Here is a 47399-nt window from a genome sequence, read left to right as displayed (position 1 = left end):
CCCGGGCCGCCGCCGCGGCGCTGACCGGCCGCTGGCTGCTCGTCGTCCCGCAGGGACACCCCGACACCGACCTCACCACCTCCCTCACCAACGGTCTGGCCGGTCACGGAGCCGAGGTGACCACCATCGAGGTGGCCCCCGGCGTCGACCGGGAGCAGCTCACCGCTCTGGTCGGCACCGCCGTGAACGGTGCCGACGGTCCCCGCACGCCGGCCGGTGTCCTGTCCCTGCTGGCGCTGGACGAGTCGCCGTACGCTCCCGGCAGTCCGCTCGACAACGGACTCGCCCTCAGCGCGGCCCTGGTGCAGGCGCTCGGCGATGCCGGCGTGGCCGCTCCGCTGTGGATCGCCACCCGGGGCGCCGTGTCCACGGGGCGTGCCGACCGGCTGGCCGCACCCGGCCAGGCGCAGGCCTGGGGGCTCGGCCGGATCGCCGCTCTGGAGTACCCGCAGCGCTTCGGCGGACTGGTGGACCTGCCGCAGGAGCTGGACGACCGTGCCGTCGCCCGACTGGTGGCCGCCCTGTCCGGAGCCGTCGAAGAGGACCAGGTGGCCGTACGCGGTTCCGGGCTGTTCGCGCGGCGGCTGGTGCGGGCCGCGCTGGCGGAGCCCGCGCCCGCCGACTGGAAGCCGAGCGGCACGGTGCTGGTGACCGGCGGAACCGGGGGCGTGGGTGCCCAGGTGGCCCGCTGGCTGGCCCGCAACGGCGCGGCCCATCTGCTGCTGGCCGGACGCCGGGGCCCGGACACGCCCGGCGCGGCCGAACTGGAGGCGGAGCTGACCGAGTTGGGGGCCCGCGTCACACTGGCCGCGTGCGATGCCGCCGATCGTGACCAGCTGGCGGCGCTGCTGGCCGCCGTACCGGAGGACCAGCCGCTCACCGCGGTCGTGCACGCGGCCGGGGTGCTGGACGACGGTGTGCTGGACGCCCTCACCCCCGAGCGCGCCGAGACCGTGCTGCGGCCCAAGGTGGCCGCCGCCCTGCACCTGCACGAGCTGACCCGGGACCTGGAACTGGACGCGTTCGTCCTGTTCTCCTCGCTCGCCGGCACGCTCGGCGGCCCCGGCCAGGGCAGCTACGCCGCCGCCAACGCCTTCCTCGACGCACTCGCCCGGCAGCGGCACGCCGACGGGCTGCCCGCCACGTCGGTCGGCTGGGGCGCGTGGGGTGGCGGTGGCCTCGCGTCCGGGGAGACGGGCGAGCGGCTGGCCCGTTCCGGTATGCCCGCCATGGACCCGGAGTCAGCTCTGACGGCGCTTCAGCAGGCCGTGTCCGGCGAGGAGCCGGTGCTGGCCGTGGCCGACGTACGGTGGGAGACGTATGCGTTCGCCCACTCCGACGGGGCCGCCCGGGTGCTCGCCGACTTGCCCGAGGTGCGGGCCGCCCTGGCGGCGCGCACCACGCCCGCGTCAGACGGCGCCGGCGGCGACGGCAACCCGCTCACGGCACGGCTCGCGTCCCTGCCGTACGACGAGCAGCGGCGTGAACTCCTCGCTCTGGTGAGGAAGTTGGCCGCCGGGGCGCTCGGGTACTCCGGTGCCGAGGACGTCGACGAGGAGCGGGCGTTCCGCGACCTCGGCTTCGACTCGCTCACCGCGGTGGCCCTGCGCAACACCATCGCCGAGGCCACCGGGCTGCGGCTGCCGGTCACCCTGGTCTTCGACCACCCCACCGCCACCGCTCTCGCGGCCAAGCTGCACGAGGACCTGTTCGGCACGGCCGCCGACCCGGTGCCGGTGGCCTCCTCCCGGCCGGTCGCGGTGGACGACGACCCGGTGGTGATCGTGTCGATGGCCTGCCGCTACCCGGGCGGAGCGGACGGCCCGGACGAACTGTGGCGGCTGCTCGCGCAGGGCGGCGACGCGGTGTCGGTCTTCCCGGACGACCGTGGCTGGGACCTCAAGGGCACCTACGACCCCGACCCGGACCGTCCGGGCACCTTCTACGCCCGCGGCGGCGGATTCCTCTACGACGCGCACCACTTCGACCCCGAGTTCTTCGGTATGAGCCCGCGCGAGGCGCTGGCCGTCGACCCGCAGCAGCGGTTGCTCCTTGAGACGTCGTGGGAGGCGATCGAGCGGGCCGGCATCGACCCGGCCGTGCTGCGCGGCAGCCGCACCGGCGTGTTCGTCGGCTCCAACTACCACGACTACGGCTCCCGCGTGCAGCACGCACCGAAGGACTTCGAGGGCTACCTGGCCACCGGCAGCGCCGGCAGCGTGGCCTCCGGGCGGATCTCGTACACCTTCGGACTGGAGGGTCCGGCCGTCACGGTCGACACCGCCTGCTCCTCGTCCCTGGTGGCGCTGCACATGGCCGCCCAGGCGCTGCGCACCGGCGAGTGCACCATGGCGCTGGCGGGCGGGGTCACGGTGATCTCCGCGCTGGACACCTTCATCGAGTTCAGCAGGCAGCGGGCACTGTCCCCGGACGGCCGCTGCAAGGCCTTCTCCGACGACGCCGACGGCGCCGGCTGGGCCGAAGGCGTCGGCGTGGTGCTCCTGGAGCGGCTGTCCGACGCCCGCCGAGCCGGCCATCCCGTCCTGGCGGTGCTCGCCGGTTCCGCGGTCAACCAGGACGGCGCCAGCAACGGCCTCACCGCGCCGAGCGGACCCGCGCAGCAGCGGGTCATCCGGCAGGCGCTGGCCTCCGCCGGGCTCTCCCCGGCCGATGTGGACGCCGTCGAGGCGCACGGCACCGGTACCAAGCTGGGCGACCCCATCGAGGCGCAGGCACTGATGGCGACCTACGGGCAGGACCGGCCGGAGGACCGGCCGCTGCTGCTGGGCGCCCTGAAGTCCAACATCGGGCACACCCAGGCCGCCGCCGGTGTCGGCGGTGTGATCAAGATGGTGCTGGCGATGCGGCACGGGATGCTGCCGCGCACCCTGCACGCGGAGCGGCTGTCGACACAGATCGACTGGACCGAGGGTGCGGTGTCGCTGCTCACGGAGGCCGTCGAGTGGCCGGACAGCGGCCGCCCGCGCCGGGCCGGGGTGTCGGCGTTCGGCATCAGCGGCACCAACGCCCACGTGATCCTTGAACAGCCGCCCGCCGAGAACGCCGCGTCGCCGGAGGGGGCGCCCGTCCCTGTTCCCTCCGGCGACGTGGTCCCCTGGGTGCTCTCCGGGCGGAGTGCCGACGCCCTGCGCGCGCAGGCCGCCCGTCTGCTGGCCCATCTGGCGGACCCGGAGGGCCAGGGCGGTGCCGCGCCCGTCGACATCGCGCACTCACTCGCCCTCGGCCGCGCCGCGTTCGACCACCGGGCTGCCTTCGTCGGCCAGGACCGGGACGAACTCCTCACCGCCGTAAGGGCGTTGGCCGAGGAACGGGAGGCGCCCGGACTGGTACGCGGGGTGCGGCGCCGCAGCGGGCGCACCGCGTTCCTCTTCAGCGGCCAGGGCAGCCAGCGGCCGGGTATGGGCCGTGATCTGTACGCCGCGTACCCCGTGTTCGCCGACGCCCTCGACGCCGTCTGCGCCGAACTGGACCGCGAACTCGAACGGCCGCTGAAGGAGGTGCTGTTCGCCCCGGCCGGCACCCCGGACGCCGAGCTGCTGGACCGCACCGCCTACACACAGGCCGGGCTGTTCGCTCTGGAAGTGGCCCAGTTCCGGCTGCTGGAACACTGGGGGCTGCGCCCCGACGTCGTCGTCGGCCACTCCATCGGCGAGCTGGCCGCCGCGCATGTGGCCGGAGTGCTCGACCTCACCGACGCCTGCCGTCTCGTCGCCGCCCGTGGCCGGCTGATGCAGCAACTGCCGGACGGCGGCGCCATGCTGGCCGTACAGGCCGACGAGGCGCAGGTCACCGAGGCGCTGCGCACCTACGAGGACCGGGTGTCCGTCGCCGCCGTCAACGGCCCGGCGTCCGTGGTCGTCTCCGGTGACGAGGAGGCCGTGGCGGAACTGGCCGAGGCCTGGCGGGAGGCCGGGCTGCGCACCAAGCGGCTGACGGTGTCGCACGCCTTCCACTCACCGCGGATGGAGCCGATGCAGGCCGGCTTCGCGGCCGTCGCCCGCGAGATGACGTACGCCGCGCCGACCGTGCCCGTCGTCTGCGACCTCACCGGCGAACTCGCCGACTCCGGACAGCTGGAGGACGCCGACTACTGGGTGCGCCACGTGCGCGGCACGGTCCGGTACGCCGACGCCGTCGCCACGCTGGAGCGGCAGGGCGTGACCGCGTACCTCGAACTGGGCCCGGACGGTGTGCTCGCCGCCATGACCCGCGACTGCCTCGCCGACCCGCAGGCCGCCGTGGTCACCCCGCTGCTGCGCCGTGACCGGCCCGAACAGACCGCGGTCACCACCGCCCTTGCCACCCTGCACGTCCACGGCACGAGCCCCGACTGGGCCGGGTACTTCGCCGGTCGTCCGGTGCGCCGGGCCGAACTGCCGACGTACGCCTTCCAGCGCGCCCGCTACTGGCTCGACGCCGACCCGGGCGCGCCGGACCTCGCCGCGGCCGGGCTCGCCGCCGGGGAGCATCCGCTGCTCGCCGCCGGCACGGCGCTCGCGGGCGGCGACGGCTATCTGCTCACCGGACGGCTGTCGCTCGACAGCCACCCCTGGCTCGCCGACCACGCGGTCTCCGGCACCGCGATCCTGCCCGGCACCGCCTTCCTGGAACTGGCCCTGCTGGCCGCCGACCGGGTCGGCTGCGCCGCCGTCGACGAACTCACCCTGGAGGCGCCGCTCGTGCTGCCCGAACAGGGTGCCGTCCACCTCCAGGTCACCGTCGGCGAGCCCGACGAGCAGGGAGCGCGCGGGGTGACCGTGCACTCCCGCCCGGACGACGCGGCCGACGACGAGCCCTGGACCCGCCACGCCGTCGGGCAGCTCACCCGCACGCCCGATCCGGACGGCGGCGCCCCGCTCGACGTGTGGCCGCCGCAGGGCGCCGAGGAGGTCGCCATTGACGGGCTCTACGACCGCTTCGCCACGGGCGGCTTCGCCTACGGCCCCGCCTTCCAGGGCCTGACCGCCGCCTGGAAGCTGGGCGAGGACGTGTACGCGGAGGTCCGACTGCCCGCCGAGGCCGGCGACGCCGCCCGCTACGGGCTGCACCCGGCCCTGCTGGACGCCGCCCTGCAGACCGTCGGGCTGACGGCCGCGGCCGGCACCGCGGTGATGCCGTTCAGCTGGGCCGGCGTACGGCTGCACGCCCCCGGAGCCGACGAGCTGCGGGTGCGTCTCGCCCCGGCCGGACCCGACACGGTCGCGCTCAGCGTCACCGATCCGGCGGGAACCCCCGTCGCGACGGTGACCGGGCTGACCCTGCGCCCGCTGCCCGCCGGACAGCTCGCGGACGCCCGGACCGCCGCCCGCCATCTGCACGAACTGGAGTGGGTGACCCCGGCCGCGGCACCCGCCCGGCCCGCCTCCGCGGGCTGGGCCGTCCTGGACGGCGACGGCGACCCCGCCCTCGCGAACGCCCTCACGGCCGCCGGGCTCGCGGCCGTCCACCACCCCGGCCTGGACGACCTCGCCCGCGCCGTCACCGCGGGGGACATACCGGTGCCCGGCACGGTGCTCGCCGCTGTACCCGGCCTCGGCGACGATGCCGGACAGCCGGTGAGCACCGACCTGGCCGCCGCCGTGTGCCGCGCGACCGGGCGGGTCCTGCGGCTGCTGCAGGGCTGGCTCGCCGACGACACCTTCAACGCCACCCGGCTGGTCCTGGTCACCCGGCATGCCGTGACCGTGCACGACGGCGACCGGGCGCCCGACCCGGTGGCCGCGGCCGTCTGGGGCCTGGTGCGCACGGCACAGAGCGAGAACCCGGGGCGGTTCGTACTCCTCGACTGGGACGGCGCCCAGGAGTCGTACCGCGCGCTGCCCGCGGCGGCCGTTCAGGAAGAGCCGCAAGTCGCCCTGCGCAAGGGCGATTCGCGGATGCCGAGGCTGGTCCGTGTGCCGGTGACGCAGACGGCGGACGGCGACACCGGTACGCTGCTCGACCCGGACGGCACCGTCCTGGTCACCGGCGCCACCGGCGCGCTCGGCGGCCTGATCGCCCGGCACCTGGCGGACCGGCACGGTGCCCGGCACCTGCTGCTCGTCGGCCGTCGTGGCCCGGACGCGCCCGGCGCCCGGGAACTCGTCGACGACCTGACCGCGCTCGGTGCCCGCGCGGAACTGGTCGCCTGCGACACCTCCGACCGGGAGGCGCTGGCCGCCCTGCTCGCCAGGGTCCCCGCCGAGCACCCGCTGACCGCGGTGGTGCACACCGCGGGCGTCCTCGACGACGGCGTCATCGGCTCCCTGACCCAGGAACGCCTCGACACGGTGCTCGCCGCCAAGGTCGACACCGCGCTGCATCTGCACGAACTGACCCGGGACAGCGAACTGCGCGCCTTCGTGCTGTACTCCTCGCTGGCCGGCATCTTCGGCGGCTCGGGGCAGGGCAACTACGCGGCGGCCAACGCCTTCCTCGACGCCTTCGCCCGACGGCGGCGGGCCGAGGGGCTGCCCGCCCAGTCGCTGGCGTGGGGCCTGTGGGAGCAGCGGTCGGCGATGACCGGCAAGCTGGATGAGGCCGACCTGCTGCGGATGGCGCGCGGCGGAGTCGTCCCGATGCCGTCCGAGCAGGCCCTCGACCTGTTCGACGCCGCCGTCGCCGCCGACCGGGCGGTGCTGGTCCCGGCCCGCTTCGACACCGCCGGGCTGCGGACGCCCGACGGGGAGGTCCCGGCCCTGCTGCGGTCCCTCGTCAAGCCCGCCCCCGGCCGCCGTACGGCCACCGCCAAGGCCGAGGGCACCGCACCCGCCGAGCGGCTGCGCCGCCGGCTCGCGGAGCTGGACGCCGAGGCACGGCTCGCGGTGCTGGTGGACGTCGTCCGCGACCAGGCGGCGGCCGTACTCGGCTACGCGGACTCCGACGCCGTGGATGCCGAACGGGGCTTCCTGGAGATGGGATTCGACTCGCTGACCGCCGTCGAACTGCGCAACCGGCTGGGTACGGCCACCGGACTCAGGCTGCCCGCCACCCTGCTGTTCGACTACCCGACCCCCATCGGGCTGGCCCGCCATCTGCGGGAGGAGACCTCCCCGGGGGCCGCGGCGACCGTACAGCCGATGCTGGCCGAACTCGAACGGCTGGAGGGCGCGTTGGCAGAGATCGCCGGGGACGAGGCGGTCCGCACCGCACTGGCCGACCGGCTGCGCGGGCTGCTGTCCACGCTGGAGGTGGCCGGACCCGCCGGGGTCGGACTCACCTCGGCCGACGGCGGCAGCGGTGACCATGACGGCGCCACGTCGGTGGCGGTCGAGGAGCGGATCGACGCAGCCGACGACGACGACCTCTTCGACTTCATCGACCAGCAGTTCGGGTCGGCGTGACGGCACGTCGGCGCATCCTTGGCAAGAGCCGGAAGAGAGCGAGACCGTGACAGATCGGGTGTTGAACGTCGGGGTGGTCGGCTGTGCCGCCATCGCCCAGCGCACCACCATTCCGGCGCTGGTCGCCGACCCGTCGGTGCGGCTGGTCGCGGTGGCCAGCCGCAGCGGCGACAAGGCCGAGGCCGTCGCGCGGCGCTTCGGCTGCGAGGCGGTCACCGGCTACGCCGCCCTGCTCGCGAGGGACGACATCGACGCCGTGTACGTGCCGCTGCCGCCCGCCCTGCACGCCGAGTGGGTCGCGCGGGCACTGACGGAGGGCAAGCACGTCCTGGCCGAGAAGCCGTTCGCCGTCGACCGGGCCGAGGCGGCCGAGCTGGTCGCCGCGGCCCGCGCCGCCGGCCTGCTGCTGATGGAGAACTTCGCGTTCCTCCACCACGGCCAGCACGACGCCGTACGCGCCCTGATCGAGCAGGGCGCGATCGGCGAAGTGCGGCACCTCACCGCGGAGTTCGGATTTCCGCCACTGCCCCCGGGCGACATCCGCCATGACCCGGCGCTGGGCGGCGGCGCCCTGCTCGACGCCGGGGTGTACACCCTGCGCGCCGCCTCCCTGTACCTGGGGCCGCAGGTGAGCGTGCGGGGGGCGGTGCTGCGTGCCGATCCCGGCACGGGCGTCGACGTCGCGGGGGCGGCGCTGGTGGCCGATCCGGCCGGGCGGACCGGGCAGCTGACCTTCGGCTTCGACCGGTCCTACCGCTGTGCGTGCACCATCTGGGGCAGCGAGGGCAGCATCGCCCTCGACCGGGCGTTCACCGCCCCGCCGACCATGCGGCCCGTGCTGCGCCTGCAGCGCCAGGACCACTTCGAGGAACGGACGCTGCCCGCAGGGCACCAATTCGCCTCACTGGTCTCCCTGTTCGCCCGCACGGCCTTGGACGGCGGCGATCTGAAGGGGCCGGGGAAGGACATCCTGCGGCAGGCGGAGCTGGTCGACGCGGTGCGCGACGCGGCCGGGGGCGGGTACTCCCCGGGGGAGTAACGGGGGAACGGGGGGGGCGGTGCGTACGGGTTTCAGCCGGTGTGCTCGTACGGGCCGTCTCTGCCTTCCCTCCCGGCGCCGGCCTCGACCAGGGTCAACTCGGCGGCCTGGGGCATCCGGCCGTCGACGAGGTCACGGAGCTGGGAGCGGGCCGTGACGCCCAGTTTGGGGAAGCTCCGGTACAGGTGCGAGCCGACCGTACGGGGGGAGAGCTGGAGCCGCTCGCCGATCTCACGGTTGGTCAGTCCCCGGGCCGCGAGGCGGACGATCTCCTGCTGCTGGGGAGTGAGCGCGGGCAGGCTGTCGGATGCGCCGGGGCTCTGCCGGATCCCGGCCGCCCGCAGTTCGGCCAGCGCACGGCTGCTCCACGGCTCGGCGCCGAGGCGACCGAAGGTCTCCAGGGCGGCGGCCAGCAACGGCCGTGCCTGACTGGACCGCAGCCGTCGGCGCAGCCACTCGCCGTAGTCGAGTTGCGTGTGGGCGTGGGCGAACGGCCGGTCCTCGGCATACGGCTCGTCAAGTGCGGCACGGAAGTACTGTTCTGCCTCATCGGCGTCCGCCAGGAGCGCCTTGGCGCGGAACAGCAGCGCCCGGTGCCGTGACGAGGAGTTCGTCAGGCGGTCGGCGAGCCGGTCCACGACGGCACGAGCGGCGTCCTGCCGTCCGGTGCGGGCGGCGGCGGCCGCGAGGTCGGCGAGGCCGTACCGGGAGACGTGGTAGTGGACTTCGTCGCCGTCGGTGGTGAACATCAGGCGGAACTGGTCGAAAGCGGCCTCGTGGTCGCCTTCCGCGGCGGCCGCCGTGCCCATGGCCCAGCGGGCCCGGACGGCCACGAACCGGTTCTCCTGCGCGGCGGCGAGATCCAGTGCCTCCCTGGCCGACGCGCGGGCCGCGGCCGGGTCGCCCTGCAGCGCGAGCACACAGGCGTGGAGGGCCCGGGGCGCCGCCGCTGTGAAGGGCGGATCGCTCAGGGCCGCCGCGCGGGTCGAGGCGGCGGCCACCGCTAGGGCCGTCGACCAGCGGCCGTGCTCCAGACAGACCCATCCCTCGACGCAGCGCAGCCCGTCGGGCAGCGGAGCCGGGGTGAGAGCGGGCCCGCTCATCCTCTCGAAGAGATGGACGGCCACCGTGGTCTCGTCGAGCAACCAGGCGATGGTGGCCGCAGCCGCCAGCAGCCCCGGGCCGGCCGGTTCGAAGGCCGCCAGCCGGCGGAGCACCGCGAGCAGTCCGGCCCGGTCCGCGGACGGATCCGTCGCGGCGCGGATCCACAGGCATGCGAGTTCTTGTTCCTGACGCCGACCGGGGCTCGCGGCGATCAGCGAGAAGACGCGCCGTATCTCGTCCCGTCTCCCGGCGTCCCCGCTGTAGTAGCAGACCAGCGCCGCCGCGGCGAGAGCCTCCAGGGCCTGTGCGGGGTGGTGCGGTGCGAGGGTCTCCGCGACGCGCAGCAGCAGGGTGTACGCGGCGTTGCGGCGGGGGGTGAGGGCGAGGGCCTGGCCCTTGTGCAGCCTGACGAGAGCGAGTTGGACGGGGTCGTCGGTGAGCGCCTCGACCTGGGCGGTCAGGTCCTCCGCCCAGGTCGCCTGGCCGGTCAGTGCGGCCATCGCCGCGGCGCGGGTGAATCTGCGGACGCGGTCCGGCTCGTCCGGGCTGAGTTCGGCTGCTCGCTGGAACGCCACAGCCGCGGCCGCGAAACCGCTCCGCTTCCCGGTCTGTTCGGCGGCGCGTTCCATCTCCCGCGCCACGGCCTCGTCGGGCCCGGTGCCGGCCGCTGCCAGATGCCAGGCCCGCCGGCCCGGGACGTCCCGCAGGGCGGCGGCCCATCGGCGGTGTGCTTCGTGGCGCTCCGCGGGAGGCGCGGCGTGATAGACGGCGGAGCGGATCAGAGGGTGGCGGAACCGGACGTCACCGCCGCGCAGACGGATGAGTTCCGCCTGCTCGGCCGGCCGCCAGACCTCCGGCGCGATGCCTTCCACGGTGCCCGTGCCGGTCGCGGCCAGCAGCAGGGCGCGTTTCGTCGCTCCGGGCAGGGCATCGAGCCGGCTGGTGAAGCCCTGCTCCAGCCGGTCGGTCAGCGGCAGCGGCTCCACCGGCCAGAGCCCGGGGCCGGATTCCAGCTTGGCGAATTCGATCAGTGCCAGTGGGTTTCCCGCCGCCTCGTCCAGGACGCGCGCACGCAGCGGTCCGACGGGAGGGCCCGGTTGTGCGTCGAGGAGCCGGCCCGCGGCGGACGCTTCCAACGGGCCCAGTTCCAGGACCGGATGGCTCCGTGCGAACGCGGGGAGCGGTGCGCCGCTGCGGACCGCGCCGAGCAGCCTGATCTGCTCGCCGTCCAGCCTTCTGCTGACGAAGGCGAGCACGTCCAGGGAGTCCTGGTCCAGCCACTGGGCGTCGTCCATGACGATGAGCACCGGGTGCCGCCGCGCGGTGTGCGACAGCAGGGTCAACACCGCGATGCGCAGGATCAACTGGTCGGACTCGGCCGATCCGGCAGCGATGCCGAACGCGCCCAGAAGCGCGTCCCGCTGCCGGTCCGGGAGGCTCTCCGCCTGCGCCAGTACGGGCCTCAGCAGCTGGTGGAGTCCCGCGAAGGCCAGCCCGCGTTCGCTCTCGCTGCCTTCCGCCCGCAGGACCCGTACCCCGGTGTCGCGGAGCCCGTCGACCTCGCTGTCGATGAGGGCGCTCTTGCCGATGCCCGGCTCACCGGTCACGACCAGGACCTGCCCGCTGTCGCCCGGAGAGCTGACGAACCCTCGCACCCGGGCGGCCTCGGAGCTCCGGCCCACGAGTGTGCCGCCCCATGACGTCCCCATGGTCAACAACGCCTCCTTGGTTCTGGCTCCGTGCGCGGCGTGTGACATCGACGGACGATATCCCGGCCCTGCCGCGCGCCTTCGTCCCTCGTCACGGGGCTCTAAGGAATTCCCTGGAAAGTCCGCCGCGTCGCCCGCCACCGCCCTTCCGACGACACGGCGAGCAAGGCGGACGGTGACCGCAGCGACTGCATCCGGCGCAGTGCAGTCACGTGACGGATTCGCCCGGCGGCTCCGCACTCGACAATGCGATGTGAGCCGACTGCCGCGGCCGGAGAACCGGCGCGCGAGGAAGAGGGCTCTTCGCCTCACCGGCCGCGGCGTTTTCGCCCGCGCGGCGCCGGACGTGGCGAGCGCGAGGCGAGCGCGGCCATCGAGCGGGGCGACCCGAGACAGAGGGCATCCAGGCGCCGCCGGACCCCGCCAACGCGCGGTCCACCTCGGTGAATTCGTTGATCCGGGCCCGTCCTGCGGTCCTGGGTGGCTGTCGGGTTGGGAAGGAGTCGGAGGCCATGGAACGAGCGGCAGTCGTCACGGGACTCGGGGGCTGGGTGCCCCCCACGGTCGTCACCAACGACCAACTCGCGAAAGCCCTCGACACCAGCGACGAGTGGATCCGCAGCCGTACCGGCATCCGCGAGCGACGCTGGGTCTCTCCGGGCCGGTCCACGGGCGATCTGGCCGTCGAGGCCGGGCGGCGGGCGCTGTCGTCAGCCGGTACGGAGGCCGTGGACGCGGTGGTCCTCGCCACCAGCTCCCCGGACCGGCACTGCCCCGCGACCGCGCCCGAGGTGGCCGGCCGACTGGGACTCGGACCTGTCGCCGCGTTCGACGTGGCCGCGGTGTGCACGGGCTTCGTGTACGGCCTCGCGACCGGCGCCGGCATGGTCGCGCTCGGGGCCGCCGACCGCGTGCTCGTCATCGGCGCGGACGCGTTCTCCACCATCCTCGCCCCGGACGACCGCACGACCCGGGTGATCTTCGGCGACGGCGGCGGTGCGGTGGTGTTGCGCGCCGGGTCGCCGGCCGAGCCCGGAGCGCTCATGGGGCTGAACCTCGGCAGTGACGGGAGCCTCAGCGATCTGATCGAGGTGCCGGCGGGCGGGTCCCGGCAGCGGTCCACGGGACTGCCCGCCAAGACCGAGGACACCTACTTCACGATGCAGGGGCAGGCCGTCTACGCGCAGGCCGTGCGGCGGATGACGGAGTCGGTACGGGAGACCGCGGCGCGCACCGGATGGTGCCTGGAGGAGATCGACTCCTTCGTGCTGCACCAGGCCAACGCCCGGATCCTGACCGCGGTCGCCCGCCGGCTCGCGCTGCCGCCGCAGCGGTTCCTCTCCAACATCGGTACGCGGGGCAACACCGTCGCCGCCTCGATCCCCCTCGCCCTGGCCGACGGTGTCGCCTCCGGCGAGCTGCGGCCCGGACACAAGGTGGTGCTGGCCGGCTTCGGCGGCGGCCTCACCTGGGGGTCGCTGGCCCTGGTGTGGCCCCGTCTCGGACCGCACCGGAACTGATCAACGCCCCGAACCCCCCACCACGTCAAGGAGGCCCCGTGGACGCGGAGTCGATCATCGCGCACCTACTGACACCCGAGGGACGGGCCGATCCCTATCCGCTGTACGCCCGCGCCCATGAACTGGGGCCCGTGATGCCGGCCGGCGACGGCATGGTGCTGGTCTGCGGCTACGAAGCCTGTCGACAGGCCCTGCGCCACCCGGGTCTGGGCGCCGACCTCGCCATGATGACCTGGGGTGCCGACATCGATGAGCATCCCTCGCTGGCCCTGCTGAGCCGGTCCCTCTTGGTGGCCAACCCGCCGCACCACGGGCGGCTGCGGTCGTCGATGTCCCAAGTGTTCACCGCCCGCCGGGTGGCCGCCCTGGAAGCGGAGATCGTGCGCACCACCGACGCCCTGCTCGACGGCCTCGCGGAGGGCGGCTCCGCCCCGGTGGAGTTCATGGACGCCTTCGCCTTCTCCCTGCCGGTCCAGATCATCTGCGAACTGTTCGGGGTGCCGACCGCGGACCGTCACCGCTTCCGCGGTTTCGCCGCCGATCTGTCGGCCATTCTGGAACTGTTGGCCGACCCCTCCGGTCTCGACGCCGCCGACCGGGCGGCGGTGGAGGTCGGTCACTACTTCACCGCGCTCGCCGAGGCACGCCGGACCGATCCGCGCGACGACCTGGTGACCGCCCTCGTACGGGAACCGGACCAGGAGACGCGGCTGGACGACGACGAACTCGTCGCCAACCTCACCACCGTGCTGCTGGCCGGCTTCGAGACCACCACCTACCTCCTCGGCAACGGCCTGCACCTGCTCTGCGAGCACCCCGACGTGATGGCCGGTCTGCGGGCCGGGACCGTCCCGCTGCAGGGCTTCGTCGACGAGGTGCTGCGCTACGACTCACCGGTGCAGCTCAGCCACCGGGTCGTGCTGGCGGACGGCGTCTCGATCGGGGGCCTGCCGGTTCCGGCGGGGAGCCATGTGGTGGTGCTGCTGGGCGCCGCCAACCGCGATCCGGCCCGCTACGACGACCCCGATCGCTTCGATCCCCACCGTCAGGACATCCAGCCGCTCAGCTTCGGCGGCGGCGCGCACTACTGCCTCGGTGCCCTGCTGGCCCGGCTGGAGGCCACCACCGCCTTCGGCAGGCTGCTGTGCCGCTTCCCCGCTCTCGGCCCCGCTCCCGGAGCCGCACCGACCCGCCGAGACCGGCTCTTCCTGCGCGGCCACAAGACCCTGCCGATCGTCCTGTCCTGAGGGTGAACGGCCGACGGAATTCAGAATTCGACAAGTCCCTTCGGAGGGAAGTCAGTTGTCGTTCCACGCGGAATCGGACCGCCCGCCCCCGCACGTTCTCACTCCGTCCAGTGAGGAGGATGTGATCGCCGAACTGTCCGGAGGCAAAGGAAGAAACCTCCACACCCTCACCGCCGCCGGATTCCAGGTGCCGAGCTGGTCGGTGATCGGCCTCGATGCCTTCGCCGCATTCTCCCGCGGCAGCGGGCTGGACGAGCGTCTGGAAAGCCTGCTCGACGAAGACTGGGAGAGCAGGGCCGGACAGATCGCCGCCGAGATCGCCCTACTGATCGAGGCCGCGCCCCTCGACGAGCACATCGCCGCGGCCATCGCGCTGGCCTACACACAGGCCGGCGGCGGCCTGGTGGCCGTCCGCTCGTCCGGAGCGGAGGAGGACGGCACCGAGCACTCCTTCGCCGGGCAGTTCGACAGCTTCCTCAACATCTCGGGCCTCGACCAGGTCACCGCCCACGTCCGCCGGTGCTGGGCCTCCGGATTCTCCGAACGGTCCCTGCGCTACCGCGCGCAGCGGGGACTGCCACCCGGTACCGGCGGAGTCGCCGTCATCGTCCAGCGCATGGTGCCCGCGGAGCGCAGCGGCGTGCTGTTCACCGCCGATCCGACGGCCGGCCGCACGGACCGCCATGTGGTCAGCGCCGTCCACGGGTTGGGGGAGGGGCTGGTCTCCGGGGCGGTCGACGCCGACACCGTCGTACTCGACGCCGCCACCGGTGACCTGCTGAGCACCGTGATCGGCGACAAGCAGGAGCGCTACGACGCCGGCACCGGACCCGGCTGCGAGGTGTCGCCGGTCGCCGACGAGGACCGCAAGGCGCTGTCCCTGACCACCGACGACCTGGCCCGGCTGCACGCGGTCGGAGTGCGCGCCACGGCACACTACGGCGCCCCGCAGGACATCGAGTGGGCCATCGCCGACGGCACTCTGTGGGTACTGCAGAGCCGCCCCGTCACCACCCTCGGCCCCGCGCCGGAACCCCAGGGCGAACTGCGGCTCTGGGACAACTCCAACATCATCGAGAGCTTCAGCGGCGTCGTCTCCCCGCTCACCTACAGCTTCGCCGCCGACACCTACGCCAAGGTGTACGACAGCTACGCCCGCGCCCTGGGCGTCAGGGGCGAGAAGCTGCGCGAGGTCCAGGAGTGGACCCCGCATCTGCTCGGCTATGTCCACGGACGGGTCTACTACAACCTCCACCACTGGTACCGCATGGTGCGCCTGGCACCGCTGTACCCCCTCAACCGCCGGGTCCTGGAGAAATCGCTGGGTGTCGCGGAGAGCATTTCCGACGAGACCGCGGACACGCTCCACCCCTTCACACCCGGGCCCGGGCTGCGCGGCCGAATGGTGCGACTGGTCCGCACGGCGATCTTCACCGGACGGTTCCTGACGATCCGGAAAGCGATGGACACCTTCCACCGGGACTTCTACCGGGCGTACGAGGTGTTCAACAACGTCGATTACGACGCGCTGCCCGGTGACGAAACCTACCGCCGCTTCCGCCGGATGCAGCGGGAACTGATCGAGAAGTGGGGGCCGATGCAGGCCCTCGACGCCACCATCCTGCTCTCCGTCGGCCTGCTGGCCCTGCTCACCCGCCGCTGGCTGCCCGACGCCCCCGAGTGGTTCACCTGGGCCGCGGCGGCCCCGGGCCAGGATGTCGAGTCCGCCGAACCCGCCTGGGCGCTGGCCGAGTTGGCCGCGAAGGCGAGCGCCGACGCCGAGGTGCGACAGCTACTGGACCGCACCCCCGACGCAGACGCCTACCGGGCGCTGCGCGAGGCGGGGCACGGCGAGTTCCTGGCCGCCGTGGACGCGTACGTCGCCGACTACGGTTACCGCAGTCCGGACGAACTCAAGCTCGAAGTCCCCGACCTGCACGAGAAACCCGCCGGGCTGTTCACCCTGCTGCGTGACGCACAGCCCGGGGCCGCCGGCCGCGGCGCGGGTGACCGCGGCGGCGAGGCGGACACGTATCTCGACCAGCATCTGCGCGGTCCCCGACGCTGGCTGTACGAACGCGTGCGGAACAAGGCCCGGGCCGCGCTCACCGACCGCGAACGGCTCAGGTTCTGCCGCACCCGGGCATTCGGCTCGGCCAAGCGCATGCTGCGCGCCATCGGCCGCGACCTCGCACGCACCGGGGCCATCGACACCTGGGACGACGTGTTCATGCTGCGCCTGGAGGAGGTCCGGGGCGCCTACGAGGGCATGATCGCCCACACGGAGCTGAAGGAGCTGGCCGCACTGCGCCGCAGGCAACTCGCCGCCGACGCCGAGCTGCACGCCCCGGCCCGCTTCACCACCCACGGCGCCCCGTACTGGTCGGGCAACCTGGAGCGGGCCGGCTGGACCGGCGGGCCCGCCGCCCGCAGCGGCGCCCGCGAACTGCGCGGCACCCCCTGCTGCCCCGGTGTCGCCGAAGGACCCGCGGTCGTCACCGACACCCCGCGCGACATCGGAGGCGGAATCCTGCTCACCTACCGCACCGACCCCGGCTGGGTTGCCGCCCTGCCCTCGGCCGCCGCGCTGGTCATCGAACGCGGCAGCCCGCTCACCCATGTCGCCGTGGTGGCCCGGGAACTGGGCATCCCCACCGTGGTCCAGGTCAGGAACGTCACCACCGAGATCCGCTCCGGCACCCGGGTGCGGGTCGACGGCGCCGCCGGCACCGTCACCGTGCTGGCCGAGCCGGAGCCCCCGTCCGACAGCCGGCCCTGAATCCGCACTCCCAGGACGAAAGGCACTCCCCTTGATCCTCACCGAGGACTATCTGCAGGACCTGCTCGACAAGACACTGACACAGGTGCGCACCGGCGACTGGGCCGTGGTGCTCGAAGGATCCATCGCCGAAGGCTTCGGCAACCCCGGTTCGGACATCGACTTCCTGCTCATCGGCCGCGACGAGGACGACCTGCCGACCATGCCGTCGCTGTTCTTCGTCGACGGCAGGCGGGTCGAGATCCGCACCCGTTCGCTGCGCCAGCTCACCGACCAGTTCGCCGCCCTGGAGACCGGCGCCAAGCGCGTCGGCAGGATCCCCGAGGACCTGCTGAACCGCTGTCAGCGACTGCTCAACAGCGTCCCGTTGCGCGGTCACGCCCTGGTCGACGAGGTCAAGAGCCTGCTCCCGGCCGAACGGCTGCGCAGCATCGCCGCGGACTGGTGGGCGCACTCCGCCAGACAGTCCCTGCGCCACGCGACGGCGATGATGTGCCTCGACGAGCCCGAGGAGGCGATGGACTGGGCCCGCGCCGGACTGGTGCAGGCGGTCAAGGCCTGGGCCGCCGGGCGGGGCGAGACCTATCTGGAGCCCAAGTGGCTGTCCCTGCAGCTGGACCGGGCGGACCGGCCCGACGTCCGTGACCGCTACTGGGAACTGGAGTCCGCCGGACCCGACGTGGCCGTGGACGACTATCTCGGCGCCTGTGTGGAGTTCGCCGCGGAACTCGGCGTCACTGGCGTACAGCGGGATCCCGCGCGGCTGACCGTGGAACGCCAGAAGGGCGTGACCACCTGGCAGACGTCGGAACGCGTCCATGTGGTCCGCGGCCGGCGCGATGTGTTCGTGCTCGGCGAGCGGGCCGGCCAGGTCTGGCGCTCGCTGGTGCTGGGCACACCGCTGCCCCGGGTGCTGGCGAACGCCCGTGCCACCGGAGCGGCGGAAGCCGGCCCCCTTCTGGCGCACTTCCTGCGGCTGGGACTGGTGCGGCTGGCCTGGAAGGGCGGCGGCACGGTCGCCCCGGCCCTGCCGCTGGCCTCGCCCCCCGGCCCCCTCACCCCGCCCCCCAGCACCGCCCGGCCGCTGCTGTCGCTGCGCGGAGCAGCGGTCAGCGGCCCCGACGCCGTCGACCTGGTCCCGTTGCCCGCCGACCGGTTCGCCGCGGCCGCCTTGGCACTGGCCTTCTCCAACATGGTGGTCGAGAACGCCCGGGAGGACCTGGCGGGCGCCCTCCGCCAAGGGCAGTGGAAGGTCGCCGAGGTCAGTGCGCGCCGCGCGGCCCAGAGCGCACTGCGGGGACTGCTCTGCGCCTACGGGGTCAGTCCGCTGCCCGCCGACTGCGACCTGGTCCGCAGGCTCTCCCTGCTGCCCTCCGGCATCCAGTCGATCCGTACGCTCGCGAACACCCTGACCCGGGTCAGCATCGACTCGCCCGAGCGTGCCGAGGCCGTACTGCGTGAACTGGAGCAGTTCATCGGCTTGGTGCGGCAGGCCGCCGGGGCCGACGCCTTCCCCGCCTCCTTCGACTCCGCCGACACCTGGCGGGCCACCTTGGAGCTCGGCCACGACTGGGTGCGTGTCGCGGCCCACTTCGACGCGGAGCTGCCGCTCCAGGAGGTCCGCGACCTGGTCGCCAGCAGCGGAGCCCAGCCCCACCAGGCGGCATGACGGCATGACCGCGGTCCGCGGTCTCCCGCCCCGACTGCCCGACCCTCCGACCACCGTCCGACGACTGGAGAAACACGTGCACTCGACATCCCACGCCCCCGGCAGGCAGAGCCGATGACCGCAGGGATGACCGTTCTGGTCACCGGCGCCAGCGGGTTCCTGGGCGCCGAAGTCACCGCCAGGCTCATCACGGCAGGGCACTCGGTGCTGGCCCTGCTGCACAGCAACGGCGACATCGTCCGCAACAACGGCAGATCACTGAAGCCGCGACCGGGCACCCTGACCCGGCTCGCCGGAGACATCACCCGCCCCGCACTGGGCCTGGACGCCGAGCAGCTTCGCCTGGCGGCCGGCGCGGACCGGATCGTCCACTGCGCCGGAATCACCGACTTCGGCCGCCCCGCACAGATCTACCAGGACATCAACGTCACCGGAACCGAGAACGTCCTGGCCCTGGCACAGGCCCATGGAGTGCCGCTGGTGCACGTGAGCACCGCCTATGTGTGCGGGGAGCGGGACGGCACCGCCCGTGAGGACGAACTCGACGTCGGCCAGCTGTTCGGCAACGACTACGAGAAGAGCAAGCTGCGCGCGGAGGTCCTGGTGCGCGGGGCGGCAGCGGACGGCCTGCCCGTCGCCGTGCTCCGGCCGAGCATCGTCACCGGCGACCGGCGTACCGGCCGCGTCCGCGACTACAAGACCATGTACCCGGTCGTCCGGCTGATGACCAGCGGACGGGTCAGGACCGTCCCCGGGAACCACGACGCCCTCCTCGACCTGGTGCCCGTCGACTACGTCGCGGATCTGATCGTCGAGGCCGCGACACGCTTCGAGGACGCCCGGGGCCGGACCCTGCACGCCACCGGCGGCCGGGCCGTGACCCTGCGTGACCTCTCCGACGTGCTCGCCGAGTACCCCTCCTTCCAGGTACCGCGGTGGATACCACCCGCCGTCTTCTCCGCAGACGCCCTCCCGGACAGCGAACGCCTCTACCACGAGCGGGTCATCTCGCTCTACGCCACCTACATGCGCCGCCGGATCCACTTCGACAACACCGACACTGTGGCCTTCAGCCACCGACCCGCCCCCACGGGGGGCAGCCCGTACCTGCGCAAACTCCTGGACCACTGCCTGCGGTCCGGCTACCTGGGCGCCGCAGCGCGCAGGGAGACCGCCGCCGCGTCCGCCCGACCGGAGGGGAGCCACCGGCCATGACCGCCGAACCGAACCACGGCATCGCGATATCGCCGCTGCTGAGCTGCAGTACCGAAAAACTGCGGCTGTACGGCGCGGACACCTACTACCAGGAGAGCTACGAACAGCTCGCCGCCCTCACCGACGACGTCACCGGATTCGCCCACCGCCACGCCGCCCTGCTGCTGAAGCCGGACGCCGTGGTCGCCCGCAGGCTGGACGCGGCCGTGGACTGGCTGACCGGACAGGGCTACCGGATCGTCGGCGCGGCGGTCACCCGGCTGACCCGCACCATGATCCGCTCCCTGTGGTACTTCCAGTGGAACCTCGCCACCCCCTACCGCAGGAGGCTCGCCGCCCTCTTCCTGGAGGACGCCGACGCCCTCGTCCTGCTCGTCCGCCCCGCCCACGAACCCGACGTCCCCGCCTCGGTCGAACTCACCCGGCTCAAGGGGCCCACCGACCCCGAGGCCCGCCGGCCCGGCCAGCTGCGCCACCTCCTCGGCCGCTACAGCTACCTGCTCAACCTGGTGCACACCCCCGACGAACCCGCCGACGTACTACGCGAGTTGGCCGTCCACTTCGACGACGCCGAACGCGACCGCCTCTTCCGCTCCGCGCTTGCGGACGAGGACCGCACCGGGCACGCCCTGGAGCTGGCCGACCAGCTCTACGCCGCCACCAAGCCCCGTGACCTCGACTTCGAACCCGCTGCCGAACGGCTGCGCGCCGCCATCTCCCGCCACCCCGGCCTCGACCCGGCCGCCACCCCGCGTCAGCTCCTGGAGTCGGCCTGGGACCTCGGGATCGACCTCGACCCGTGGGACACCGTCATCGTCGGCTCCAAGGTGCTGCCCATGCGGCAGCCCGGCCGCGCCCCGGTCCTCGACGGGGCCGGCACCGACGCCTGGCGCCGCCATCTCAAAGCCGTCCGCGCCGACTTGACCTGAACGAGGAGCAGCCCATGCAGTTCGCCCGGACACTCCCGAAGGAGTTGGTGCACCGGGCAGCGATCGCCGAGGTCTTCCTGACCGACGCGGAGCGCCTCAGCGAGGACGAGACACTGCTCGCCGCGCAGCTGCCACGCCTCCACCCCTTCTACGACGACGTCCTCGGCCCCCGCACCCACCACGACCCCCTGCTGTTGCTGGAGGCATGCCGGCAGGGCATCTACGTGGTCGCCCACCGCCACCTCGACGTGCCCCTCGGCCACAGGTTCCTGCTCCGCACGGTGGAGTTCGAGGTGCCGGACCCGGCCGCCCTGGTGCCCGGTGACAGCCCCACCGAAGCCGTCATCGGCGTCCGTGTCGAGCACCGGATCCGGAGCCGGTCAGGGGTGACGGGGCTCCGGCTGCGCTTCACCGTGGCCATCGGCACACGCCAGGCTCTGCTCGCCCGCATCGAATACTCGTGGATGCCGGCGCAGGACTGGACGCGTCTGCGGGCCGGGCAGCGCGACGCACTCGGCCTGTCCGAGCCCCCGGTCGCGCTGCCCGGCCCGCGCGTCGACCCCGCCCTGGTGGGCCGGCGGAACCAGGCCAACGTGGTCGTCTCAGCGCCGTACACCTCGCAAGAAGGCGTGACCACCGCACGCCTGGTCGCCGAGACCAGCCACCCGACCCTGTACGACCACTGGGTCGACCATGTGCCCGGCATGGTGGAGCTGGAGGCCTTTCGGCAGCTGGCGTTGACCGCCGCCGTGGCCGCGGGCACGGTCCGCACCCCGACGGCGCTGCCGGTCGGTCTCTCCGTCCGGTTCCGCCGCTTCGCCGAGATGGACCTGCCCCTGGAGTGCCGGGCCGCTCCGGTGCTGCCCGGCGCCGACATCGAGTGCACCCTGCACCAGCCCGGCGCCCTGGTCGCCGAGGCCCGCGTCAGGCTCGCCGAGCGGACCGCGGCCGGCCTGACAGGCGTACTCGCCGGCCGGGGGGCGGCCCGGTGAGCACCGTCGTCCTGCCCCAAGTGCCCGCCCGGCTGGGCCGTTTCGTGCTGCGGATGTTCCGGCCCCACATCTACGCCACCTACGGACTGCTGTGGGTCCTCGCCCTGGAGGGCTCCGCGGTGGCGCTGACCGGCACGGCCTGGCGGCCGTCCGCAGCCACCTGGGTGCGGGTCGTCAGCGTCGTACTGGCGCTGCTGTTCCTGCGGATGCTGGACGAACAGAAGGACCTCGAGTACGACCGAGTGCACCACCCGGACCGGCCGTTGGTCACCGGCGCGATCACCGTGGCCGAACTGCGCGGCGCCATGGCCGCGCTGACCGTGCTGGTGGCCGGCCTGAACGCGGCCCTGTCGGTGACAGCGGTCCTGCTGATCCTGGCGGCCCTCGGTTACGGACTGTTCCTCGCCGCCCTGGAACGCCTCTCGCCGGCGGTACGCGACCGGCAGTTGCTCAACCTCGCGGTCACCTACCCGGTGCAGGTGCTGCTGGGCGTCTATGTGTACGGGTCGCTCACCGCCGCCGGGACCGTCACCGCCGACTGGCGCGGGGCGCTGTTGCTCGCCCTGTGCGCCTGTGTGTTCCTGCACTTCGAGTTCGCCCGGAAGACGGCCTGGGAGGCGGCGTCCGGCGCCCGCCTGTACTCCGCGGATCTCGGCCCCCGGCGCAGCGCGGCGGTCACCGCGGGTCTCGCGGCCGGGGCGGTCGGCTGCCAGGTCGTCCTGTTCGCGCCGACCGGCCCGCCGGGGCTGCTGCCCTGCCTGGCGGTGGCCCTGCCCCTGTGGGGAACCCGGCGGTTCCTGACCCGGCGTCACGGCGGCTGGCCACTGATCACCGCGATGGGCTTCGTCGTGGTGACGTATCTCGCCCTGGTGGTACGGGCGGTGCTGCTGCCGTGACCTCTCAACAAAACCTTTCCTGCGACGAGTTGCTGACCACGACGCGCTGCGTGCGGCGTGGCCTGGACCTGGAGCGGGCGGTGGACCCGGAACTCGTCAAGGAGTGCCTGCGCATCGCCCTGCAGGCACCCAACGGCAACAACCGGCAGAACTGGCGCTGGCTCCTGCTCACCGACCCGCGGATCCGCGCGGACGTCGCCGAGGTGTACCGGGCCGCGTTCCACGCCCGCAACGCCGCCGCGCTGAAGCGGCTGGACGAACTTCCCGAGGGGACCCGTTCCGCGATCACCGGCGCTCGGCTGCTGGCCGACCGGCTGCACCGCGTGCCCGTCCTCGTCATCCCCTGCCTCGAACTGCCCGACGGCCGGCTGCCGCAGGGAAACCAGGCCGGCGTGTGGGGGTCGCTGCTGCCCGCCGCCTGGAGCTACGCGCTGGCCGCCCGCAGCCGTGGCCTGGTCACCGCCTGGACGGCGGTCCATCTGGACCGCGAACGGGAGGTGGCAGACCTGCTGGGCCTGCCACCCACCGTTCGCCAGGGCGCGCTGCTGCCGACCGCGTATCCGCTGCGCACCACCTTCCGGCCGGGGCCACGGCTGCCGCTGGCGGAGGTCCTGCACCACGACGGCTGGCAGGACAGCGACCGGACCTGAGGGTGACTCAGGTGTCGTTCCACTTGAAGAAGCGCAGCGTCAGCGCGGTCACCACGGCGGTGAAGGCGAGCATGCCGCCCATCGTCGGCAGCACGTCCACCAAGCCGCCACCACGGCTGAGCACGTCCTCACTGCCCGTCACGAGGTAGCGCAACGGCATCAGATACGAGATCACCTGGACCCAGTCCGGGGCGCCGTCGAGGGAGAAGAACGACCCGGACAGGAAGGACATCGGAAGCACCAGAAGCTGGGCGAGACCGCCGGCGGACTCCTCGGTCTTCGTGACCGAGCCGATCAGCAGACCGAGCGACATCAGCGACAGCGTGCCGCACATCACCATCGGAACCACCAGCCACCAGTTGCCCGTGAGCTGCAGGCCGAAGTACGGCAACGTCGCCACCAGCAGGAACAGTGCCGTCTGCGTGAGCGCCATGACCATGGTCATCGCGATGCGGGCGGCCACCACCTCCCAGGCCCGGATGGGCGACAGCCGCATCCTCTGGAGGATCTTCTTGCGGCGCAGCGTCACCAGTGTCAGCGCGGTGCTGAACACCGCGCTGGAGGCGATGGCCCAGCCCATCAGACCCGGTGTCAGGTACTGGATGGGTTTGACCGACCGGTCCTCGACCTGACTGGCCTTCAGCGTGTACGTGGCGGGCTTGCCGGTCGCGGCCAGGTTCGCCTGCTCCAGTATCGCGTTGAGCGTCGCACGGGCAGAGGCGCCCTTGACGGCGTCGGCGGCGCTGTAGCGCAGCACCACGGTGCCGCCGTCCTGTTCGACCAACGCGTCGTAGTCGCCCTTGCGCACCTTCTCCAGTGCGGTCGACTCGCTGCTCACCTTGGTGATCGTGGCGGCTTTGGACAGCTGCTCCCGCTGGTCCTTGGTGAGCGAGTCCAGCACCTGCACCTCGCCGATCTGGGCCACCTTGATGTGCGGGGTGCCGTCGCTCTTGAAGAGTGTGCCGAACAACAGCAGGAACAGGATCGGGAAGATCAGCAGGAAGAAGATCGTGCCCTTGTCCCGCAGCACGCTGAGGATCATCGTCCGGGACAGCTCACGGACCGGGCTGAGCCGCTCGTCCCCGGCCGTGCGCCTGCCGCCCGGACCGCCCTTCCCCGCGGGCTCCTTCCGGTCGGACGGGCCCGTTCGTGTGGTGGGCGCGGTGGTTTCCTCGATGCTCACGCGCGGTACTCCCGTCCGGTCAGCTGGAGGAAGACGTCCTCCAGAGTGGCTCCGCGTACCTCCAGGCCGCGCAGGGCCCCCTGGTCGGCCAGGATCGAGAGCACCGGTCCCGGCGTGTGGGTGGCCATCGACAGCGAGACCCCGTCGTCCTCCACGATGGTGTTCTCCACCCCCGCGGACTCCAGCAGGCCGCGCAGCACGTCCGCTGCGACGAGCCCCGACTCCACGCTGACCCGCACCATCTCGTCCAGCTCACGGATCAGGGCCGCCGGAGCGCCGGTCCTGAGCACCTTGCCGTGCTCCATGACCGACACCCGGTCGCAGAGGATCTCCGCCTCGTCCAGGTAATGCGTGGTGAGGACCACGGTGCGGCCCTCCTGGTTGACGTCCCGCAGCAGGTCCCACAGATTCCGGCGGGCCTGCGGGTCCAGACCCGCGGTCGGCTCGTCCAGGAAGACGATCTCCGGATCGTGCACCAGGCCGCAGGCGATGGACAGCCGCTGCGCCTGCCCGCCGGAGAGCTTGTCGGCCGGCACGCCGCCGAACTCGGTGAGCCCGACACGCTCCAGCATCGAGTCGGCCTGCCGGGCGCCGAGCCGATGGAAGGACGCGAACAGACGGATCGTCTCCCGCGTGGTCAGCTTGTCGAAGAACGACGACGCCTGGAACTGCACGCCGATCCGGGTCAGCAGCTCGTGGTTGCGCGGCCAGGGGCTCTTGCCGAACAGCTCGATCCGGCCCTCGTCGGGCTCCCGGACGCCCTCCAGAATCTCCAGAGTGGTCGTCTTGCCCGCGCCGTTGGGACCCAGGATGCCGTAGAACTCGCCCGCCTCGATGTGCAGCGAGACCCCGTCGACGGCCTGGATGTCCCCGTACCGCTTGCGGACGCCGTCCGCGACGATCGCCGCCGTCATACCGTGCCCGCCCTGACCGTGCGGGGCCGTGTCCCGGCCCCGCCGCACATGAACTGAAGGTCCATCACTCGACTGCCGTCTCTCCGTGATCGGTTGGGGGATCGAGGTCCGGCCAGGGGAGTCGGCCAGGCCTCGCGTCCGACCGCCGACGGCCGGCAACGGCCGAAACAGTGACGGGAGCGCGGGCGCTCTGCGGCGGTGCGGTACGGAACCCCAGCCCAGCACAGGCGCCCGGGCGACGGCCAACAATGACGCCGAAGACTAGGGAATCGCCCGTACTCCGGTCCGCGAAAAAGGGAAGGAGCCGGTCCAGTACGGTCGCCGACCGTACGTTCACCCTCACTGATCCGCGTCCGTTCTTCGGGCGCGGACCCACAGGATCGAGGACGTCACGATGCCCCCCACAGCCCGGGACGAGTCCGTGCGCCGCGACGGCGGACACGACCGACCGGGAACCTTCCCCCGCCTCCACACCTCCACCGCCCCGTGGGCGGACCCACCCCCGCCCCTGGCCCTGCTGCCGGTGGCCGCGATCGCCTGCGCCACCGCCGCCCTGCTGCTGCTCACCGCCGGTCGCTTCGGCTACTTCAGCGACGAGCTGTACTTCCTCGCCGCGGGCCGCCATCCCGCCTGGGGATACGCCGACCAGCCGCCGCTGCTGCCTCTGCTGGCCCACGCCATCGACGCCGTCTCCCACGGCTCGCTGGTCTGGCTGCGCGCACCGGCCGCCGTCGTCACCGCACTCGGCGTGCTGACCGCCGCCCTGACGGCCCGTGAGATGGGCGGCAGAAGGACCGCCCAGGTCGCCACCGGCGGCGCGTACGCTGTCTCGCCGGTCATGGTGCAGATGGGCCATCTGCTCATCACCGCCACCCTGGACATCTTCCTCACGACGGTGAGCGCCTGGCTGCTGGTGCGCTGGGTGCGCACCCGACGCGACCGGCTACTGCTCCTCCTCGGCCTGACCGTCGCGGTCTCCCTGCAGGTCAAGTTCCTCAGCGTCGGCTTCTGGGCCGTGCTCCTCGTGGCCCTGTTCCTGGTGGGACCCAGGGACCTGCTGCGCCGTCCGCTGCTGTGGGCGTCTGCGGCGGGAGCCCTGCTCACCGCGGTCCCGGGACTGCTGTGGCAGGCCCGCAACGGCTGGCCCCAACTGGCCATGACCAAGGTCATCGCGCAGGAGGTCGCCGACGAGGAGGGCGGCCGGGCCATGTTCCTGCCCACGGTGCTCTCCGCCGCCGGGCTGGTGGGCGCCGTACTCCTCTGTTACGGGCTGTGGCGGCTGCTCGTCGCCCGCGAGGCCCGCCCCTACCGGTTCCTGGGACTGACCTTCGCCGGACTGTGCGCCTGCTACCTCGTCGTCCATGGACGGCCCTACTACGTCTCCGGGCTCTTCGCCGTCCTGTGGGGGGCGGGCGCCACGGGACTTCAGCGGCTGCGCTCCACCCGCCCGCGCGCCTGGGCGACGGCCGTGGCGTATCTGCTGTCGGCGGCGTTGGCGGTCCAGGTCCTGCCGATCTACCCCGTCCACCGGCTGACCGAGCCCTCCTCGGACCGGCTGGCGCGAGAGAGCGTGGGCTGGCCCGACCTCGCCACATCGGTGGCCCGTGTCTACCGCGAACTGCCCGCCGACCGGCGCAGCCGGGCGCTGCTCATCACCGACCGTTACGACCAGGCGGGCGCGCTCGACCGGTTCGGCCCGGCACTCGGCCTGCCGCGGCCCTACAGCGGCCACCGCGGCTACTGGTACCTGCGCCGCCCGGCCGACGACCGGGCGACCGTCGTCTTCGTCGGCGCCGACGCCCGCTATCTGCGGCAGTTCTTCACCAGCGTCCACCGGCGTGGCACGGTGACCAACAAGGACCAGGTGCACAACCTCAACTGGGGCACCCCCGTCTGGATCTGCGAGGGCCTGCGCCACCCTTGGCACACCACGTGGCCCCGCTTGTCACACCTGGACGCCGACTCGGCCAAGAAGTAGACCGGCCGCCCCGCCCCAAGAAAGACGGCTGCGGGCCGCCCCTGTCCGGGGCGGCCCGCAGCCTTTGCATGCGTGCGATCGGCTTGAAACGACGCGTACGCGTGCGGTGGGTCCGAAGCGACGGGTACGTGCGTGAACGGCCCGAGGGCGACGGGTACGCGAACGCGCGCCGTCGCCCTCGGGCCGTTGCGGTCAGCCCCAGGTCACGGGTAGCGCGTACACGCCGTAGTGCATCGCCTTGTCACGCAGTGGGATGTCCTGCGGATCGGCCGCCAGGCGCAGGTCCGGGAAGCGGTCGAACAGCTTCTGGAAGCCGATGCGCAGGGTCGCCCTGGCCAGATGCTGGCCCAGGCACTGGTGAATGCCGAAACCGAACGCCAGGTGCCGTCGGGAGGGACGGGTGACGTCGAAGACCTCCGGGTCCTCGAACTGCTCCGGATCCCGGTTCGCGGCCGGCAACGACAGCACCACGGTCTGTCCGGCCTCGATGGTCCTGTCGCCGATCTCCACGTCCTCCAACGCCACCCGGCTCGCGCCCATGTGAGAGATCGTCAGATAGCGCAGCAGCTCCTCCACCGCCCGCTCCATCAGTTCCGGCTGCTTGCGGATCTTCTCCAGCTGCTCCGGATGCTCCAGCAGCGCGAACGTGCCGAGGCCCAGCATGTTCGGGGTGGTGTCCAGGGCACCGCCGATGGTGATCCAGGCGATGTTCGACAGCTCTTCCTCGGTCAGCTCACCGGTCTTCACCAGCTTGCCGAGCAGCTTGTCGTTGGGCTCGGCGAACAGGTCCTTGACGACCCGGGCCAGCGTCTGGTCGAGCGCCGTGTTGTGCTCGATGAACTCCTCAAGCGTGTAGTCGATCCGCATGATCGCCGAGAAGTGCTTGTCCAGTTCGGCGATGTCCTCCTCCGGCACGCCCATCACCGAGTGCACCGACCGGTACACGACCTTCTGGACGAACGCCGGCAACAGGTCCACCGGCGGCTCCAGACCTGCCATCTCCTCCAGCACGTCGTCGATGATCCCGGCCAGTGTCGGCTCGTACTCCTGGATCTTGCGGACCGTGAAGAAGCCCGTCAGCAGCCGCCGGTAGCGCGTGTGGTCCGGCGCGTCCATCCGTACGAAGGACCCCGGGCCCGACGGCTGCGGTTCGTATTTCTCCACCTCGAACGGCGGCGATGCCACCAGTGCCAGCAGCTCCGCGCGGTGGCTGAACCGCGGGTCGGTCATGATGGCCCGCACATGCTCGTGCCGGGTGACCAGCCAGCCGTCCTCGCGGCCCGGCGCGATGTCGAACGCGACCGGGCTGATCGGATCTTCCTCGCGCAGCCGGCGGTACTCCGGGTCGGGATCGAAAGGACAGGTGCGGTTGGTCGGTATCACTGGTGGTTTCGGCTCGTAGGCCATGAATCCTCCGTCGGGTGGGTTCCGTCCGCCCGGGCGCGCCGCTCAGGCTCGCCGGACGGTGAGCGGCAGCTGCCGAAGACCGAAGACGTTGACGCGGTTGTCGAAGTACGACAGCGGGCTGTCGCGGTCGACCCTGATGTCGGCGTAGCGGTCGAGCATCAGATTGAGCGCGATCTGCCCCTCCATACGGGCCAGCGGGGCGCCCAGGCAGTAGTGGATGCCATGCCCGAAGGCGAGCTGCTTGGCGTTGGGCCGGCCCGGCAGGAAGCGGTCCGGCTCGGGGAAGACCCGCTCGTCGCGGTTGGCGGACAACAGCCAGAGGTACAGCATGGTATTCTCCGGCACCTTCTCCCCGGCGATCTCGACCGGGGCCGTGGGCACCCGCTCGATCTTCAGGAACGGCGGCCGGCAGCGCAGCACCTCTTCGGTGAACGCCGGGATCTTCTCGCGGTCCGCACGCAACTCGGCCAGCAGACCCTCTTCCTGATCCAGCGTCAGCAGCATGTTGCCGAGCAGCACGGCGGTGGTCACATGGCCGGCGAGCAGCAGCAGCGCGGCGAAGCTCACCACGTCGTCGTCGTTCAGGCTCTCCCCGTCGACCTCGGCCCGCACCAGCAGGCTCATCAGGTCGTCGTGCTCGCGCGCCCGCCGCTCGGCGACGTGCTGCCGCAGATAGGCGTCCAGCTCCTGCACGGTCCTGCCCAGGACCTCGGCGCCCTCAGGGGTCTCCCAGTCCACGGTCAGCAGGCTGTCGGCCCACACCTGGAACAGCGGGCGATCGGAGGGCGGCACACCGAGCATGGACGAGATCACGATGACCGGCAGCGGATTGGCGAACGCCTCGACCAGGTCGAAGCGGTCGCTGCCGTCGAGACCGTCGAGCAGGTCGGTGGCCACCTCGGTGATCCGCGGGGTCAGCTCGTTGATCATCTTCGCGGTGAAGACCTTGCTCACCAGCCGCCGCAACTTGCCGTGCCGGGGCGGGTCCAGCAACAGCAGTGTGCCGCCCGGCGGTTGCTGTTCCCCGCCCGACAACCGGCTCACCGTGTCCGAGGAGAACCCCGCGGGGTCGGCGGTGATCCGCTGGACGTCCTCGTGGCGGAACACGTGGTAGCGGCCCGCCGGATCGCGCCACACCGGCTGCTCGTCGCGCATCCGTCGCAGCCAGGCCAGCAGCGTGGCGCCGCCGTCGAGACCCACCTCGGGCGGCGCGGACACCTCAGGGCCGACAGCAGGGGGCACGGCAGTCATCGGGAAACCCCTCTCATAGGGCAGGCCGCCGTGGAGGCGGGCCGGGAGCGGCCCCAGCGCAGCACGCTCGCGGAAGGGAAGGCCAGAAAACCCGCGCGAATCTAGGGATTTGCCGGTGCCGGGCGCCGTGTGCCCGGCCCCTGGGGCAACTAGGGGATTTTTCAGAGTCGGAGGTCAAGCGGCCGTGGACGGCGGCGGGCGCCCCAGACTGGGCCGGGTTCGAGGTGTTAGAGGAGCCATGCCGAGCGCGTGGGCGTCCGAGCCTGAGGAGATCCGGTGTCGTCTACCGTTCCGAGCGCAGCGGGCCTGCCGCCGGTCATGTCCGCCGAGGTGCGCGACCCGAGCCAGGGGGCCGAGCTGTGAGCGAAGACCGCCTGCGGGATTACCTGAAGCGGGTCACGACCGACCTGCACCGCACCACGACTCGCCTGCGCGAGCTGGAGGCCAAGGACCGCGAGCCGATCGCGATCGTCTCCATGGCTTGCCGTTACCCGGGCGACGTACGCACCCCCGAGGATCTGTGGCGGCTCGTCGCCGACGGCACCGACGCCATCACCCCCTTCCCGGAGGACCGCGGCTGGGACGTCGACTCCCTGTACCACCCGGATCCCGAGCACCCGGGCACCTGCTACACCCGCGAGGGCGGCTTCCTGCACGACGCCGCCGACTTCGACCCCGACTTCTTCGGCATGTCGCCGCGCGAGGCCCTCGGCACCGATCCTCAGCAACGGCTCCTGCTGCAGATCTCCTGGGAGGCCCTGGAGCGGGCCGGGATCGACCCGAGCACCCTGCGCTCCAGCCCCACCGGCGTCTTCGTCGGTGTCATGTACAACGACTACGGCTCCCGGTTCGACGTACCGCCCCCCGGTCTGGAGGGGTTCATCGGCAACGGCAGCGCGGGCAGCATCGCCTCCGGGCGCATCGCCTACACCCTGGGCCTGGAAGGCCCCGCGGTGACGGTCGACACCGCGTGCTCCTCCTCCCTGGTCGCCCTGCACCTGGCCTGCCGGGCCCTGCGGGCGGGGGAGTGCTCGCTGGCGCTGGCGGGCGGGGTCGCCGTGATGTCCACCCCGGTCACCTTCACCGAGTTCAGCCGCCAGCGCGGACTCTCCCCCGACGGCCGCTGCAAGTCCTTCGCGGACGCCGCGGACGGTACGGGCTGGGGTGAGGGTGCGGGTCTGCTGTTGCTGGAGCGGCTGTCGGACGCGCGCCGCAACGGCCATCGGGTCCTGGCCGTGATCCGAGGCAGCGCGGTCAACCAGGACGGCGCCAGCAGCGGCCTGACGGCCCCGAACGGTCCGTCGCAGCAGCGGGTGATCCGGGCGGCGCTGGCGAGTGCCGGGTTGTCGGCGGCGGACGTGGACGCGGTGGAGGCGCACGGTACGGGGACCACACTGGGCGACCCGATCGAGGCGCAGGCCCTGCTCGCCACGTACGGGCGCGACCGTGAACGGCCCTTGTGGCTGGGCTCGTTGAAGTCGAACATCGGGCACACCCAGGCCGCCGCCGGGGTCGGTGGTGTCATCAAGATGGTCATGGCGATGCGGAACGGGCTGCTGCCGCGCACCCTGCACATCGATGCCCCGTCGACCCACGTCGAGTGGACGGCGGGTGAGGTACGCCTTCTGACGGAGGCCCAGGAATGGCCGCACGGGGAAGACGACCAGCGGCGCCGTGCCGGCGTCTCCGCTTTCGGGGTCAGCGGCACGAATGCGCATGTGATCCTCGAAGAGGCCGAGGTGGTCGAAGAGGCTGAGCCGCCGGAGGTGCCTGCCGGGTCGAGTGCCGGTGGTGGCGGGGTTGTGGTGTGGCCGGTGTCGGCGCGGGGGGAGGGGGCGCTGCGGGCGCAGGCGGCTCGGCTGCGGGAGGCCGTGGCCGATCGGGACGGTTCTGCTGCTGATGTGGGGTTGTCGCTCGGTGTGACGCGGTCGGTGTTCGAGGACCGTGCGGTGGTCGTGGGTTCGGGTGTGGAGGATCTGCGGTCGGGGCTTGCGGCGTTGGTGTCCGGTGAGGCGGACGCGCGGGTGGTGCGGGGTGCGGTGGTGCGGGGGCGGACGGCGTTCCTGTTTGCCGGGCAGGGTTCTCAACGGCTGGGTATGGGGCGGGAGTTGTATGAGGCCTATCCGGTCTTTGCGGCCGCCTTCGATGCGGTGGATGCGGAACTGCCGTTCGGCCTGCGGGAGGTCGTCTTCGGTGCGGACGCGGAGCGGCTGAACCGGACCGAGTTCGCGCAGCCGGCCCTGTTCGCCGTGGAAGTGGCGTTGTTCCGGCTGCTGGAGTCGTGGGGGGTTCGGCCGGATGTGCTGGCCGGTCATTCGATCGGTGAGATGGCGGCGGCGCATGTGGCGGGGGTGTGGTCGCTGGCGGACGCGTGCCGTCTGGTGGTGGCGCGGGGCCGGTTGATGCAGGCGCTGCCGGCCGGCGGTGCGATGGTCGCCGTGCAGGCGACGGAGGACGAGGTCCTGCCGCTGCTCACCGACGGGATGGGGATCGCCGCGGTCAACGGCCCGCAGTCGGTGGTGATCGCGGGCACCGCGGACGCCGTGGAGGAGGTCGCGGACCACTTCCGTACCGAGGGCCGCAAGATCACATCTCTGCGGGTCAGTCATGCCTTTCACTCGCCGCTGATGGAGCCGATGCTGGCCGACTTCCGCGCCGTTGCGGAAGAGTTGTCGTACGAGCGGCCGAGGCTGTCCCTGGTCTCCACGGTGACCGGCGAGGAGGCCACCGCCGACGAGGTGATGTCGCCGGACTACTGGGTGCAGCACGTACGCCGCACCGTCCGGTACGCCGACGCCGTCCACACCCTCGCACAGAGCAAGGTCACCCGCTTCCTCGAACTCGGGCCCGACGGCACCCTCACCGCTCTCGCCCGCACCCTGTTCGACGACGACCGCCGTGTTCTGGTGCCCGTGCTGCGCAAGGAGGGATCGGAGGCGGAAACTCTGCTCCGTGCCGTGGGCGCCCTGCATGTGCACGGGCACAGCCCGGACTGGTCCGCGCTGTTCCCCGGCGCGCGGAACGTCGAACTGCCCACGTACGCCTTCCAGCAGCGCCGCCTCTGGCTCGATCCGATGCCCGGCGGCGGGCGGCGTGGCGGCGGGCATCCGCTGCTCGGCTCCGCGGTGACCCTGGCGGACTCCTCCGCCGTGCTGTCCACCACCGTGCTCTCCACCCGCACGCACCCCTGGCTGGCCGACCACACGGTGGCGGGCAGCACCGTGCTTCCCACCGCCGCCTACCTCGACTTCGCCCTGCATCTCGGCGGCCGGGTCGGCTGCCACCGCATCGTGGAACTTGGCCAGGAGCAGCCGCTCGTACTCCACGGTCATGAACCGGTCGAAATCCAGGTCGTGCTCGACGGCCCGGGGGACGGCGGCATCAGGCCCTTCGCCTGCTACTCGCGGCCGGCCACCGTCGGCTCCGTCGACGACGCCGAGGTCGGCCTGCCCTGGACGTGCAACGCCCGAGGCGCTTTGGCGCCGGCCGGTGCCGAGCCGGAGCGGCCCGATCAGGCCGCACCCGGCGGCATCTGGCCGCCGCCCGGTGCCGAGGCTCTCGACGTCGATGAAGTCGAGGAGATCTACGAGGCGTTGCGGGGCCGGGGGCTGGACCACGGGCCCGCCTTCCGCGGGCTCACCGCTGTCTGGCGGGCGGGAGACGAGGCGTACGCCGAGGTCGCCGTACCGGAGGAATTCCGGGCGGACGCCCTGCGCGTCGCACTGCACCCAGCGCTGCTGGAGGCGGCGCTGCACGTGGCTCCCGCGCTCGGCCACCCCGGTGGCGTCGCCGTGACCTGGCGGGACTGCACCCTGTACGCGGCTTCCGCGGAGGTACTGCGGGTCCGGCTGCGGTCGCTGCCCGACGGCGGGCTGCGGCTGGACCTCGCCGACGAGTCCGGCGCCCCGGTCGCCGCCGTCGGCGCTGTCACTCTCACCCCTGCCGATGAACTGAACCTGCCCGCCGCCTCCCCGGCCGCGGACGACCTGTTCGTCGTCGACTGGACCGAACTGCCCGCCGTGCCGGCGCCCGCGCACCGGCCCGCGGTGGCCGTGGTGGGTGCCGGACCGGCCCTGGCGGACGCCCACCGGTACCCGGACCCGGACGCCTTCCTGTCCGCCCTCGACGACCCCGGCACAGCCGTGCCGGAACTGGTCCTCGTGTCCTGGCAGGCCGGCGATGCGGACCTGCCCGCCGCCACGCACGAGGCGGCCGCCCATGCCCTGGACCTACTGCAGCGCTGGCAGGCCACGGAGCGGACCGCCGACGCCCGGTTGGTCGTGGTCACCCGGAACGCGGTGGCCGTCCGGCCCGGCGAGCCGGTCGCCGACCTCGCCTCGGCCGCCGTACGCGGTCTGGTGCGCTCCGCGCAGTCGGAGAACCCGGGGCGCTTCCTGCTCGTGGACATCGACCCCGAAAACGACCCCGAAGGCGACCCCGAAACCGGCCCGGAGGCCCTCCTCGCCGCTGTCGGTGAGGCGGTGCGGAGCGGGGAGACGGAGATCGCCCTGCGGGCCGGTCGTACCTACGCCGCCCGCCTCACCCGGCACCACCCGGACCGCTCCACGGCGCCGGCCCTCGATCCGCAGCGCACCGTGCTGATCACCGGGGCGAGCGGCACCGTCGCCGCGGCTGTCGCCCGGCATCTGGTCACCGCGCACGGAGTACGGCATCTGCTGCTCGCGAGCCGGCGCGGCCCGGACGCCCCCGGTGCCGCCGAGTTGCGCGCCGCACTCGAACAGGCCGGTGCCGAGGTGGCGGTCGCCGCGTGTGACGTGGCCGATCCCGCCGCGCTGGCGGCGCTCCTGGACGCCGTACCGCAGGAGCATCCGCTCGGTGCCGTCTTCCACGCCGCCGGGGTGATCGACGACGGGGTGATCCCCGCGCTGACCCCTGGGCGCCTGTCGGCCGTGCTGCGGCCCAAGGCGGACGCCGCCGTCCACCTGGAGCGGCTCACCCGGGACATGGACCTGTCGGCGTTCGTGCTCTTCTCGTCCGCCGCCGCCACCTTCGGCGGCCCGGGCCAGGGCAACTACGCCGCCGCCAACGCCTTCTTGGAGGCGCTGGCCGCCATCCTGCGGGCGCAGGGCCGGCCCGCGCTCGCCCTCGGCTGGGGGCTGTGGGCCGAGGACAGCGGCATGACGGCAGAGCTCGGGGACGCCGACCGCTCGCGGATGGCCCGTGCGGGCATCGAGCCGCTGCCCACCGAGGACGCCCTCAGCCTGCTCGACCTCGGCCTGGCGCAGGACCGCGCGGTGCTCCTGCCCGTGCGGCTGGACCTGGCCGCCGCTCGCGCCGCCGCCACCCCCACCCCGGCCCTGCTGCGCGCCCCCGCGGCCTCCGTACGCCGTACCGCGGGGGCGGGCCGATCGGGTGGACGGCTGGCCCGTACGCTCGCCGCGCTGCCGGAGTCCGAGCGGTCCGCCGCCGTCCTGCGCCTGCTCCAGACGGAGATCGCCACCGTCCTCGGCCACACCGCGGGCGCTCCGGCCGCCGACCCCGAACGCGCCTTCCGTGACCTGGGCTTCGACTCGCTGACCGCCGTCGACCTGCGCAACGCGCTGGAACGCCGCACCGGTCTGCGGCTCGCGCCCACCGTCGCCTTCGACCACCCCACCCCGGCCGCGCTCGCCGCCCATCTGCTGCGCGCCCTGCCGACCGGCGACCGGCCCGCCCCGGCCGCCACCACCCCGGCCCGCCGCACGCACACGGGCGCGGACGACCCCATCGCCATCGTCGGCATGGCCTGCCGGCTCCCCGGCGGCGCCGACACCCCCGAGCGGCTGTGGGACCTGCTCGCCTCGGGCGGCGACGGCCTGACCGGCTTCCCCGACGACCGCGGCTGGGACCTCACTTCGCTGTACCACCCGGACCCCGACCACGAGGGCACCAGCTACACCCGCACCGGCGGCTTCCTGGCCGGAGCCGACCGGTTCGACCCCGCGTTCTTCGGCATCTCACCGCGCGAGGCCCTGGCCATGGACCCCCAGCAGCGGCTGCTGCTCGAGGTGTGCTGGGAAGCCGTGGAGCGGGCCGGTGTCGACCCGCGGACCCTGCGCGGCTCCCGTACGGGCGTCTTCGCCGGCACCAACGGTCAGGACTACACGGCCCTGCTGCGGACGTCCACGGAGGACTTCGACGGCTACCTCGGCACCGGCAACGCCGCCAGCGTCGTCTCCGGCCGCATCTCGTACACCCTCGGCCTGGAGGGCCCCGCCGTCACCGTCGACACCGCCTGCTCCTCCTCTCTGGTCGCCCTGCACTGGGCGGTGCGGGCGCTGCGCGCGGGGGAGTGCGACCTGGCGCTCGCGGGCGGCGTCACCGTGATGTCGACACCGGCGGCGTTCCTGGAGTTCAGCCGCCAGCGCGGCCTCGCGCCGGACGGGCACTGCAAGGCGTACGCGGACGACGCGGACGGTACCGGCTGGGGCGAGGGCGCCGGGATGCTGCTGGTGGAGCGCCTGTCTGACGCCCGCCGCAACGGGCACCGGGTGCTCGCCGTGGTGCGCGGCAGCGCCGTCAACTCCGACGGTGCCAGCAATGGTCTGACCGCGCCCAACGGCCCCTCCCAGGAACGTGTGATCCGGGCCGCGCTGGCCGACGCCGGGCTCACCCCGGTCGACGTCGACGCCATCGAGGGACACGGCACCGGCACCGTCCTCGGCGACCCCATCGAGGCACAGGCACTCCTGGCCACCTACGGGCAGGACCGTGAACGGCCGCTGTGGCTGGGGTCGGTGAAGTCGAACCTCGGGCACACACAGGCCGCCGCCGGCGTCGCCGGTGTCATCAAGACGGTGCTGGCGCTGCGCCACGGCGAACTGCCCCGCACCCTGCACGCCGACCGGCCCTCCACCCATGTCGACTGGGCCTCCGGCGCCGTACGTCTGCTCACCGAGGCCCGGCCGTGGCAGCGGGACGAGGACCGCCAACGGCGCGCGGGTGTCTCGTCCTTCGGCTTCAGCGGCACCAACGCCCATGTGATCCTGGAGGAGGCCCCGCGGCCGGTGCCGGAGGAGGTCCCGCCCGCCTCCGGGCGGCCGGTCACGCACGGGACGACCGCCTGGCCGCTGTCGGCCCGTACGCCCGAGGCGCTGCGCGCCCAGGCCGAGAGGCTGCTCGACCACGCCGTCCGGCACCCGGAGCTGTCCGCCGCCGACCTCGGCCACTCACTGGCGACCACCCGCCCCGCCTTCGAACACCGTGCGGTACTGCTCGGCACGGGACGCGACGACCTGCTCGCCGACCTGGCCCGGCTCGCCTCGGGCGACCTGCCGGCCGACGGGACCGGCGCCGCCGCCCGGGCCGGGCGAACAGCCTTCCTGTTCACCGGGCAGGGATCCCAACGCCCCGGAATGGGAAGTGAGTTGTACGCCGCGTTCCCGGTGTTCGCCGACGCCTTCGACGAGGTGTGCGCCCACTTCGGCGCCGATGTCCTCGGCACCCCCGTGCGCGAGACCGTCCTGGGCGACGCCGGACGGCTGCTGGAGCGTACCGGGTATGCCCAGCCGGCCCTGTTCGCGCTGGAAGTCGCCCTGTACCGGCTCGTCCGCAGCCTCGGCGTGCGCCCCGACCATCTGCTCGGTCACTCCATCGGCTCCCTCGCCGCCGTGCACGCCGCCGGAGTGCTCTCCCTCGCCGACGCCTGCACCCTGGTCGCCGCCCGCGGCACGCTGATGGACGCCCTCCCCGACGGCGGCGCCATGGTCGCGCTCCAGGCCGCCGAGGAGGAGGTGCTGCCGCTGCTGGACGGCCGGGAGCACCAGGTCGGTGTGGCCGCCGTCAACGGCCCCCGGTCCGTGGTGGTCTCCGGCGAGGAGGCCGCCGTACTGGAAGTCGCCGCCCACATCGAGAGCCTGGGCCGGCGCACCAAGCGGCTGCGCGTCAGCCACGCCTTCCACTCCCCGCTGATGGAGCCCATGCTCGACGACTTCCGTGGGGTATGCGCCGCGCTGGAGTACCACGAGCCGCGTATCCCCGTGGTCTCCGACGTCACCGGCCGAACCGCCACCAGCGACGAACTCGCCTCCCCCGACTACTGGGTCCGGCATGTGCGCCGGGCCGTCCGATTCCACGACGGCGTGCGCACCCTCGACGACCTGGGCGTCCGCCGGTACCTGGAGATCGGCCCCGACGGCACGCTGACCGCGCTGGCCGCCGACGCCCAGGCCGCCCCCGCCGACACCGCCGCCATCGCGCTGCTGCGCCCCGGCCAGGACGAGACCGGCAGCCTGCTCGCCGGACTGGCCCGCGCCCACGCCCATGGCGTCGACGTCGACTGGAGCGCCGCCACCGGGGGCTCCCGCGAGATCGTCGACCTCCCCACCTACGCCTTCCAACGGCAGCGCTACTGGCCCGCCACGGGCGGCCGGGGCGCGGGCGACCTCGCCGCCGCGGGCCTCGCCGAAGCCGGGCACCCGCTGCTCGGCGCCCGCGTCGACCTCGCCGACGGCGACGGCCACGTCTTCACCAGCCGGCTCTCCGTCGCGGACCAGCCGTGGCTCGCCGACCACGCCGTCGGCGGCACCACCGTCCTGCCCGGCACCGCCTACCTCGACCTGGTGCTGCTGGCCGGGGACCGAGTGGACTGCGACCGGGTGACCGAACTGACCCTGGTGGAACCGCTGTTGCTGGCCGCCGGACAGGCCGTCACCCTCCAGCTGCGGGTCGGCGCACCCGACAACGACGGCAACCGCCAGGTCGGGGTGCGCTCCCGCCCCGCCGACGCCGCCCCCGACCGGCCCTGGACCCTGCACGCCGACGGCATCATCGCCGCCGGAGCCCGGCCCGAGGCCGACGACGCCGAGCTCGCCGCCTGGCCGCCCTCGGGCGCCGAGGAACTGCCCGTCGACGACACCTACGACCGCCTCGCCGCGGCCGGCTTCGGCTACGGGCCCGTCTTCCAGGGGCTGCGCGCCGCCTGGCGGCTCGACGACGACGTGTACGCAGAGATCGCCCTCCCGGAACAAGCACATGCCGACGCCCCCCACTACGGCCTGCACCCGGCCCTGCTGGACGCCGCCTTGCACGCCACCGCCTTCCTGCCGCTGGACGACTCCGCGCCCGGCCGGCTGCCGTTCTCCTGGCGGGACGTGACCCTGCACGCCACCGGCGCCACCGCCGTACGCGTCCGGCTCACCCTGCGCGGCGACGACGCCGTCGCCCTCGACGTGGCCGATGCCACCGGGCGGCCCGTCGCCTCCATCGGCTCGCTCACCCTGCGCGAGATCGACCCCGAGCGGCTGCGCGAACGGCCCGACCGGGGCGCGGGCGACCTGTTCCGCCTCGACTGGCAGCCGCAGCCGGCCACCGACGGCCACTCCGGCGAACGGCCGGACCCGGGCACGCTGACCGTCCTCGGCGACGCCGCGGGACGGGAGTTCACCGACCGGCTCGCCGCAGCCGGTGTGCCCGCCGACATCACCGAGGCCGCCGACCTCGCCGCCCTCGCGGCGGCCGGAGCCGACACCGCGCCCGGCACCGTACTCGCCGTCGTACCCCACGACAGCGGTCCGCTGGACGAGGCGGGGCACGCGGCGGCACAGCACGCCCTCACCCTCGTACGACAGTTGCTGGCCGAACAGCGGCTGGCCGCGACCCGGCTGGTGCTGGTGACCCGCGAGGCGCTGATGCCGGACGGGCCCGCCGGACCCGGAGTGCGCCACCCCGCCGCGGCGGCGGCCTGGGGCCTGGTGCGCTCGGCACAGTCCGAACACCCGGGCCGGTTCGTCCTCGTCGACACTGACACGGCCGCCGCCTCACTGGCCGCCCTGCCCGCCGCGCTCGGCCGCGCCGACTCCCAACTGGCCCTGCGCGACGGCACCGTACACCTGCCGCGCATCGCCCGTACCGACCCGGACGCCACGCTGCGTCCCCCGCACACCCCCACCGGGACGGCCTGGCGGCTGGACATGGTCCGCAAGGGCACCCTCGACGGCCTGGAACTCGTCTCCGCCCCCGAAGCCGAACGCGCCCTCGGCGACGGCGAGATACGCATCGCCGTCCGCGCCGCCGGAGTCAACTTCCGTGACGTGCTCAACGCCCTCGGCATGTACCCGGGCCCGGCCCGCGACTTCGGCCTGGAGGGCGCCGGAGTGATCACCGAGGTCGGCCCCGGCGTGACCGGTCTCGCCGTCGGCGACCGCGTGATGGGCATGTTCCCCGCCGCCTACGGGCCCGTCGCGGTGGCCGACGCACGCACCGTCTGCCGCATCCCGGACGGCTGGACGTTCGCCCAGGCGGCGACCGTGCCGATCGTTTTCCTCACCGCCTACTACGCCCTCGTCGACCTCGGCGGCGTCACCCCGGGCCAGACCGTCCTCGTGCACGCGGCGGCCGGCGGCGTCGGCATGGCCGCCACCCAGCTCGCCCGCCACCTGGGCGCCGAGGTGTACGCCACCGCCGGCCCCGGAAAGTGGGACGCCCTGCGCGCCGCCGGACTGGACGACACGCACATCGCCTCCTCCCGCGACCTGTCCTTCGAGGCCGCCTTCCGTGCCGCGACCGGCGACCGCGGGGTCGACCTCGTCCTGGACTCCCTGGCGGGCGAGTTCGTCGACGCCTCCCTGCGGCTGCTGCCGCGCGGCGGACACTTCCTGGAGATGGGCAAGACCGACGTACGCGACGCCGAGGAGGTCGCCGCCCGCCACCCCGGCGTCCACTACCGGGCGTTCGACCTCATCGAGGCAGGCCCCGACCGCATCGGCGAGATGCTCACCGCCCTCGTCGACCTCTTCGAAGCCGGAGTGCTCACCCCGCTGCCGGTCACCCCGTGGGACGTGCGGCGCGCGCCGGAGGCCTTCCGGTACATGTCGCAGGCCCGCCACATCGGCAAGGTCGTCCTCACCGTCCCCGCACCGCTCGACCCGGACGGCACCGTCCTGATCACCGGCGGCACGGGCGGCCTCGGCGCCCTGCTCGCCCGCCACCTGGTCACCGAGCACGGCGTACGCCATCTGCTGCTCGCTTCACGCCGCGGACCCGCCGCCCCCGAGGCCCAGCAACTGGCGTCGGAACTGGAGGAGTTGGGTGCCACGGTGCACCTCCGGGCGGCGGACGTCGCCGACCGCGACCAGGCCGCCGCACTGCTCGCTTCCATACCCGACCGGCACCCCCTGACCGCCGTCGTACACGCCGCCGGCGTCCTCGACGACACAGTGGTGGACCACCTCAGCCCCGACCGGCTGGACGCCGTACTGCGCCCCAAGCTGGACGCCGCCGCCCATCTGCACGACCTCACCCGCCCCCTCGACCTGGCCGCGTTCGTCCTGTTCTCCTCCGTCGCCGGCACCCTCGGCGCCCCCGGTCAAGGCAACTACGCCGCGGCCAACGCCTTCCTCGACGCGCTCGCCGAGCACCGGCGCGCCCTGGGCCTGCCCGCACTGTCGCTGCCCTGGGGGCCCTGGTCCCAGGCCACCGGCATGACCAGCGGCCTCACCGAAGCCGACGTCCGCCGCATGGGACGGGCCGGACTGCCGCCGCTCGCCCCGAAGGAGGGCCTGGCCCTGTTCACCGAGGCCCTGGACGAGCCGGCGGCCGTGCGGCTGCCGCTGGCGGTGGACACCTCCCGGCTCGGTGCCGAGGCCCCGGTGCCTGAGCTGCTGCAAGGCCTGGCCCGCACCCGGCGCACCGTCGCGGACCGCGCACTCTCCGCCAAGCCGGGCGACAGCGCGGACCTCGCCGTCGAACTGGCCCGGCTCGGTGCGGCGGACCGGAACCGCAGGCTGGTCGAGGAGGTGTGCCGCCAGGTCGCCGCCGTCCTGGGACACGCCTCCGCGGCCCGGATCGACCCGGACCAGTCCTTCAAGGAACTCGGGTTCGACTCCCTCACCGCCGTCGAACTGCGCAACCGGATGAACACCGCCATCGGAGTACTGCTGCCCGCCACCCTGGTCTTCGACTATCCGACCCCCGCCGCGCTCGCCGACCACCTGTGCCGGGAGCACTTCGCCGGCGGGGCGGAACCCGGCCCGGCGGCACCGGGCGCGGGCGAACCCGACGAGGCGACCATCCGCAAGCTGCTGACGTCCATCCCGATCAGCAGGTTCCGCGAGTCGGGACTGCTGAACGCGCTGATGGACCTGGCGCCGGCCGCCGCCCCCGCCGTCCAGGAGCCGGTCAGGGAGAACGGCGCCCATGTGGACGCCGACGACGTGGACGTGGACGGCATGGACGTGGACGACCTCGTCCGGATGGCCCTGGGCGCCGACGACTGAGCGCCCGCCTTCTTTCCCACCATTTTTCTGTCTTGTCTGCATCGAAGCGCGAAGTGTGGAGCTGAGCATGTCCTCCGAAAAAGTCGTCGAAGCCCTGCGTGCCTCGCTCCGGGAGAACGACCGACTGCGCAAGCACAACCAGCGGTTGCAGGAGGCGATGACCGAACCGGTCGCCATCGTCGCCATGGCCTGCCGCTGGCCTGGCGGAGCCGACACCCCCGAGGACTTCTGGCGGCTCCTCGCCGACGGCACGGACGCCATGACGGACTTCCCCACCGACCGTGGCTGGGACCTCGACGCACTGTTCGGGCACGAGGGCACCGGCGGCAGCACCGCCACCCAGGGCGGCTTCGTCCATGACGCCGACCGCTTCGACGCCGACTTCTTCGGCATCTCGCCGCGCGAGGCCCTGGCGATGGACCCGCAGCAACGGCTGCTGCTGGAGGTCGCCTGGGAGACGGTGGAACGCGCGGGCATCGCCCCCGCCGCCCTGCGCGGCAGCAGCACCGGTGTCTTCGTCGGCTGCAGCAACCAGGAGTACGGCTCCGGGCTGCGCACGATTCCCGAAGAAGTCGAGGGACACATCCTCACCGGCAACACCGGCAGCGTGGTCTCCGGACGCGTCGCCTACACCCTGGGCCTGGAAGGCCCCGCGGTGACGGTCGACACCGCGTGCTCCTCCTCCCTGGTGGCCCTGCACCTCGCGGCCCACGCCCTGCGGGCCGGGGAGTGCTCGCTGGCGCTGGCCGGCGGCGTCGCGGTGATGTCCACGCCGGGCGCCTTCGTCGAGTTCAGCCGCCAGGGCGGCATGGGCCCCGACGGCCGCTGCAAGCCGTTCGCGGACGCCGCGGACGGTACGGGCTGGGGTGAGGGTGCGGGTCTGCTGTTGCTGGAGCGGCTGTCCGACGCGCGCCGCAACGGCCATCGGGTGCTGGCGGTGGTGCGGGGAAGCGCGGTCAACCAGGACGGCGCGTCGAACGGTCTGACCGCCCCGAACGGTCCCTCGCAGCAGCGGGTGATCCGGGCGGCGCTGGCGAGTGCCGGGTTGTCGGCGGCGGACGTGGACGCGGTGGAGGCGCACGGGACCGGTACGACGCTGGGCGACCCGATCGAGGCGCAGGCGCTGCTCGCGACCTACGGCCAGAATCGTGAACGGCCTTTGTGGCTCGGGTCGGTGAAGTCCAACATCGGGCACACCCAGGCCGCCGCAGGGATCGCCGGAGTCATGAAGATGGTCATGGCGATGCGGCATGGCCTGCTGCCGCGCACCCTGCACATCGACGCCCCGTCCACCCGCGTCGACTGGACGGCGGGCGCGGTGAACCTGCTGCACGAACCGCAGGACTGGGCACGCGCCGAGGACCGCCCGCGACGGGCGGGTGTGTCGTCCTTCGGCATCTCCGGCACGAATGCGCATGTGATCCTCGAAGAGGCCGAGGTGGTCGACGAGGCTGAGCCGCCGGAGGTGCCTGCCGGGTCGGGTGCCGGTGGTGGCGGGGTTGTGGTGTGGCCGGTGTCGGCGCGGGGGGAGGGGGCGCTGCGGGCGCAGGCGGCTCGGCTGCGGGAGGCCGTGGCCGATCGGGACGGTTCTGCTGCTGATGTGGGGTTGTCGCTCGGTGTGACGCGGTCGGTGTTCGAGGACCGTGCGGTGGTCGTGGGTTCGGGTGTGGAGGATCTGCGGTCGGGGCTTGCGGCGTTGGTGTCCGGTGAGGCGGACGCGCGGGTGGTGCGGGGTGCGGTGGTGCGGGGGCGGACGGCGTTCCTGTTTGCCGGGCAGGGTTCTCAACGGCTGAGTATGGGGCGGGAGTTGTATGAGACGTATCCGGTCTTTGCGGCCGCCTTCGATGCGGTGGATGCGGAACTGCCGTTCGGCCTGCGGGAGGTCGTCTTCGGTGCGGACGCGGAGCGCCTGAACCGGACCGAGTTCGCGCAGCCGGCCCTGTTCGCCCTGGAAGTGGCGTTGTTCCGGCTGCTGGAGTCCTGGGGTGTGCGTCCGGATGTGCTGGCCGGTCATTCGATCGGTGAGATCGCTGCGGCGCATGTGGCGGGGGTGTGGTCGCTGGCGGACGCGTGTCGTCTGGTGGTGGCGCGGGGCCGGTTGATGCAGGCGCTGCCGGCCGGCGGTGCGATGGTCGCCGTGCAGGCGACGGAGGACGAGATCGTGCCGCTGCTGAATGACCAGGTGGGTCTTGCGGCGGTCAACGGCCCGCAGTCGGTGGTGATCGCGGGCACCGCGGACGCCGTGGAGGAGGTCGCCGCGCGCTTCCGTGCTGAGGGCCGCAAGATCACATCTCTGCGGGTCAGTCATGCCTTTCACTCGCCGCTGATGGAGCCGATGCTGGCCGACTTCCGCGCCGTTGCGGAAGAGTTGTCGTACGAGCGGCCGAGGCTGTCCCTGGTCTCCACGGTGACCGGCGAGGAGGCCACCGCCGACGAGGTGATGTCGCCGGACTACTGGGTGCAGCACGTACGCCGCACCGTCCGGTACGCCGACGCCGTCCACACCCTCGCGGACCAGAACGTCACCCGCTACCTCGAACTCGGCCCGGACGGCACCCTCTCCGCCCTGGCCCAGGCGGTCCTGCCCGCGGCGCAGGACGATCCCGAGGCGGATGTCGTGCAGCGCGTGGTGGTGCCCGCGCTGCGCAAGGACGGTGCGGAGCCGGGCAGCCTGCTCGGTGCCGTGGGCGCCCTGCATGTGCACGGGCACAGCCCGGACTGGTCCGCACTGTTCCCCGGCGCGCGGAACGTCGAACTGCCCACCTATGCCTTCCAGCGCGCCCGGTACTGGCTGGCCGACGCGGCGTCCGACCCTGAGGGCGGTCAGACGCCGGCCGTCGACTCGGCGTTCTGGTCCGCCGTCCGTAAGGGCGACGTCCGCGATCTGGCCGAGCGGCTGGCGCTCGACCCGGATGTGCTGGCACCCGTGCTTCCCGCCCTGACAGCCTGGCACCACGACAGCATGCGGCGTGCCACAGCCGAGTCCTGGCAGTACCGGGAGACCTGGACACCCCTGCCATCCCCGACGGCCGCACCGGCAGGGGTCTGGCTGGTGCCCTTCTGCCCGGGCGACCCGGATACCGCCGCGACGGCCGCAGCCGTGGCGGAGGCGTTCACCGCCGCCGGGGCGGACGCGAGCCCCCTCCCCGTGGCCGCCGACGCGGACCGCGCCCAGGTCGCGGCAGCGCTCACCGAGGCCGCGGCACACCGCGGCGGGACGGTCCGGCTGCTGTCGCTGCTCGCTCTCACCGAGGCGCCCCACCCCGCCCACGCCGACGTACCCCTGGGGCTGCACCTCAGCACGCTGCTGGTGCAGGCCCTGGCCGAGACCGGCACCACGGCACGGCTGTGGGCGGTCACGCAGTCGGCGGTGTCCGTCGGTGCCGCCGACCGGCTGACCCGGCCGGTGCAGGCCGCCACCTGGGGTTTCGGCCGGACCGTGGCCGTCGAGCACTCCGATCTGTGGGCGGGCCTCGTCGACCTGCCGGAGCGCCCGGACCAGCGGGCGCTCGCCCGGCTGGTGGCGCTCGTCGCCGAGCCCGGGGACGAGAACGAGCTGGCGGTACGGGACTCCGCCGTCTTCGGTCGCAGGCTGACCCGTATCGCCCGCGACCGCGACGAGCACCGTCCCGAACCGCGGCTCACCGGAACGACGTTGATCACCGGCGGCTCCGGCATCATCGGCGCCCATGTGGCGCGCCGCCTGGCCCGGGAGGGCGCCGAGCACCTGCTGCTCGTCAGCCGCCGCGGCCCGGACGCCCCCGGCGCCGACGAACTGCGCCGCGAACTGGAGGAGACGGGCGCCCACGTCACCGTCGCCGCCTGCGACCCCGCCGACCGGACCGCCCTCGACGCCCTGCTCGCCACCGTCCCGGCCGACCGGCCGCTGACCACGGTGCTGCACGTAGCGGGCGCACTCGACGACGCGCCGCTCACCGCGATGGACCCCGAGCGCTACGCCACCGTCCTGCGCGCCAAGCTCCGCGCCGCCGCCAACCTGGACGAGGCCACCCGGAACCTGGAGACACCTCTCACGGCGTTCGTCCTGTTCTCGTCCATCGCCGGTGCGCTCGGTTCGGCGGGCCAGGCCGGCTACGCCGCCGGCAACGCCTTCCTCGACGCCCTCGCCCGGCAGCGGCGCGCCGCCGGACTCCCGGCGACGTCCATCGCCTGGGGACCGTGGGCGGGTGGCGGCATGGCCGACGATCCCGTCGTACTGACCCGGCTGCGGCGCGGCGGCCTGACCCCGATGGAGGTCGAACCGGCGCTCACCGCCCTCGGTGGCCTCCTCGCCCACGACGACACCTGGGCGCTGGTCTCCGACGTCGACTGGGCCAGGATCGCCGCCGGACGGCGAGGCCTGCCGGGCGGCGCGCTGCTCAGCCGTATACCGGAGGCCGCCGCCGGCATGGCGGCGACCGACGACGCCACGGCCGGGCACGGCGCCGGGCTGCGCGCCGAACTCGCCCCGCTGGGTGCCATCGAGCGCCGGCAGCTGCTGCTGAAGCTGGTGCGCCACAGCGCGGCCACCGCACTCGGCCACCCGACACCGGAGAGCATCCAGCCGACCCGCGCCTTCCAGGACTGCGGCTTCGACTCGCTCACCGCCGTGGAACTGCGCAACCTGCTGGCCACCGCCACCGGCCTCACCCTGCCGACGACCCTCGTCTTCGACCACCCGACGCCCCTGGCCCTCGCCGGCCACCTGGTGCACGAACTCGGCGACGGCACCCTGCGGGGCGGGCACCGCGCCACCGGTGCGGACCTGGTCCCGGCGGGCGGCAGCGGCGGTGCCGACGACGAACCGATCGCCATCGTCGCCATGGCCTGCCGGCTCCCCGGCCGGATCACCTCGCCCGAGGAGCTGTGGGACCTCCTGGCCCACGGCGGCGACGCCATCACCTCCTTCCCTGCCGACCGCGGCTGGGACCTCGACGCCCTCTACGACCCCGATGCGCTGCGCCCCGGCACCAGTTACGTGGACGAGGGCGGCTTCCTGTCCGACGCCGACGCCTTCGACGCCGCGTTCTTCGGCATCTCGCCGCGCGAGGCAGTCGCCATCGACCCGCAGCAGCGGCTGCTGCTGGAGGCCTCCTGGGAGACCATCGAGCGGGCCGGCCTGGACCCGCGCTCCCTGCGCGGCAGCCGCACCGGCCTGTTCGTCGGCTGCGGCCACCAGGGATACGGCGCCACCTCCACCGAGGTCCCGGACGACGTACGCGGCCATCTGCTCACCGGCAGCGCGGCGAGCCTGGCGTCCGGCCGGGTGTCGTACGCGCTCGGACTGGAGGGCCCCGCGATCACCCTGGACACGGCGTGTTCGTCGTCGTTGGTGGCGTTGCATCTGGCGGCGCAGGCG

General features: G+C 73.2%; 18 protein-coding genes and 2 pseudogenes. 15 read left to right on the top strand and 5 right to left on the bottom strand.

Annotated features, from left to right (window positions below):
• Positions 1–116 precede the first annotated feature (116 nt).
• Together POF73_RS40535 and POF73_RS40530 are read left to right on the top strand one after the other, a co-directional pair.
• A pseudogene (locus POF73_RS40535) lies at positions 117–7343 on the top strand (type I polyketide synthase); the annotation flags it as partial.
• A 46-nt stretch (positions 7344–7389) separates the two neighbouring features.
• Positions 7390–8382: a Gfo/Idh/MocA family protein gene (locus tag POF73_RS40530; RefSeq protein WP_272124414.1), complete on the top strand. Its 993-nt coding sequence runs from the start codon at positions 7390–7392 to the stop codon at positions 8380–8382.
• 32 nt (positions 8383–8414) lie between these two features.
• Here the strand turns inward: POF73_RS40530 and POF73_RS40525 are convergent, their stop codons facing one another.
• Positions 8415–11195: a helix-turn-helix transcriptional regulator gene (locus tag POF73_RS40525; protein ID WP_272124413.1), complete on the bottom strand. Its 2781-nt coding sequence runs from the start codon at positions 11193–11195 to the stop codon at positions 8415–8417.
• 512 nt (positions 11196–11707) lie between these two features.
• Here POF73_RS40525 and POF73_RS40520 point away from each other — a divergent pair.
• The 9 genes from POF73_RS40520 to POF73_RS40480 all read left to right on the top strand — a co-directional run bounded on the left by POF73_RS40520 (position 11708) and on the right by POF73_RS40480 (position 23092).
• On the top strand, positions 11708–12715 hold the full coding sequence (locus POF73_RS40520) for a beta-ketoacyl-ACP synthase III (RefSeq protein WP_272124412.1): 1008 nt from the start codon (positions 11708–11710) through the stop codon (positions 12713–12715).
• A gap of 38 nt (positions 12716–12753) precedes the next feature.
• Entirely contained in the window at positions 12754–13962 is a 1209-nt protein-coding gene (locus tag POF73_RS40515) for a cytochrome P450 (protein ID WP_272124411.1), read from the top strand.
• 55 nt (positions 13963–14017) lie between these two features.
• Positions 14018–16741: a phosphoenolpyruvate synthase gene (locus tag POF73_RS40510; RefSeq protein WP_443049726.1), complete on the top strand. Its 2724-nt coding sequence runs from the start codon at positions 14018–14020 to the stop codon at positions 16739–16741.
• 31 nt (positions 16742–16772) lie between these two features.
• Positions 16773–18410 carry a nucleotidyltransferase domain-containing protein gene (locus POF73_RS40505; RefSeq protein ID WP_272124409.1) on the top strand — a complete coding sequence of 546 codons (1638 nt, stop codon included), beginning with the start codon at positions 16773–16775 and terminating at the stop codon, positions 18408–18410.
• A gap of 114 nt (positions 18411–18524) precedes the next feature.
• Positions 18525–19625 (top strand): SDR family oxidoreductase, encoded by a 1101-nt coding sequence (locus tag POF73_RS40500; protein WP_272124408.1) that lies wholly within the window; start codon positions 18525–18527, stop codon positions 19623–19625.
• Positions 19622–20554: a nucleoside-diphosphate kinase gene (locus POF73_RS40495; protein WP_272124407.1), complete on the top strand. Its 933-nt coding sequence runs from the start codon at positions 19622–19624 to the stop codon at positions 20552–20554. Before POF73_RS40500 ends, POF73_RS40495 begins: the two co-directional genes overlap by 4 nt.
• Before the next feature lie 14 nt (positions 20555–20568).
• Positions 20569–21546, top strand: a complete 978-nt coding sequence (locus POF73_RS40490; protein WP_272124406.1) for a ScbA/BarX family gamma-butyrolactone biosynthesis protein — start codon at positions 20569–20571, stop codon at positions 21544–21546.
• Positions 21543–22442, top strand: coding sequence for a hypothetical protein (locus POF73_RS40485; RefSeq protein WP_272124405.1), 900 nt, complete (start codon positions 21543–21545; stop codon positions 22440–22442). Before POF73_RS40490 ends, POF73_RS40485 begins: the two co-directional genes overlap by 4 nt.
• Positions 22439–23092 carry a nitroreductase family protein gene (locus tag POF73_RS40480; protein WP_272124404.1) on the top strand — a complete coding sequence of 218 codons (654 nt, stop codon included), beginning with the start codon at positions 22439–22441 and terminating at the stop codon, positions 23090–23092. Before POF73_RS40485 ends, POF73_RS40480 begins: the two co-directional genes overlap by 4 nt.
• 7 nt (positions 23093–23099) lie before the next feature.
• Here POF73_RS40480 and POF73_RS40475 read toward each other — a convergent pair whose 3' ends face one another.
• Both POF73_RS40475 and POF73_RS40470 read right to left on the bottom strand, forming a co-directional pair.
• Positions 23100–24275: an ABC transporter permease gene (locus tag POF73_RS40475; RefSeq protein WP_272124403.1), complete on the bottom strand. Its 1176-nt coding sequence runs from the start codon at positions 24273–24275 to the stop codon at positions 23100–23102.
• A complete protein-coding gene (locus tag POF73_RS40470) occupies positions 24272–25189 on the bottom strand; it encodes an ABC transporter ATP-binding protein (protein WP_272124402.1) in 918 nt (305 codons plus the stop codon). The genes POF73_RS40475 and POF73_RS40470 overlap by 4 nt, the downstream gene beginning before the upstream one ends.
• 394 nt (positions 25190–25583) lie before the next feature.
• Here POF73_RS40470 and POF73_RS40465 point away from each other — a divergent pair, with 394 nt between their 5' ends.
• Positions 25584–27167 (top strand): ArnT family glycosyltransferase, encoded by a 1584-nt coding sequence (locus POF73_RS40465; RefSeq protein ID WP_272124401.1) that lies wholly within the window; start codon positions 25584–25586, stop codon positions 27165–27167.
• A gap of 192 nt (positions 27168–27359) precedes the next feature.
• Here the strand turns inward: POF73_RS40465 and POF73_RS40460 are convergent, their stop codons facing one another.
• Entirely contained in the window at positions 27360–28574 is a 1215-nt protein-coding gene (locus POF73_RS40460; RefSeq protein WP_272124400.1) for a cytochrome P450, read from the bottom strand.
• 42 nt (positions 28575–28616) lie between these two features.
• Complete coding sequence (locus POF73_RS40455) at positions 28617–29825, bottom strand: cytochrome P450 (protein WP_180292340.1); 1209 nt, start codon at positions 29823–29825, stop codon at positions 28617–28619.
• A gap of 224 nt (positions 29826–30049) precedes the next feature.
• Between POF73_RS40455 and POF73_RS46405 the strand changes: the two are divergent.
• From POF73_RS46405 to POF73_RS40445, 3 genes and pseudogenes are all read left to right on the top strand, one after another.
• Positions 30050–30232: pseudogene (locus POF73_RS46405) on the top strand (polyketide synthase docking domain-containing protein); the annotation flags it as partial.
• Entirely contained in the window at positions 30233–42040 is an 11808-nt protein-coding gene (locus POF73_RS40450) for an SDR family NAD(P)-dependent oxidoreductase (RefSeq protein ID WP_443049727.1), read from the top strand. It begins immediately after the preceding pseudogene.
• A 67-nt stretch (positions 42041–42107) separates the two neighbouring features.
• A partial coding sequence (locus POF73_RS40445; RefSeq protein ID WP_272124398.1) for a type I polyketide synthase occupies positions 42108–47399 on the top strand: 5292 nt, incomplete at its 3' end.

This window comes from Streptomyces sp. HD (assembly GCF_028369295.1).
Lineage (GTDB): Bacteria > Actinomycetota > Actinomycetes > Streptomycetales > Streptomycetaceae > Streptomyces.
Note: the sequence above shows the minus strand (reverse complement) of the source record. Positions and strands in the feature narration are given on the sequence as shown.

What these genes read in the sequence shown, in the direction of transcription:
- POF73_RS40490 (WP_272124406.1), top strand. Translation starts at nt 20,569, where the DNA reads ATGCAGTTCGCCCGGACACTCCCGAAGGAGTTGGTGCACCGGGCAGCG.
- POF73_RS40470 (WP_272124402.1), bottom strand. Translation starts at nt 25,189, where the DNA reads ATGACGGCGGCGATCGTCGCGGACGGCGTCCGCAAGCGGTACGGGGAC.
- POF73_RS40455 (WP_180292340.1), bottom strand. Translation starts at nt 29,825, where the DNA reads ATGACTGCCGTGCCCCCTGCTGTCGGCCCTGAGGTGTCCGCGCCGCCC.
- POF73_RS40520 (WP_272124412.1), top strand. Translation starts at nt 11,708, where the DNA reads ATGGAACGAGCGGCAGTCGTCACGGGACTCGGGGGCTGGGTGCCCCCC.
- POF73_RS40460 (WP_272124400.1), bottom strand. Translation starts at nt 28,574, where the DNA reads ATGGCCTACGAGCCGAAACCACCAGTGATACCGACCAACCGCACCTGT.
- POF73_RS40525 (WP_272124413.1), bottom strand. Translation starts at nt 11,195, where the DNA reads ATGGGGACGTCATGGGGCGGCACACTCGTGGGCCGGAGCTCCGAGGCC.
- POF73_RS40495 (WP_272124407.1), top strand. Translation starts at nt 19,622, where the DNA reads ATGACCGCCGAACCGAACCACGGCATCGCGATATCGCCGCTGCTGAGC.
- POF73_RS40465 (WP_272124401.1), top strand. Translation starts at nt 25,584, where the DNA reads ATGCCCCCCACAGCCCGGGACGAGTCCGTGCGCCGCGACGGCGGACAC.
- POF73_RS40500 (WP_272124408.1), top strand. Translation starts at nt 18,525, where the DNA reads ATGACCGCAGGGATGACCGTTCTGGTCACCGGCGCCAGCGGGTTCCTG.